This is a genomic window from Halobacillus sp. 12SKB (assembly GCF_052941655.1).
Map to the genome: position 1 here is coordinate 1,860,539 of NZ_JBRFWR010000001.1, position 57,671 is coordinate 1,918,209.

The 57,671-nt window shown below is 44.7% G+C and carries 50 protein-coding genes (2 of these 50 running past the window's edge); 35 read left to right on the forward strand and 15 right to left on the reverse strand.

Annotated features, from left to right (window positions below; genetic code table 11):
* The 3 genes in view from ACQ4XT_RS08930 to ACQ4XT_RS08940 are tightly spaced (at most 57 nt apart) and all read left to right on the forward strand, a layout consistent with a single transcriptional unit that may run on beyond the window.
* Positions 1-89: the final stretch of a class II fructose-bisphosphate aldolase gene (locus ACQ4XT_RS08930; RefSeq protein ID WP_446853384.1), read on the forward strand. The gene continues 802 nt to the left of window position 1, outside the view; the window shows 89 of its 891 coding nt (coding positions 803-891); the start codon falls outside the window, past its left edge; the stop codon is at positions 87-89.
* Positions 90-109: 20 nt separating this feature from the next.
* Entirely contained in the window at positions 110-1,543 is a 1,434-nt protein-coding gene (locus tag ACQ4XT_RS08935; RefSeq protein ID WP_446853385.1) for an aldehyde dehydrogenase family protein, read from the forward strand.
* A 57-nt stretch (positions 1,544-1,600) separates the two neighbouring features.
* The gene (locus ACQ4XT_RS08940) at positions 1,601-2,503 is read left to right on the forward strand and encodes an AEC family transporter (protein WP_446853386.1); all 903 of its coding nucleotides are present in this window, start codon (positions 1,601-1,603) and stop codon (positions 2,501-2,503) included.
* A 406-nt stretch (positions 2,504-2,909) separates the two neighbouring features.
* On the opposite strand, the gene ACQ4XT_RS08945 is transcribed toward ACQ4XT_RS08940, so the two are convergent.
* The 6 genes from ACQ4XT_RS08945 to ACQ4XT_RS08970 all read right to left on the reverse strand — a co-directional run bounded on the left by ACQ4XT_RS08945 (position 2,910) and on the right by ACQ4XT_RS08970 (position 10,550).
* On the reverse strand, positions 2,910-4,268 hold the full coding sequence (locus ACQ4XT_RS08945) for a GntP family permease (RefSeq protein ID WP_446853387.1): 1,359 nt from the start codon (positions 4,266-4,268) through the stop codon (positions 2,910-2,912).
* Between the two features lie 17 nt (positions 4,269-4,285).
* On the reverse strand, positions 4,286-5,407 hold the full coding sequence (locus ACQ4XT_RS08950) for a glycerate kinase (protein WP_446853388.1): 1,122 nt from the start codon (positions 5,405-5,407) through the stop codon (positions 4,286-4,288).
* 123 nt (positions 5,408-5,530) lie between these two features.
* Positions 5,531-6,577 (reverse strand): CdaR family transcriptional regulator, encoded by a 1,047-nt coding sequence (locus ACQ4XT_RS08955; protein ID WP_446853389.1) that lies wholly within the window; start codon positions 6,575-6,577, stop codon positions 5,531-5,533.
* A 308-nt stretch (positions 6,578-6,885) separates the two neighbouring features.
* Positions 6,886-8,004 carry an alanine racemase gene (gene alr / locus ACQ4XT_RS08960; protein ID WP_446853390.1) on the reverse strand — a complete coding sequence of 373 codons (1,119 nt, stop codon included), beginning with the start codon at positions 8,002-8,004 and terminating at the stop codon, positions 6,886-6,888.
* A gap of 59 nt (positions 8,005-8,063) precedes the next feature.
* Complete coding sequence (ald, locus tag ACQ4XT_RS08965; RefSeq protein ID WP_226592196.1) at positions 8,064-9,194, reverse strand: alanine dehydrogenase; 1,131 nt, start codon at positions 9,192-9,194, stop codon at positions 8,064-8,066.
* A gap of 105 nt (positions 9,195-9,299) precedes the next feature.
* Positions 9,300-10,550 carry a PucR family transcriptional regulator gene (locus tag ACQ4XT_RS08970; RefSeq protein WP_446853391.1) on the reverse strand — a complete coding sequence of 417 codons (1,251 nt, stop codon included), beginning with the start codon at positions 10,548-10,550 and terminating at the stop codon, positions 9,300-9,302.
* Positions 10,551-10,784: 234 nt separating this feature from the next.
* Between ACQ4XT_RS08970 and ACQ4XT_RS08975 the strand changes: the two genes are divergently transcribed.
* From ACQ4XT_RS08975 to ACQ4XT_RS09025, 11 genes are all read left to right on the forward strand, one after another.
* Positions 10,785-11,861 (forward strand): YkvI family membrane protein, encoded by a 1,077-nt coding sequence (locus ACQ4XT_RS08975; RefSeq protein ID WP_446853392.1) that lies wholly within the window; start codon positions 10,785-10,787, stop codon positions 11,859-11,861.
* Positions 11,862-11,991: 130 nt separating this feature from the next.
* Positions 11,992-13,641 (forward strand): glycoside hydrolase family 13 protein, encoded by a 1,650-nt coding sequence (locus ACQ4XT_RS08980; RefSeq protein WP_446853393.1) that lies wholly within the window; start codon positions 11,992-11,994, stop codon positions 13,639-13,641.
* Between the two features lie 134 nt (positions 13,642-13,775).
* Entirely contained in the window at positions 13,776-14,519 is a 744-nt protein-coding gene (locus ACQ4XT_RS08985; RefSeq protein WP_446855635.1) for an NERD domain-containing protein, read from the forward strand.
* A 179-nt stretch (positions 14,520-14,698) separates the two neighbouring features.
* Complete coding sequence (locus ACQ4XT_RS08990; RefSeq protein ID WP_446853394.1) at positions 14,699-15,646, forward strand: N-acetylglucosamine kinase; 948 nt, start codon at positions 14,699-14,701, stop codon at positions 15,644-15,646.
* A 15-nt stretch (positions 15,647-15,661) separates the two neighbouring features.
* Positions 15,662-16,564 carry an N-acetylmuramic acid 6-phosphate etherase gene (gene murQ / locus ACQ4XT_RS08995; protein WP_446853395.1) on the forward strand — a complete coding sequence of 301 codons (903 nt, stop codon included), beginning with the start codon at positions 15,662-15,664 and terminating at the stop codon, positions 16,562-16,564.
* Between the two features lie 60 nt (positions 16,565-16,624).
* Positions 16,625-18,007 carry an ABC transporter substrate-binding protein gene (locus ACQ4XT_RS09000; protein ID WP_446853396.1) on the forward strand — a complete coding sequence of 461 codons (1,383 nt, stop codon included), beginning with the start codon at positions 16,625-16,627 and terminating at the stop codon, positions 18,005-18,007.
* Positions 18,008-18,152: 145 nt separating this feature from the next.
* Positions 18,153-19,046, forward strand: a complete 894-nt coding sequence (locus ACQ4XT_RS09005) for a carbohydrate ABC transporter permease (protein ID WP_446853397.1) — start codon at positions 18,153-18,155, stop codon at positions 19,044-19,046.
* Between the two features lie 19 nt (positions 19,047-19,065).
* On the forward strand, positions 19,066-19,902 hold the full coding sequence (locus ACQ4XT_RS09010) for a carbohydrate ABC transporter permease (protein WP_226592161.1): 837 nt from the start codon (positions 19,066-19,068) through the stop codon (positions 19,900-19,902).
* A 14-nt stretch (positions 19,903-19,916) separates the two neighbouring features.
* Positions 19,917-20,795: a MurR/RpiR family transcriptional regulator gene (locus ACQ4XT_RS09015; protein ID WP_146817188.1), complete on the forward strand. Its 879-nt coding sequence runs from the start codon at positions 19,917-19,919 to the stop codon at positions 20,793-20,795.
* 14 nt (positions 20,796-20,809) lie between these two features.
* Positions 20,810-22,213: an FAD-binding oxidoreductase gene (locus ACQ4XT_RS09020; protein ID WP_446853398.1), complete on the forward strand. Its 1,404-nt coding sequence runs from the start codon at positions 20,810-20,812 to the stop codon at positions 22,211-22,213.
* Positions 22,206-23,483: a (Fe-S)-binding protein gene (locus tag ACQ4XT_RS09025; protein ID WP_446853399.1), complete on the forward strand. Its 1,278-nt coding sequence runs from the start codon at positions 22,206-22,208 to the stop codon at positions 23,481-23,483. Before ACQ4XT_RS09020 ends, ACQ4XT_RS09025 begins: the two co-directional genes overlap by 8 nt.
* A 167-nt stretch (positions 23,484-23,650) precedes the next feature.
* On the opposite strand, the gene ACQ4XT_RS09030 is transcribed toward ACQ4XT_RS09025, so the two are convergent.
* A complete protein-coding gene (locus ACQ4XT_RS09030) occupies positions 23,651-24,601 on the reverse strand; it encodes a nuclease-related domain-containing protein (protein WP_446853400.1) in 951 nt (316 codons plus the stop codon).
* A gap of 121 nt (positions 24,602-24,722) precedes the next feature.
* Here ACQ4XT_RS09030 and ACQ4XT_RS09035 point away from each other — a divergent pair, with 121 nt between their 5' ends.
* From ACQ4XT_RS09035 to ACQ4XT_RS09050, 4 genes are all read left to right on the forward strand, one after another.
* Positions 24,723-25,400 carry a response regulator transcription factor gene (locus tag ACQ4XT_RS09035; RefSeq protein ID WP_446853401.1) on the forward strand — a complete coding sequence of 226 codons (678 nt, stop codon included), beginning with the start codon at positions 24,723-24,725 and terminating at the stop codon, positions 25,398-25,400.
* Positions 25,397-26,755 carry an ATP-binding protein gene (locus tag ACQ4XT_RS09040; protein ID WP_446853402.1) on the forward strand — a complete coding sequence of 453 codons (1,359 nt, stop codon included), beginning with the start codon at positions 25,397-25,399 and terminating at the stop codon, positions 26,753-26,755. Before ACQ4XT_RS09035 ends, ACQ4XT_RS09040 begins: the two co-directional genes overlap by 4 nt.
* Positions 26,756-26,782: 27 nt before the next feature.
* The gene (locus tag ACQ4XT_RS09045; protein ID WP_446853403.1) at positions 26,783-27,307 is read left to right on the forward strand and encodes a PepSY domain-containing protein; all 525 of its coding nucleotides are present in this window, start codon (positions 26,783-26,785) and stop codon (positions 27,305-27,307) included.
* Between the two features lie 88 nt (positions 27,308-27,395).
* The gene (locus ACQ4XT_RS09050) at positions 27,396-27,914 is read left to right on the forward strand and encodes a PepSY domain-containing protein (RefSeq protein WP_446853404.1); all 519 of its coding nucleotides are present in this window, start codon (positions 27,396-27,398) and stop codon (positions 27,912-27,914) included.
* Positions 27,915-28,008: 94 nt separating this feature from the next.
* On the opposite strand, the gene ACQ4XT_RS09055 is transcribed toward ACQ4XT_RS09050, so the two are convergent.
* Positions 28,009-28,866: an STAS domain-containing protein gene (locus tag ACQ4XT_RS09055; RefSeq protein WP_446853405.1), complete on the reverse strand. Its 858-nt coding sequence runs from the start codon at positions 28,864-28,866 to the stop codon at positions 28,009-28,011.
* A gap of 270 nt (positions 28,867-29,136) precedes the next feature.
* Between ACQ4XT_RS09055 and ACQ4XT_RS09060 the strand changes: the two genes are divergently transcribed.
* The 3 genes from ACQ4XT_RS09060 to ACQ4XT_RS09070 all read left to right on the forward strand — a co-directional run bounded on the left by ACQ4XT_RS09060 (position 29,137) and on the right by ACQ4XT_RS09070 (position 31,441).
* On the forward strand, positions 29,137-29,946 hold the full coding sequence (locus tag ACQ4XT_RS09060) for a glutamine ABC transporter substrate-binding protein (RefSeq protein ID WP_446853406.1): 810 nt from the start codon (positions 29,137-29,139) through the stop codon (positions 29,944-29,946).
* Between the two features lie 116 nt (positions 29,947-30,062).
* Positions 30,063-30,719, forward strand: coding sequence for an amino acid ABC transporter permease (locus ACQ4XT_RS09065; RefSeq protein ID WP_115822824.1), 657 nt, complete (start codon positions 30,063-30,065; stop codon positions 30,717-30,719).
* Complete coding sequence (locus tag ACQ4XT_RS09070) at positions 30,719-31,441, forward strand: amino acid ABC transporter ATP-binding protein (RefSeq protein ID WP_446853407.1); 723 nt, start codon at positions 30,719-30,721, stop codon at positions 31,439-31,441. Before ACQ4XT_RS09065 ends, ACQ4XT_RS09070 begins: the two co-directional genes overlap by 1 nt.
* A gap of 40 nt (positions 31,442-31,481) precedes the next feature.
* Here the strand turns inward: ACQ4XT_RS09070 and ACQ4XT_RS09075 are convergent, their stop codons facing one another.
* The 3 genes from ACQ4XT_RS09075 to ACQ4XT_RS09085 form a co-directional block, all read right to left on the reverse strand.
* Positions 31,482-32,447 carry a sodium:calcium antiporter gene (locus ACQ4XT_RS09075; RefSeq protein ID WP_446853408.1) on the reverse strand — a complete coding sequence of 322 codons (966 nt, stop codon included), beginning with the start codon at positions 32,445-32,447 and terminating at the stop codon, positions 31,482-31,484.
* Positions 32,448-33,325: 878 nt separating this feature from the next.
* Positions 33,326-33,505: a hypothetical protein gene (locus ACQ4XT_RS09080; RefSeq protein WP_446853409.1), complete on the reverse strand. Its 180-nt coding sequence runs from the start codon at positions 33,503-33,505 to the stop codon at positions 33,326-33,328.
* 72 nt (positions 33,506-33,577) lie between these two features.
* The gene (locus tag ACQ4XT_RS09085) at positions 33,578-34,771 is read right to left on the reverse strand and encodes a S8 family peptidase (protein WP_446853410.1); all 1,194 of its coding nucleotides are present in this window, start codon (positions 34,769-34,771) and stop codon (positions 33,578-33,580) included.
* A 576-nt stretch (positions 34,772-35,347) separates the two neighbouring features.
* Here ACQ4XT_RS09085 and ACQ4XT_RS09090 point away from each other — a divergent pair.
* The 5 genes from ACQ4XT_RS09090 (at position 35,348) to ACQ4XT_RS09110 (ending at position 39,990) form a co-directional block, all read left to right on the forward strand.
* On the forward strand, positions 35,348-36,481 hold the full coding sequence (locus ACQ4XT_RS09090; protein ID WP_446853411.1) for an acyltransferase: 1,134 nt from the start codon (positions 35,348-35,350) through the stop codon (positions 36,479-36,481).
* Positions 36,482-36,623: 142 nt separating this feature from the next.
* Positions 36,624-38,360, forward strand: coding sequence for a carbon starvation CstA family protein (locus tag ACQ4XT_RS09095; RefSeq protein WP_446853412.1), 1,737 nt, complete (start codon positions 36,624-36,626; stop codon positions 38,358-38,360).
* 59 nt (positions 38,361-38,419) lie between these two features.
* Positions 38,420-38,785 carry a hypothetical protein gene (locus ACQ4XT_RS09100; protein ID WP_446853413.1) on the forward strand — a complete coding sequence of 122 codons (366 nt, stop codon included), beginning with the start codon at positions 38,420-38,422 and terminating at the stop codon, positions 38,783-38,785.
* Positions 38,764-39,027: a cory-CC-star protein gene (locus ACQ4XT_RS09105; protein WP_089651275.1), complete on the forward strand. Its 264-nt coding sequence runs from the start codon at positions 38,764-38,766 to the stop codon at positions 39,025-39,027. Before ACQ4XT_RS09100 ends, ACQ4XT_RS09105 begins: the two co-directional genes overlap by 22 nt.
* Positions 39,028-39,039: 12 nt before the next feature.
* Positions 39,040-39,990, forward strand: a complete 951-nt coding sequence (locus ACQ4XT_RS09110; protein WP_446853414.1) for an ArsA family ATPase — start codon at positions 39,040-39,042, stop codon at positions 39,988-39,990.
* A 79-nt stretch (positions 39,991-40,069) separates the two neighbouring features.
* Here the strand turns inward: ACQ4XT_RS09110 and ACQ4XT_RS09115 are convergent, their stop codons facing one another.
* Both ACQ4XT_RS09115 and ACQ4XT_RS09120 read right to left on the reverse strand, forming a co-directional pair.
* Entirely contained in the window at positions 40,070-41,440 is a 1,371-nt protein-coding gene (locus tag ACQ4XT_RS09115; protein ID WP_446853415.1) for an MATE family efflux transporter, read from the reverse strand.
* 17 nt (positions 41,441-41,457) lie between these two features.
* The gene (locus ACQ4XT_RS09120) at positions 41,458-43,194 is read right to left on the reverse strand and encodes a glycoside hydrolase family 13 protein (protein ID WP_446853416.1); all 1,737 of its coding nucleotides are present in this window, start codon (positions 43,192-43,194) and stop codon (positions 41,458-41,460) included.
* A 262-nt stretch (positions 43,195-43,456) separates the two neighbouring features.
* Here ACQ4XT_RS09120 and ACQ4XT_RS09125 point away from each other — a divergent pair, with 262 nt between their 5' ends.
* The 9 genes from ACQ4XT_RS09125 to ACQ4XT_RS09165 all read left to right on the forward strand — a co-directional run bounded on the left by ACQ4XT_RS09125 (position 43,457) and on the right by ACQ4XT_RS09165 (position 54,280).
* Positions 43,457-44,758 carry an extracellular solute-binding protein gene (locus tag ACQ4XT_RS09125; protein WP_446853417.1) on the forward strand — a complete coding sequence of 434 codons (1,302 nt, stop codon included), beginning with the start codon at positions 43,457-43,459 and terminating at the stop codon, positions 44,756-44,758.
* A 176-nt stretch (positions 44,759-44,934) separates the two neighbouring features.
* Entirely contained in the window at positions 44,935-46,200 is a 1,266-nt protein-coding gene (locus ACQ4XT_RS09130) for a carbohydrate ABC transporter permease (protein WP_446855637.1), read from the forward strand.
* A 1-nt stretch (position 46,201) separates the two neighbouring features.
* A complete protein-coding gene (locus tag ACQ4XT_RS09135; RefSeq protein ID WP_226592108.1) occupies positions 46,202-47,041 on the forward strand; it encodes a sugar ABC transporter permease in 840 nt (279 codons plus the stop codon).
* A gap of 125 nt (positions 47,042-47,166) precedes the next feature.
* Positions 47,167-48,204, forward strand: coding sequence for a LacI family DNA-binding transcriptional regulator (locus ACQ4XT_RS09140; protein WP_089651282.1), 1,038 nt, complete (start codon positions 47,167-47,169; stop codon positions 48,202-48,204).
* 268 nt (positions 48,205-48,472) lie between these two features.
* Complete coding sequence (locus ACQ4XT_RS09145; RefSeq protein WP_446853418.1) at positions 48,473-49,171, forward strand: ABC transporter ATP-binding protein; 699 nt, start codon at positions 48,473-48,475, stop codon at positions 49,169-49,171.
* Positions 49,168-50,538 (forward strand): ABC transporter permease, encoded by a 1,371-nt coding sequence (locus tag ACQ4XT_RS09150; protein ID WP_446853419.1) that lies wholly within the window; start codon positions 49,168-49,170, stop codon positions 50,536-50,538. Before ACQ4XT_RS09145 ends, ACQ4XT_RS09150 begins: the two co-directional genes overlap by 4 nt.
* A 165-nt stretch (positions 50,539-50,703) precedes the next feature.
* Positions 50,704-51,726 carry an SEC-C metal-binding domain-containing protein gene (locus ACQ4XT_RS09155; RefSeq protein ID WP_446853420.1) on the forward strand — a complete coding sequence of 341 codons (1,023 nt, stop codon included), beginning with the start codon at positions 50,704-50,706 and terminating at the stop codon, positions 51,724-51,726.
* A 339-nt stretch (positions 51,727-52,065) separates the two neighbouring features.
* Positions 52,066-53,736, forward strand: coding sequence for a catalase (locus tag ACQ4XT_RS09160; protein WP_446853421.1), 1,671 nt, complete (start codon positions 52,066-52,068; stop codon positions 53,734-53,736).
* Between the two features lie 82 nt (positions 53,737-53,818).
* Positions 53,819-54,280, forward strand: a complete 462-nt coding sequence (locus ACQ4XT_RS09165; RefSeq protein ID WP_446853422.1) for a hypothetical protein — start codon at positions 53,819-53,821, stop codon at positions 54,278-54,280.
* 37 nt (positions 54,281-54,317) lie between these two features.
* Here ACQ4XT_RS09165 and ACQ4XT_RS09170 read toward each other — a convergent pair whose 3' ends face one another.
* Both ACQ4XT_RS09170 and ACQ4XT_RS09175 read right to left on the reverse strand, forming a co-directional pair.
* The gene (locus ACQ4XT_RS09170) at positions 54,318-57,077 is read right to left on the reverse strand and encodes an alpha-amylase family glycosyl hydrolase (protein ID WP_446853423.1); all 2,760 of its coding nucleotides are present in this window, start codon (positions 57,075-57,077) and stop codon (positions 54,318-54,320) included.
* Positions 57,078-57,191: 114 nt separating this feature from the next.
* Positions 57,192-57,671, reverse strand: partial view of a YdcF family protein gene (locus tag ACQ4XT_RS09175; RefSeq protein WP_446853424.1) — the 3' portion only. It continues 114 nt past the right edge of the window; only the last 480 of its 594 coding nucleotides appear in the window; the start codon falls outside the window, past its right edge — the gene reads right to left on this strand; it ends in the stop codon at positions 57,192-57,194.

A 57,671-nucleotide genomic window follows, 5' to 3' on the forward strand; every position in this document is an offset into this window, starting at 1 on the left:
AGGAAAAAGTGAAAGAGAAGATTGATGTCTTTGGAAGTGCTGGACGTGCGGAAGCATTTAGCAGTGAACAAAAGGTCGTAACGTTATAATATATAAGGAGGTTGTTGTAATGAATAAAGTAGCAACAGACTATTCTTTCGGTTTATTTATCAATGGCGAATGGCGCACAAAAGAAGACACCGTTCCTGTCTTGAACAAATACAATCAAGAAAAAATCGGTGAGACAGCCGTAACCAATGAATCCGACGTCAAGGAAGCTGTTGAAAGCGCCAAAGAAGCTTTAAAAGTGCCTTTCTCTTTATATGACCGTTATCAAGTTTTACTGAAAGTCGCTCAATTACTGAGAGACAACACCGAGGAATTTGCAGCGGTCATTGCCAAGGAAGTCGGAAAACCGGTCAATGAAGCAAGAGGGGAAGTAGGTCGTTCTGCCTTAACTCTGGAAAATTCAGCGGAGGAAGCAAAACGTATCCATGGAGAAGAAATTCCTGTTGAAGCAGCTCCGGGATCTGAAAATCGTAAAGCTTTCACAAGACGTTATCCTGTCGGTGTGGTTGCGGCCATTACGCCGTTTAATGTCCCGTTGAACCTTGTCTGCCACAAAGTTGGCCCAGCGATTGCAGCTGGAAACAGTGTTGTTTTAAAACCTGCAGAGCAGACTCCGCTTACTGCTTTGTTACTGACGAAGCTGTTTGAAGAAGCAGGACTTCCAAAAGGGAGACTGAATGTACTTACTGGAGAAGGTCATGAAGTAGGACCACTGCTGACATCCAATCCTGATGTGAATATGTTTACATTTACCGGAAGCCCGCAGGTCGGAGAACGGATTCGAAAAGAAGCAGGCTTACGTGATGTTGCTTTGGAACTAGGCAATAATTCCGCAACGATCGTTCACAAAGATGCCGATGTTGAACAAGCGGCACAACTGGTCGCACAAAAAAGCTTTAACAATGCAGGGCAGGTATGTATTTCCGTCCAGCGCGTCTACGTTCACGATGCTGTGTATGACCAGTTCATTGAAAAAGTAAGAGAAGCGACCTCCCAAATAAAATTAGGAGACCCGATGGATCCTTCCACACAAATGGGTCCAATGATTGCAGAAGAAGAAGCGGTACGAGTTGAAGAATGGGTCAACGAAGCGGTGGCTGAAGGTGCTGTTGTTGAAACGGGAGGAAAGCGTGACGGTGTTTTCTACCAACCTACTGTTCTTACAAACGTGAACGCAGAAATGAAAGTTTGCAAGCAGGAAGTATTCGGACCTGTCGTAGCGGTTGATTCCTATGCTGATGAAGATGAAGTCATCTCTTACGTCAATGACTCTGAGTATGGACTTCAGGCAGGGTTGTTCACAAACAGCTTGGCTTTTGCTATGAAAGCCATGGATCAGATTCACGTTGGCGGCTTGATTGTCAACGATACTTCCGGCTATAGAGTCGACCACATGCCATATGGCGGCGTGAAGAAGAGTGGAACAGGAAAAGAAGGTCCACGCTATGCGATTGAGGAAATGACAGAAGAGAAAATTGTTGTATTCAACTTGTAACTAGGAAGGGAGTCCATACGGCTCCCTTTTCTTAATTTAACTTATAGGAGAAAGCATATGGAGTTTATCACGATTTTACTGCCAATTTTCTTAGTGTTTGGTATTGGTTATGGAGCTCAGAAGATCTTTCAATTCGATACCTCTACGTTTTCAAAACTAGCTCTCTATATTCTCGTGCCGTTCCTTGTCTTCCAGACGTTTTACGAGGAAAAGATCACCTTTTCCTATGTTTATATTTCGATCTACATGCTGGGGCTCTGCATCATTATCATTGGCATCGTTTCGATCCTTTCCAAGGTGCAGAATTATACCGAAAAGGAAAGATGCGGGATGGTCTTGTCCTGTGCCTTCACCAATAACGGAAACTACGGCACACCACTCGTTTTGTTCTTATTCGGAACGGCAGGAATGGAAACCGCGATTGTTCTTATGGTCTTACAACAGCTGCTGATGAGTACCTTAGGCGTTTACTATGCGGCTAAAGGAGGAGGAGACAAGGGAGATGGAATGAAAGCTGCCCTTCGTTCCGTTCGTCGAATGCCGATGGTTTACGGGGCTATAGCCGGGTTCCTTTTCCAAACGTTCGGCATCTCTATTGGAGAGCTTAAAGGAGGCGTAGATTTAATTGCAAGTGCTGCAATTCCTTTAATCATGCTCACTCTTGGCATGCAACTCGCGAACATCAAGGTCAAAGGCTTCGAATATAAAAAAGTATCCATCGCCTTAATGATCAAACTGATAGCTGCCCCAGCCATCGCAGCCGCTATCGTTTGGGGAATGCCTGTCGACCCGTTGATGAAGCAGATAATGATCATCATGGCGGCCACTCCTACAGCTGCAAATACGACGATGTATGCCATCCAGTTTCAAACCGAACCCCAAACCGTTACGAGTGCGACTCTAGCAACGACGGTACTCAGTCTGGTTACTATCCCTATTGTGATTTTTTTAGCCACGTAATGCTTAGAAAGACGCCTTGAGCTGAGGTGTCTTTTTTCTTCAATCCGGATCGGTTTTTGTAGAAAGTTTTAAGGTAAGAATTCAATTGGTGTTGTCCATACTGTTTCTAAAGAGGTGATGGTATGGAGCAATATGAGGGGGACTTTTTCAAAGGTCTATTATGGGCGAGCCTTCTTTCTCTGCCGTTTTGGGGATTGGTTGGGGTAGTTGTTTATCTCGTTTGGTAGATGATATCGCTCAAAGTGTTGGGAAGTCGCTCAGGGTGAGGGAGTTATCGCTCAAAGTAGTTGGGAAATCGCTCAAACTAGACGCGGAATCACTCAAACGTAAGGAGAAATCTTTCAAACATAGAGTGAATATGATTTAAAAAGGTGGTGAGCCCTACCCGAGGGGTCACCACCTTTTTTTATACTAATATAAACCATAGAAATGAAGTGACAATGATCGCTGTAAGTCCTTGAAGCAAGGTTCCCATCGTTTGAGCTTTGTAGGCTTGTGTGATGGACATCCCACTGAATTCTTTTACGACCCAGAAATAACTGTCGTTGACGTGGGAGACGACCATGGCACCTGCACCGACGGCCATGACAACAAGGGCCAGCGGGACAGCTCCTTCGATTCCGATTTGCGGAAGAAGGGGAGCAATTAAGGTTGATGTGATGACAATGGCTGCTGTTGACGATCCTTGAGCACTCTTCAAGGCGGCTGCGATGATGAATGGAATGAAGATGAATACTGCACCGACCGCTACTTCATTTCCAGCGATTCCTTTAATGAGATCAGCGATGCTTGTAGAGCTGATGACAGAACCGAACGCTCCACCTGCTCCTGTAATTAACAGGATTGGAGCGGCCTCTTTAATCCCGATTCCAACCCATTGAGTAAGCGTTTCTTCATCATATTTTGGAAGAAGAGCGAAGGCGAATAACACGCCAACGAGAAGGGCGACAACAGGCGAACCTAGGAATAGGAAAAATGAAAATAGCGGACCTTCCCATCCAGCGAAAGTGATGACAGAGCTGAATCCGATCAAAAGAATTGGAACTAAAATAGGAGCGAATGATTTTGTGGCCGATGGCATATCGCCAAAACTGCTGACGACCTCATCGTAATCATAGAGAGCGTCATCTTCGCTTTGCTCTATGTGAATTTTAGTACCGGCTTTGACCGCCCAGAGGTATCCCACCAAAATTGCAGGGATAGCGACGATGATCCCGAATAAAATGACCGTTCCTAGATAATTTTGAGCACCGATGTTCCCTGCGGCTGCGATAGGACCAGGTGTAGGCGGCACTAAGGTGTGTGTGGCGAACAGACCTGTAGACAAGGCGATTGCCATAGATGCAACGGTAACTTTTGTTTTATTTGCAAGCGCTTTCTTTAAAGAGGATAAAATAACATACCCTGAATCACAAAAAACGGGGATACTGACAATACTGCCGATGGCGCTCATCGCGAGCTGCGGCCTTTTTTCTCCGACGATTCTTAAGACGACTTCAGCCATACGTAAGGCAGCGCCTGATTTTTCTAAAATGACACCGATGATCGTACCGAATACGATGACGAGTCCGATACCTCCCATTAATCCTCCGAACCCGCCATTGACGGCTTCTACGACTTCTCCAAGTGGCATGCCGGATAATATTCCGATAGCAAAGGCAGAAATCAAAAGGGAAAGGAAAGGGTGGAGGTTGAATTTTGCCGTGGCTAAAATGACGAATAAAACACCGAGTAAAATAATAAGTACAAGTCCGAAACCTTCCATATACTGCTCACTCCTTTTTATTGTTTGGTGATTAACCTTGCGATTTGTCTTGTTGCCTCAAATAAATATTCTTCTGCGCTATTTAGGCAGTCCTCCAACGTCAAAGGCCCTGGAGCTATGGAAAAACAACTCGTGAACTTTTCATTTAAATCTCCATAATTTGCACCTAAACTCCCTGATAGGAGAATGACGGACGTATGGCTTTCTTTTGCCAGTTCTGCTACATACCCTGGCGCTTTTCCATAAAGAGTCTGTTCATCGCTTTGTCCTTCTCCGGTAATGACATAATCAGCATCACGAATGGCGTCATGGAGTTGGATGGCTTCGCCGACTAACTTTGCGCCTGATTCAAGCTGCGCACCAATGGTAAGAAAAGCAAAACCAAGACCGCCGGCTGCCCCAGCGCCAGGCGTGTTCATGATGTTTTTGCCAAGCACTTCTTCAATAAGTTTTCCATAGTGGTCTAAAGCATGATCATAAGCATATACCTGCTGCTCGGTCGCTCCTTTTTGTGGGCCATAGATATGACTTGCTCCTCGAGTCCCAGTCAATGGATTGTCTACATCAGAGGCAACACGGATCGTAACGTCTTTGAGGCGCGGGTCCAGTTTAGAAAAGTCCACCCGTTTTACGGCATGCAGGTCCTTTCCGTATATCCCTGTCTCTTCGTCATTTTCATCATAGGTCTTCATCCCAAGTGCCTGTAACATTCCCAGCCCGCCGTCATTCGTTGAGCTTCCCCCGATAGCTACGATGAAGTTCGTGCATCCTTCGTCTAGTGCATGATGGATGGCCTGCCCAATGCCATAGCTTGTTGTGTGATCCGGGTTACGTTTTTCTGTTGGGACGAGAGGTAAGCCCGCAATCTCTGCTCCTTCAATCACCGCCAGACCATCCATTAGTTTTACATACCAGCTTTCCCGCTCTTCCCCTAACGGCCCTTTACATGTAAAATGAACTTTTTCATGCGGCACAGATGTAGAAAATACTTCTAACGTGCCTTCACCACCATCGGCCATTGGCTTCATGATCGTTTCCGAATCCGGGATTACTGAATGCCAAGCCTTTTTCATGATTTCAGCGACTTGAATGGAAGACAAACTCCCTTTGTAAGAATCAGGGGCAAAAACGACCTTCATCATTCCCCCTCCTTTTCTAAAATTGGTTACTTTCTATTCAACAGGAAATGAGAAACGATAACAATTGATGAGATACACAAAATATCAGAAAACTGTAAGCGTATTCTTGTGCATTTGCACAAATCAATGATTTATTAGTATGGCTTGCAGGATGATTGCATCTTTGAAGTTCCGTGCATCCAATCCTACTTTTTTATGGACTTGATCCAGACGGTAATGGAGAGTATTTCGATGGACATGCAATTCATCAGCTGTCCGGTTCATTTTTAAGTCGTTTTTGAAAAAAGAATCGAGCGTTTCCACATAAGGTGTTTCCAATCTTTTTAAACGATTGGCATAAGGTTCCGTAATCTCTATGTACGTTTCTTTTGTAATGCTCGAAAGCAGCCTTTCAACTTTAAATGTCCCACTGTGAATGATTTTTCCGGATTTTCCTGCAATTTCTATCGTCTGCGAGGCTTGTTGGAAAGATGTATAAATCCCTTTCGCACTATACCCTGGTTCACCAACAGCGGCAGGTCCATCTGTTTTGATTGGTGGGAAATGCTCTTGAAATGGAAGAGGCATGACCACTGAATTTTCCTGGTAAGGGAGGATGAAGAGAGGACTTAGCTGCAGCTGTTCTGCCTGAATGCGGAGCCTCTCTGCGAATTCAAAAGGTGAGGGTGTCTGGAAAACGAGTACCTGCCATGCCTTCTTAAGGTCTGCACGTAAAGAATATAGGGCTTCTTTTTCCAAGTCTTCGGTTTCTCCGTCTGAAATGAGGCGATGAAACCAGTGGTTCCACTGCCTTTCCTGATAAAAACTCTGCTGCTGAATATATAATTGTTCGAGCGCAATCTCTACGGAAGCTTGAGTCATACCAGCTGCCTGAAAGACTTGGTCCGGATCCCCTGTCAAACCGACCACACCTGCAAGTTCGCCTCTATGAAAAATCGGGAGGTTAACCCCGGGCTTCGTATTGGAATAGTGGTCTGAGATTTCTTTCGTTATTTGCTGTGCTTCCAGCGTTTCTATCACTCTTTGCGCACCACCATGGACTTGATTGATGCGCACAGAGTCTGTACTTGCCACAATTTTTCCGGTCGGATCCATAAGGTTGATGGCAACATCAATGTATTTAGAGAGTCGATGAATGATTTCTTGTCCTAGATGATCAGTAAGTTCCATGTTGGACCACTCCTTTTTCTAACATTCTACCAGAATGGAAATGGGCAGGTTTAGTAAAGTAGATGAGAAGGTATCATTAGGGCTTAATGGATGGGAGGGAAATTATATGAAGTAAGTATTAGCGTTTCTTGTCCAGAAAAAAGGGGAGTGTACATGAAAAAATGATTGCTTACTGGGTTAGAACCGTTTTTGAGTTATTCATTTCCAGAGAAGAAGCAAGAAGCCACCTCGGGCTCCTTACTTGATTCTTTCACACTCGGTTTATTTCCAATAAATGTATGACCTGGTATGGTGATATTTGGTATTATCTAACGGTACATTCTTGGTACGCGTCTGCCGATTTGGCAGGTAAGTTCGTAATGGATGGTGTTAAGCTGATCGGCGATTTCCTGAAGGGGGATGTGACCTTCTGTTGATTCGCCGAAGAAGATGAATTCTGTCTTTTCGTCAAGTTCTCCGACAGATGTAATATCCACCATGGTTTGGTCCATACACACTTTCCCAACAATCGGCGCTCTCTTCCCGTTGACGGCAACCTCTCCTTGATTTGAAAGGGAGCGGGGGAGGCCGTCTCCATAACCGATGGGGACAGTGGCTACTTTTATCGGATTGTTTGGTTCGTAGGATCTTCCATAACTGATTGGTTCGCCGGGATGAACGGTTTTTATCATGACAGGTTTTGTTCTAAGACTCATCACTTGATGGAGAGGAATTGATTCCCGCATATGCTCACCTGGGTAAAGGCCATACAAGCTCACACCCACTCGAACCATATCCATGTGCATATGTGGGAAGCTAATGGTGGCCGCACTGTTACAGCAATGCTTGGTTGGAATCGTCCCATGAGCCTTTTCCACTTCTTCTACGACAGATAAAAAATGATCAAATTGTTGCTCTGTATAGGTAGGGTCTTGATTATCTGCATCAGAGAAGTGAGTAAAAATCCCTTCTACATGGACAAAAGTCGAGGCATGTTGTTCTATAAGCCGGATGATATCCGCAGCTCGTTTGAGACCGATCCGGTGCATCCCGCTATCGACTTTGATATGTATGTTCATAGAACGCTGCCGCTGCTGGGATACTTGAACGATTTCTTCTAAGACATCTTCCGTGAAAACGGTCAACGTTATGTCATGGTTCATAGCATCCTGGACGGCTTCTCTCGGCGTGTAGCCAAAAACGAGAATAGGGATTGTGATTCCTGCTTTTCGCAACTCCAAGGCTTCTTCAATAATGGCAACGCCCAAACGGTCTGCTCCAGCCTTAATCATAACTTCTGCACATTCCAAAAGGCCGTGGCCATACGCATCTGCTTTGACGACTGCCATCAATTCACAGTCCTTATCGATATGTTTTTGAAAGGCGTTCACATTGTTTTTGAGTGCTTTCATGGAAACTTCTGCCCATGTCGGACGATAGTTGGTCATGATGATTCTCTCCTCTCTATGAAAAAAGCTCCCCCATCAATGTGGAGGAGCCTGTTGTTTTATACGCGTGCCAAAGACTGAAGGGCTTCTTGTACAGGCTTGTAATCATAGCCTAGATCACGAGCAACGGCTTCATAAGTCAAGTGGCCGTTGGCTGTGTTCACACCTGCTTCAATCGCTTTATTATCTTCCACTGCTTTGTTGACACCTTTGGAAGCAATCTGCAAAGCGTAAGGAATCGTTACGTTTGTAAGAGCGATCGTCGATGTGCGTGGTACAGCTCCTGGGATGTTTGCAACCGCATAATGAAGGACGCCGTGCTTTTCGTAAATCGGATCATCGTGTGTCGTGATGTGATCGACCGTTTCGAAGTTTCCACCTTGGTCGATGGCGACATCAACGATGACAGATCCGTCTTTCATTTCTTTGACCATGTCTTCGGTCACAAGTTTCGGTGCTTTTGCTCCTGGGATCAGGACAGCTCCGATGACTAGGTCGGCTTCTTTGACCGCTTCTGCAATGTTGAACGGGTTGGACATCATGGTTTGGATGTCTTTGCCGAATTGATCATCCAGCTCACGAAGACGGTTCGGGTTCAAGTCCAATACGGTTACGTGAGCACCAAGGCCGATCGCGATTTTCGCTGCGTTCGTACCAACGATGCCGCCGCCGATGATGACAACTTTTCCGCGGGAAACGCCAGGAACCCCGCTTAACAGGATTCCTTTTCCACCGAAGGATTTCTCAAGGTATTGAGCTCCGACTTGAGTCGCCATACGCCCGGCTACTTCACTCATTGGAGTAAGAAGAGGAAGTTTGTTATCAACAGCCACCGTCTCATAGGCAATGGATGTGACTTCGTTCTCAACTAATGCTTTAGTCAGTTCAGGTTCCGCTGCAAGGTGAAGGTATGTGAAAAGAATAAGTCCTTTACGGAAGTATCCATATTCAGATGGTAGTGGTTCTTTTACTTTCATTACCATTTCTGAATTTGACCAAATATCGGAAGCGGTTTCAACAATCTCAGCACCTGCATCACGATATTCTTCGTCGGTAAAATTACTTCCTGTACCGGCTTGGGTTTCGATGCGGATCGTGTGTCCGGCTTTCATGAGATTGATGACACCTGAAGGCGTAATCGCTACGCGGTTTTCATTATTTTTAATTTCTTTTGGAATTCCGATAATCATGGGGAACGTCCACCTTTCAAATTGAATGTAAACAAAGTATAGCCCGCCTGCGGATATTTTTGTTTAGGTGAAAGTGAAAAAATAAACAGGAGGATTTGTGTAAAATCACAAATCCTCCTGTTCGTTTTCGTGGATCAATAAATCCAGGTAGAGCATCGTCTTCTGATTCATATCTTTAAAATCGACGTTGCCGATTTCTTTGATCCGTTTCAATCGATAATTCAATGTATTAGTATGAATGTGCATATGAGCGGCTGCCTGGTGGACGTTGCTGTTCTTCTCCAGAAAAACCTTTAATGTCTCAAGCAACATGGAGTTGTTCCGTCCATCGTATGCTTTGATATTGGTCAGGGCATCGTTTTTGTAGTTTTCCCGCTTCTGTAGAACCGACAGTTCGTTAAGGAATTGATAGACACCAAGGTCCTGGTAGTTGTCGACGTTCTGAAGCCCTGTGGAATACTGTTCTTTTAATTCCAAGACTTTTAACGCCTGCTTATAACTGTCGCTGATTAATGTCGGGGAGTCATAGATCAGACCGAAAGCCCCTTTTAAATCTTCAAAATGAAGACGTTCCTTCATCTTTTGGGTAAATTCACGAATGAATGCCTGATTCATTTCATTCGCATCTTCCTTATTATCTGTACGGACAAGAAGAATGAGCTGCTGATCATCAAAAATCCGGTTTACGATCCGGGTTTGATGAAGGGTTTCTGTTAAGTAATAGGCGTGACGTTCCACGGCCTGGCTCATTTCTTCCGTAAATTCAAACACGGCTACGCAAAGCTGACCATGCAGATTCATATGAAACTTCTTGGCCAGTCGTTTGATCTCTGCCTGGTTTTGAAGAGAGCCTGTCAGCAACTGCCAGAAAAACTCTTTCCTGTTTTCATCGGTCTTTTTCTTTTTCGCCTGCTGTCTCAACAAATGATGGCTGACCCACTGGGCGGCTTCCTTCATCTCATCCAAATGTTTAGCTGTTACGGAGAGATCGTTCGTCTGGGCCCAGATAAAACCGAGAATTTCATCGTTCTTGCGGACAGAGACAGCTAACCTGTGACCGAGTCCAATAGAATCAATCGTTTTTACAATGAGAGGCTGGTCGCTTTCGAAAAGCTTGGCCATGATGCCTTGTTTCCATAACCCATTGATGACATGCTCGGGCACTTTCCGACGCATGATCGTTGCCGTTCTTGCTTCATCCACGTTTTTCTCATGTTTACTGTAAGAGACGATGCGGTGGTTGGCATCTTCAATGGTCACCGGACATCCTAAGGTTTCCGCGATGCTGTCAGCAAGCCCCTCGGGGGAATCGATGTAATCTTTATATGAATAGTTCATGTGTGATGAAAGGTTCATAGCGGTACTCCTTATGGTGTGAATACCTTTATATTATCATTGATTCTCTTATAGAAACATCCATTTTCCTATTGAAGTATTTGTTAAATTGAACGAATATAGATGAGGGGATTTGTGGATTTCCCCCAATCATAGAAAGCGCATTCATGATAAACTGTGCCTATCCCTTTGTTGTGTAAGCGTTTTACCATGCCGGGAAGGAACGAGACATCTTAGATAGAAGGAGGATTTTCCGTGAAAAAAGTACTTAAAATTGCAAGCGCTTTTATAGGAATCATCGTCGGTGCAGGCTTTGCATCCGGTCAGGAGATTCTTCAATACTTTACGAGTTTCGGTTATTTAGGAACGATCGGAACAATCATTTCAACCGCTTTGTTCGCCTATATGGGGATGATGCTTGTGAAGCTCGGTACGAGGACGCAGGCCACTTCACATAAGGAAGCTGTCTATAAAGTCAGTGGAAACAAATGGCTTGGATTGATTGTGGATTACGTCATCATTCTGACGTTGTTTGGTGTTGGAGTCGTGATGATCGCAGGAGCGGGGTCGATTCCAAGTCAGCAATTCGGTCTGCCTCCTCTGGTTGGCGTGATTGTCATGAGTGTGATTGTGATGGCAACCATCATGATGAATGTGGACAAAGTCGTCAATGTCATTGGAAGTATTACGCCTTTTTTAATCATTACCGTTTTAATAATATCCGGCTACAGCTTATTTACGATGGATCAGTCCTTTAGTGATTTGAACGCGGTTGCCGTTGACCAGCCATCTGCTTTATCCAACTGGTTCATCTCAGCCATCAATTACGTTTCCTTCAACGTGGCGGTGGGTGCGTCGATGTCCTTGCTGATGGGAGGAAATGAAAAAGATGAGCGAACCTCAGCGCTCGGCGGGCTCCTTGGGGGATTAGGGCTTGGGATCATGATTGTGATCAGTCACCTGGCCATTTTCTCAAAAGTCGATGCCGTCGCTTCTTACGACATGCCGCTTCTTGCACTTGTCGATGGCCTTTCACCGGTATTAGGAACATTCTATTCGGTCGTTTTGTTCGGGATGGTTTTCAATACAGCTGTCAGCATGTTCTTCTCTTTTGCTGCCCGTTATACGAAGGTCGGGACAAGCCAGCATAAAAAATTCGTGCTGATTACAGGAATCGTCGCTTTCGGACTCAGTTTCGTAGGATTTACAGAACTTGTCGCGTTCTTCTACCCACTGATCGGGTTTATGGGACTGTTCCTAATTCTAGCTCTGGTCACAGCACCATTCCGGCTGAAAAAAGAACACAAAAATGCAGAACGCCTATCCGCATAAACCAAAAGACCACCTTTGTGAAGGTGGTCTTTTTCCATTATTTGTATGACCTGGTACAACAAATAATGGAAGTGAACCGCGGTTTTGCGTTATGGTTATATGAGAAGGTTTTCATAAGGGAGTGGTTGAGATGAGTAATCAAGAGTGGTGGAAGAAGAGTGTCGTCTATCAAATTTACCCGAAGAGTTTTAATGATACGAATGGGGATGGAATTGGTGATATCCCTGGAATTATAGAGAAGCTGGATTATCTGAAAGAGCTGGGCGTGGATGTTCTTTGGCTTTCGCCGATCTATGATTCTCCGCAAGAAGATAATGGCTATGATATTCGTAACTACCGCCAAGTGGATGATCTTTTTGGAAGTATGGAAGACTTGGAACGGTTGTTGGAAGAAGCTCATAAGAGAGACTTGAAGTTGGTCATGGACCTCGTTGTTAATCACACATCTGATGAACACCCATGGTTTGAAGAGTCTTCGAAAAGCAAGGACAATCCGTATCGTGATTATTACATATGGAAAGATGGCAAAGAAAACGGAGAGCCACCGACAAACTGGAACTCTGTTTTCAGCGGCCCGGCTTGGGCTTATGATGAAACGACAGGCCAATATTACCTGCACATCTTTGCAAAGAAGCAGCCTGATTTGAACTGGGAGAACCCGATGCTACGCGAAGAGGTGTACGATATGATGAAGTTTTGGCTGGATAAAGGAATGGACGGATTCCGGATGGATGTCATCAACTTTATCTCTAAAGATCCCGACTATCCGGATGGAGAGAATGGAGATGGCAGCCCTTATTTTATGAATGGCCCTCGTGTCCACGAATTTTTACAGGAAATGAATCAGGAAGTTCTATCCAACTATGATGTGATGACAGTCGGGGAAATGCCGGGTGCTTCTCCTGAAGATGCGAAGCGTTACACAGATCCTGCGAATGAAGAAGTGAACATGATTTTCACATTCGAGCATATGGATTTGGATTCAAACGGGGATAAGTGGAACTGGACGAATCTGAATCTCGTAGACTTGAAGGAGAATTTTGAAAAATGGCAGACCGCGCTCCATGATGTCGGTTGGAACAGTTTGTACTGGAACAATCATGATCAGCCCCGAATCGTTTCCCGTTTCGGTGATGATGGAGAGTACCGGGTAAAGTCGGCAAAAATGCTCGCGATCTGCCTGCACATGATGCAGGGAACACCATATATATACCAGGGCGAAGAACTTGGCATGACGAACGTCCACTTTGACAACCTCGAAGAATACAGGGATATTGAGCTTTTCAATATGTATAAAGAAAAGAAGGAACAAGGATGGTCTCATGAAGATCTCATGAAAGCCATCTACGTAAAAGGCCGTGATAATGCTCGGACTCCGATGCAGTGGAATGATTCGGAAAATGGTGGTTTTACAGACGGAACCCCATGGATACAGGTGAATTCGAATTACAATGTGATTAATGCGGAGCGTGCTCTGGAAGATAAGAACTCTGTGTTTTACTTCTATCAACAGTTGATCCGCTTGAGAAAAGAAATCGATATGATCACGGATGGCAGGTTTGAACTCTTGATGAGAGAAGATCCGAACATTTTTGCTTATAAGCGTGTCAGTGGGGAAGGAAGTCTTCTTGTCGTCTGTAATTTCTCTTCAGAAGAAGTGGCATTAGATGAGGAAATTGTGAAAGAGATTGAAGGAAAGCCTATTGTGATTACAAATGAAACGGAAACATCTAATCGCGCTGAATTGTCTCCTTATCAAGGAACGGTATATAGGTTCTAATGGAAATAATATCCACACCAGGTCATCCAAATATTGGATGACCTGGTGTGGTATTTTTTTACATAATGGGATCTTTGCCGATATTAATGATGTACATCAAACGTCATGCTTTCGGGGGAGATATAGTGTTCTTTATGATTGTGCTTTTGGTTTTTGTGTTTTTAGGAGGAACTCTTGCCAATCCAGTGGTTAAAGGGAAAATTGGAGAAGCGAAGGTTTCTCTTCTACTTAAAAGGTTGAATAAGAACGAGTATTATGTGTTCAATGATTTATTGCTGGAGACGGAGAAGGGAACGACTCAAATTGATCATGTAGTGGTATCGGTTTACGGGGTTTTTGTCATTGAGACAAAGAATTATAAAGGATGGATTTTTGGTGCTGAAAGAAGTAAAAAGTGGACGCAGGTAATTTATAAGAGGAAACATACATTCATGAACCCGATCCACCAGAATTATGGTCATATGAAGAGCTTAGAAGAGGTATTAGGCAAAACATATGCCCATCCTTTTTGTTCGATTATATCGTTCAGTTCCAAATCTACGCTGAAAGATATAACCATTGCTTCTCCTTTGGTACATATCGTGAATAATTTCCACTTACTAAATACAATCAAAATGTATGATGAGAGACTGATCTCCCATGCAAATATGAAAGGAATCATTTATAAGTTAAACCACCGTAATATTGAAGATAGACAAACGAGAGAAGACCACGTGATTAAAATTAAAGAGAAACAAGAACTGAATCGACAAAAAGTAAAAGAGATGAAGTGTCCTGATTGCGGAGGAGAACTGATCGATCGCATTGGTAAACACGGGGCGTATAAAGGGTGTAGAAACTTTCCGACGTGTCGCTTCACCTATAACCGAACATCATAATTCGAATCAAATGAAAAAAGTGGTGTACCAGGTCATCCATAAATTGGATAACCTGGTACACCACTTTTTCAATAGATCTAAATGATCTATTGAAATATAATTACAATATTTCCAAACACATATTGACATAAAAATTCATAAATTCTATAATAAAGCCAACAAAGATTTGGAGGAAGTCCATGAACTATGTGATTGGAATAGACGGAGGCGGGACAAAAACGACGTGCCTGTTCCTTGAAGCAGATCACTGTACATATCCGGAACAACCAAAAGTCATCCAGGGGCCGGGGACCAACCCTCATCAGATTGGTTTTGAGGAAGCGGGTCACCGCTTAACGGCTCTTATTGAAAAAGGATTACAAACATTCCACGTAGATTCTGCACAGATCATAGGCATTGGCTTCGGACTCGCTGGTATTGGTAGACCAGAGGACGAAGCAAAAATGAGAACGATCGTGCAGGATATTTTTTGGAATTTATCATTTTCTGAAAATTTAAACACATTTGTAGGATCCGACAGTTTAGCCGCGCTGAAAGGAGCGCTTTCCCTAAAAGATGAATCTGGCATTCTCGTTATCTCAGGCACAGGATCGAATGCAATGGGGGTAGATCGTGAAGGGAAAATCCATAAATGTGGAGGCTGGGGCCACCTGATTGGGGATGAAGGAAGTGGATACTACCTTTCTTTGAAAGCGTTATCAGTAATAGCGAAAGCCGCAGATGGACGTGGAGAGGAAACGCTAATTACCCCTCTTATATTAAAGAAGTTAAATCTCCAAAAGCCTGAGGATCTTGTCCGTCACATTTATGGAAGGTCTTATGAAAAACACGAGATTGCCAAGCTTGCGACGTGTGTAATAGAAGCGTCGGAACAAAAGGATGCAGTCGCGGTGGAAATATTGAAAGAAGCTGCCGATCAGCTCGTTTTACATGTGGAAAGTATCGCTCGCCGCGGCTTTGAAAGAGATGCAGCCATTACAGCAGCAGGGTCTATTTTCAAGCATTCTAAAATCCTGAAACAGCATTTCATCCAACAGATTGAAACAAAAGGGTTAGGCGTATATAAAGAGCCCTATGCTCCACCTGAATTTGGAGCAGTGCTATTAGCAATTCCGGAAAATTTATAAAAGGTGGTGCCAAAGGTGACGAATTCCTTGACGTTCCTCACAACAGAGCAACGAAATGAACGAACGAAAAACATGGATGAAATGACGACCGAACAAATCTTGAAAGTCATGAATGAAGAGGACCACAAAGTCGCTGAAGCCGTCAAACAGGTTTTGCCAGCAATTACGAAAGCTGTGGATCATATTTCCGCTTCTTTGAAAAAGGGAGGCCGACTCTTTTACGTAGGAGCAGGAACGAGCGGCAGGCTGGGCATTTTGGATGCGTCCGAATGTCCACCGACCTTCCTCGTGGACCCGGATATGGTTCAAGCGGTCATGGCCGGGGGCGGGGACGCCTTCACGAAGGCTAAAGAGAATTCCGAAGATGATGCGGCGCAAGGTGAAACCGATTTGAAGGCAAGAAAAATCACCTCAGACGATGTCGTTGTCGGAATTACCGCCAGCGGTCGGACGCCTTATCCAATTGGAGCTCTCAAACACGCGCGTTCGATTGGTGCTTATACGATCTCTTTATCCTGTAACCATCATTCGGAGATCAGTAATTTTGCTGAGTGCCCGATCGAAGTTGTCGTCGGGCCGGAAGTTTTGACAGGTTCGACGCGGTTGAAAGCGGCGACGGCGCACAAAATGGTGTTGAACATGATGACTACCACAGCCATGGTGAAACTCGGGAAGGTTTACGAGAATCTGATGGTGGATGTCCACGCAAGCAATCACAAGCTGCGTGAACGTGCGAAGAGCATTTTGATGGAGTGTACTTCCGCGACCTATGAGGAAGCCGAAGAAACGTTGAAAAAAGCGAAGCTGCAAGTGAAGCCGGCGATTGTCATGCTGAAGCAGAGTGTTTCTTATGATCAAGCGAAAAAAATGCTTCAAGCGAATGAGGGCAATTTGCGGAAGGCCATGGATGAATCTTAATGATTTGAAGACCATTTAGCATGGTTTCAAATAAATTTTTCAATCAAAAAGGGGGAGCTTATGTTGAGCATGTGGCGGAAAACATCTGCTTGGTTGATGATGGCGGTTTTGTTCGCTTTCTTGTTGTTGGTCGGTTGTACACCTGGAGCAGGAACGGAAGAAACAGACAGCGAGGGTACAGAAGAGGAATCCAGTTCTGAATCTTCCTCAAAGTCTGGTGAATCCGGTGAAGTTTCAGGAGAGCTTGAGATTCAGTACTTTGTCGGTGGTTATGGAGATTCCTGGTGGAAAGAAGTTATTGCTGATTTCCAGGAAGAATATCCGGATGTCTCGATCACGGAACATGCGGGACCTAATATTAATGAAGAAATGCGTTCTCGCTGGGTATCCGATGATCCACCTGATGTCGTCTATATTGATGGTGCCGGTTCCAGTGAAACACAGATGGTTGAAGATGGTCAGCTCATGAACATGACGGAATGGTTGAGCGGCGTTGAGCTTGAGGATGGCTCCGCTTTAGGTGAAAGCTTCATTGTTGATCCTGCTACGTACGATGGAGAAATCTACAGCTTACCACTTGTCTTTGATACTTGGGGCACTTGGTATGACAATGCCTGGTTTGAAGAAAACAACTGGGATGTACCGAAAGACTTCCCTAGTTTCATGGATACGATGAGTCAAATCAAGGAAGATGAAGGCATTGAACCTTTCGTTACGACAGGACAATATCCATACTACTTCCTACGCGGTGCGCTTTACCCTGCCTTTGGTGCAGCGGGTGGCGACGAGTTACTTAATGATGTCATTACAGGTGCAGAAGGCGCTTGGACGAGTGAACCTGTCCTTAATGTCATGAAAAAAGTGGAGCAGATGCAGCAAGAAGGCATGATTGATTCTGGTTTCGGTGCGTTGAACCATACGCAATCCCAGATGAACTTCCTGCTTCATGACAATGCGTTCATTCCGGTTGGTTTCTGGCTGCCGAATGAAATGGCGAATGATACACCAGAAGACTTCGAATATGGATTCATTCCTTCTCCAATGCAGGATGAAGGCGAACCATATGCGATCGTTCCGGACCTTCGTCCACTAGCGATTGCAGAAAAAGCGGAAAACCCAGAAGCAGCGAAAGCTTTTGTGGAGTTCGTTTTCACAAAAGAATATGCGAAGAGTTTCTCTGAACATACGGGAGCGATCATGAACTTGCAGGGAGTCGACCTTGCTTCCAGTGAGGAAGTTCCTTCATTCTTGATTGATGCCAACCAGATGATCAACGATCCTGAGCAAGTCCAGATTTATCAAAAGCCACACCCGATGAGTTCAGAGCTTGAAACGCCGATCAGCAACTCTCTCGTATCTTTGATGCTCGGTAACATTACAGCCGAAGAGTTCGTTGAGGAAGCTGAGCAAGCGGCAGCGGAATACCGCAGCAGTTTGGAGTAAAGGACATGTGGAATGTGGAGGCGGACGTCTTCACATTCCATTTTTCTTAAAGGCATAAGCCAATCAACCGCGGGAAAGCAATCCTGCTGTTGCTTGACTTATGCTAGTAAAAACATATTCAAACTAGAAAAAGAGGTGGTTGTAAATGGTCCAGTCCAAACGACAGCGGAACTTGTTCCTTGCCTTTTGTCTTGTTCCGACATTTTTATTGTTTGCCGTGTTCACCTTGTATCCCTTGTTCAATGGTCTTTATTATTCCTTTTTCAAATGGTCGGGAGCATCTTCACTCGCCGAGTTCGTAGGTTTTGATAATTACCGCCGGTTATTCAGCGATGATATTATCCCAAGAACGATCTGGCATGATTACTTCCTTGTCATTACAAAAGTGTTCGGCATCATGATTCTGTCGACCTTTTTTGCCGTCGCTCTAACACAAATGAAGATCAAAGAGGCGCCTTTTTACCGGATTGTCTTCTTTTTCCCGAACATCATGTCCGTCGTCGTCATCGGGATTTTGTGGATGTTCATCTATAATCCAAGTCTCGGTCTAGTAAACTCAGGCCTCGAATTGATCGGTCTTGAGAGTTGGACGCGGCCATGGCTCGGGAGTGAAGACTGGGCTTTACCAAGTTTAGTGCTTCCTTCTGTATGGGCAGGAATCGGGTTGTTCATGCTCATGCTGATGGGCGGGATTTCCAACATATCGAAAAGTTATTATGAAGCAGCAGAAATTGACGGGGCCACCGAATGGCAGCAGTTTTGGAAGGTGACCTTACCGCTGATCTGGCCGCAAATCAAGATTTCTATTTTGTACATCATCATTACGACCTTGAATGGATCCTTCATTATCGTCCAGGTCATGACCAAAGGTGGACCGAATAATTCCACACACGTAATGGGTTCCTACTTATATGAGCAGGCTTTTGTTAAATACAACTTCGGATATGGGGCAACCATCGGGGTTATGATCTTAATTTTATCTCTCGTGACCGTCTTGATTATGCAGTTCCTGATGAGAAGAGAGAAAGTGGAGTATTAACAGACAGGAGGGGAATAGAGTGCAAAAAGGGAGTATTTTCTCAAGAACGATTGTACGTATCCCATTGATCATCTGGTCTCTGGCCGTCTTATATCCGATCTTCTGGATGGTGTTGGGGGCATTCAAATCCAACGCAGAAATCTACGCCAATCCATGGGGGCTGCCGGAATCGTTCAGCTTCAGCAATTTCGTCAATGCATGGAGTAATTACAATATAGATACGAGTGTGTTTAATAGTTTCATCGTCACCGGTCTTGGAGCAACCCTGACCCTTGCAATGGCCATTCCGACTTCTTACGCTTTAGAGCGCATGCGCTTCCGCGGAAACCGTTTGTTGTTCACGCTTTATATTTCAGCGATGATGATTCCGATGGTCCTCGGCTGGATTCCGTTGTTCTTCCTACTGATGCAGCTGAATCTGCTTGATAACATTTTCGGACTCAGTATCGTTTATGCGGTCAGCCAATTGCCGTTCAGTATTTTCGTTTTGACGAGTTTCATGGCAACGATTCCAAAATCACTGGAAGAAGCGGCAGCGATTGACGGGATGTCTCCATACGGCATCCTGTGGAAAATCATTACGCCACTTTCGACAACAGGGATCATTACCGTTACGATTATGAATATGATTCAGTTTTGGAATGAGTATTTTATGGCGCTCATCTTCCTGCAATCGGAGGAAAACTATACACTTGCTCTCGCGATTGATTATATTAGTAATGAAACGCAATATACGAATGCCTGGGGGACGCTGTTTGCGAGTCTTGTCATTGCGATCGTTCCTGTCATCGTTTTGTATGCGATTTTCCAACGCCGAATTGTTAAAGGAATGACTGAGGGAGCCATTAAAGGATAAGTGTGGTGAAACAAATGAAGAATTCTCTAACCGGCGGACTGGTCATCTTAAATGAAATGAAAGATAAGCTTCCGCCTTCTGAAAAAAAGATCGCCGAATTCATTTTGGATCAGCCTCATGAAGCGATCCACTGTACAGCGACACAGCTCGGCGAACTGAGTTCGACGAGCAGCGCCGCTGTCATTCGCTTATGCAAGTCTCTCGGTCTGAAGGGTTTGCAGGAATTGAAATTGAGGATTTCCGGGGATTTGCAAAAGAAACCGGAGGCGCGGTACCGGGACATTCAACCGGGAGAGCCGTCCGATTCAATTGTTGAAAAAATAACGAGCAACAGTTTGCAGGCGATCCGCGAAACAACGGAAATGGTCGACTACCGAACATTGTCGGAAGCGGTGAAGCTGTTAAATGAAGCGGGTGCGATTCACTTTTTCGGTGTAGGAGCGTCGGGGATCATCGCTCAGGATGCCCAACAGAAGTTTTTACGCATGAACAAGCCGACCTCTGCTTTTACAGATATGCATAACGCAGCGATGAACATTGCGAACGTAACGGAGAACGATGTCGTCTTCGGCATCTCTTTTTCCGGTGAAACCTATGAAACAGCGAAGATTATGGAAATCGCGAAGAAAAAGGGAGCGCGCACCATCAGTTTGACACGTTATGGACAGTCTCCCGTTACAGAACATGCCGATGTTTCGCTGTACATTTCAGCTTCAAGGGAGATCCCTGCACCATTTCGAAGTGGTGCCACATCTTCCCGTCTTGCCCAGTTACATATGATCGACATCCTTTTCGTCAATGTCGTCACAGAACAATGGGACAAGGCCTCCGAGTACTTTCATGAAATTACCGACGTTATGGATTTGTTGAAAGGGAAGAAAACGAAGGGATAAGGAGGAATCATCGTATGGAAAAGTGGTTGGAAGAGCTGCAATCTCTGCTTCCGGAAGGGCGTGTTTTAACGTCTCTGGCCGACCGTCATAGTTATAGTTTTGATGCTTCTTTTGGGGAACACTTACCGGATGCAGTTGTGCAGGTGAAAGAGAAGCAGGAAGTCGCTGATATTCTGAAACTTGCCAATCGTTACAAAGTACCGGTCCATCCGAGAGGTTCAGGCACCTGTCTGAGCGGTGGTCCTCTTCCTGTTCACGGCGGAATTGTTTTAGATATGTCGCAGTTCCCGGCGGTTATAGACCTTAGTCCGCGCGACTTGACGGTAAAAGTGACGCCGAGTGTATTGACCGGAAACATCAATAAAGCGGCAGAACAACACGGACTGATGTATGCCCCTGATCCAAGCAGTGCCCATGTAGCCACGATTGGCGGCAATCTTGCAGAAAACTCCGGCGGTCCCCGGGGATTGAAGTATGGCGTGACAAAGGACCACGTGCTCGGGTTGGAGGTCGTGACTCCTGAAGGTGAAATCATTAAGACGGGTGGTCAAACGATCAAGAATGTTACGGGCATTGATTTGACGAAACTGATCGTCGGATCGGAAGGAACGCTTGGCGTCATTGTCGGTGCTACATTGAAGCTGATGCCGAAGCCACCCGCCGTGCAGACGATCATGGTTGCTTTTGACGAAGTGCGAAAAGCAGGGGAGGCCATCTCCCAAACGCTGACTTCAGGAATTCTCCCAGCCAAGATGGAATTTATGGATCAAGCCTGTATCGTAGCCGTTGAAAACTTCCAGCCAGTCGGTCTGCCTGTTGATGCCGCTGCTGTGATTATCATTGAACTCGATGGACATCCGGAAACGCTGCGTGTCGAGCGGGGGCTGATCGAAGAGATTATGGAAGAGATGGGCGCAAAAGAAATCATCATTCCTAAAAGTGATGAGGAAGCGGCCAAGCTCTGGCATGCACGCAAGCAAGTGTCACCTGCCATTGCGAAAATTAAGCCGACGAAAGTATCCGAAGACGCGACCGTTCCGAGGAGCAAAATTCCGGACTTTATGGACCGGTTAGAGCTCATCAAAGAGAAGTACGGCCTGGAAGTCGTGGCCTTCGGGCATGCGGGGGACGGCAACCTGCATCCGAATATTTTATGTGACAAGCGGAATGTGGAAGAAATGAAGCTTGTTGAACAAGCGGTGGAGGACATGTTCCAGGCTGCCCTCGATCTTGGGGGCACGCTTTCCGGCGAGCACGGAATCGGTACGATGAAGGCGCCGTTTATGGAGCTTGAGCTCGGAGAAGTCGGTCTTGATATGATGAAGCGCATCAAAGACAGCTGGGACCCGAATAGTATCTTGAACCCGGGCAAAGTTTTTCCTGAAAAAGGACAGAAGTTGGTGCTGCACCATGAGTAGTTCGCTGAAGGAACGCCTGAATTATGATAAGACGTTCGACTGTGTCCAGTGCGGCTATTGTCTTCCGGCCTGCCCGACGTATGAAACGATGGAAAAAGAAACCCATTCGCCGAGAGGGCGCATCAATCTTGTGAAGATGGTTGCGGAAGGAAAAGCTTCTGTTGAGGATTTGAAGGAGCCGATTGAGAAGTGCCTTGGCTGTATGGCCTGTACAACCGTCTGTCCGACGAACGTCCAGTATGGAGAAATCTTTGAAGGAGCGAAACGGGTGATTGATGAGGAGAGGCCGCGCAGGATTGTAGAGGACTTTTTGTTCCAGTCATTCTTTCCTTCTTCCAAATGGATGAATACATTGGGGAATGCGACTTGGCTTTATCAGAAGAGTGGATTGCAGAAGGTTTCCCAGCGGTTTGGGCTGACGAAAAGAGCTCCGATTCATATACACGAATTCGAAGCGGCTTTACCGAGTATGCCTACACCGAAAAAACGTCAGGCGCGCGCGGATCGTTATGTACGTAAGCGGCCGGCTGCGGCAAAGGTTGGATTCTTTAAAGGCTGCGTCATGGACAGCGTCTTTTTTGAAACGAATCAGAATACGGTGGAGCTTTTGCTTCGGAGCGGCGCGGAAGTCGTTTTTCCAGAAGCGCAGACGTGCTGCGGAGCTCTTCACGCTCATACAGGCAAAGTGGACCAGTCGGTGGAACTTGCAAAGCGGAATATTGAAGCTTTTGAGGAAGAAGGCTTTGATTATATCGTGAATAATGCGGGTGGTTGCGGTGCGCGTTTGGTGGAGTATGCGCATTTGTTTGAGGAGGGCACTGAGTGGCACGAGCGTGCGGAGCGGTTAGTTGATCGAGTGCGGGATATTTCTGAAGTGCTTGTAGAGTTGGACGGGCTTGTGTTTGAAAAAGAGTTGTCGAGGACCGTAACTTATCAGCCTTCCTGTCATTTGCGCAATGTACAGAAGGTGACGAATGAGCCACTCGATTTGATTCGTCGCATTCCTGGTGTAGAATTGCGCGAGTTGGAGCGGCCGGAGTTTTGCTGCGGATCCGCTGGCGTTTACAATATTACAAACTATGAAGACGCGATGGATATTTTAGACGTCAAAATGCAGGATGTTTGTGGTACGGGAGCTGGTGGTGTTGTGACATCCAACCCTGGCTGTCAGCTGCAGATGAAGCTTGGTGTCGAGCGTGAAGGTTTGGGGATGGATGCTGTACATTTGGTAGATTTATTGATGGAGGCTGATCCTAGGCCGAAGTGGTGAGGCGATCTCTTGATGAGGTCGTCTTTTTTTGTGTTTGGGTGGGGTGTGGCTGAGTGAGTTTATCGGTGGGTTTAGCTATTTTATCAATGGCTTTGGCCAATTTATCGGTAGGTTTTAGTGTTTTATCGGCGACTTTAAAGAATTTATCAGTGGGTTATGCTTATTTATCAGTATCTTAAAAAATAGACTCTAGATTTTTTTGTGCCTTCATACCTTGCACACACTTTTTTGAGTATTCCTTGAGCAATGGTCGGGGATTCGATGAGGAGAAACTCTCGTAAGCTTTTATTTGTAATCTTAGATCCGTTTAACAAACAAAAGTCACGTAGTGCGGGGTGATGTGCTGTCTTATCTTTGTGCCTGCATTTATTGCATTTCCATTTTCCATATTCCCAGAGCATTGCTAATTGCTGACAGGATGTGCAGAACACGCCTTTTCGAATATCTGAATCTTTAACTGATAAATCTTTCAAGTAATCAAAAGCGAGGGGAGAATCTGATTTTAAAATCTCTTTGCTTATTAAATCAGGAAGGGAAGTCGATAATCTTTCCCCTGTATGATGATCAGCAATTTCCCCTACCTTTTCTGGCAGAGCTTCGGTACGGATCACGATATCCAGTGAAGGGTCATCTGTGTTTATCGAAGTACCAGGATGACTGTTGGCAACGAGGCAGTAAATAGGTATGTCGGGAAAACCTTTTAAATGAAGCCATTGCTGCAACTGTCTTCGATGCCTCCTCACTTGAAGGACAGGATCAGAAAACGTTTGCGGTCCTTCATCCCATGTTCTGGATAGGAAGTTGAATCTTTGATTGTAAAACAACTCTCCTCCAATGTTCTTCGCTTCAACAATCAAAATCCATTGGTTCGTCATAACAAGGCAATCGATTTGGAAGTAGTGGGTGCCGTCATAGAGACGTAGGTGATGGAAGATTCGGTAGTGTTCGGGGAGGTAGGAGAGTGGGAAGTTGAGAGCGAGCTCTCCTTTGTGGCCGGAGAGGCGGTTTTTGAGGTGTTCTTTAATCTTTGGCATTTGGAGGTGGCTTTCATGAAGGCGTCGTTCTATTGTTTGCAGTTGTTCGATGTCTCGTGGAAATGCTCGTTGCTTAATGATCATGACATTCGTCCTTTTTATTTTTATCATACGATAAAAGATGCTTACTAGCCTAGCAAATATTTCAACCTATCCCCTGCCCATATGCTAGAATGAATGCAACAAAACAAATGAGGGATGAGCATTGAGCAAACCTAGTATATTAGTCGTTGAAGATGAAACAAAAATAGCTCGAGTGTTGGAGCTGGAACTCGAATATGAAGGTTATCAAGTGACGAAGGCTCATGATGGAATGGAAGGTTTACGGCTGTATCGTGAAAAAGAGTGGGATTTGCTTCTTCTTGATATCATGCTTCCTGACTTGAGTGGTACAGACCTCCTTAAGAGAATTCGATCAGGTGATGAGGAAACGCCCGTCATTATGCTGACTGCGAAGGATTCAGTGAAGGATAAGGTGACAGGGCTCGACCTTGGAGCAAATGATTACGTTACAAAACCCTTTGAGATTGAGGAGCTCCTTGCAAGGATACGAGCAGCTTTACGGACAAAATCTGATCAACAAGTCATGAGGTTTGAAGACTTGAGCGTCAACGTAAACACTCATGAAGTGCACCGGGGCGAAAACTCTATCGAATTGACGGCCAAGGAGTTTTCTCTTCTTGTCTATCTAATGAAAAATAAGCGTCAAGTGCTGAACCGTGAACAACTGCTGGAAGGGGTATGGGGCTTTGACTATTACGGGGATACGAATATCGTGGATGTGTATATCCGTTATTTGCGTAACAAAATGGATAAAGGGTACGAGCCGAAGCTGATTCATACCGTCAGAGGAGTCGGCTACGTCTTGAAGGATCCACGATGAAGCTCGGGAATCGGATTCAATTTTATACGACCGGTCTGTTCATTATCCTTCTTGTGCTGATCAGTGCGGCGGTTTATTTTTCTTTCAGTAAAATTGTTTATGACAGTGATGTGGACCAAACGAGACTTGAAGCGGAGCGCATTGTGACTGGTATCAATGAGCGTGCTGGTGATTCTCTGTCCGCAGACATCCTGAGGGCTTATGTCCCTGCCAATGGCATGATCCGGCTGGTCCTTCCAGATGGAACTTCAGAGATCAGCTTGACGGGAGGGAGTCAGGAGAACCTCATTGAACAAGCGTATCCGTATGAAGCAGGGGAAAAAGCGGAGGTTCGAAGGTACGAAGGTGTTCCTTATGCTTTTGTATCCATACCAATCGTGTGGACAAACGGGGAGGTCGTTTCTTTTCAGCTGACGAGAAGTTTGGAGGCGACGGCACAGAATTTAAATATTCTTAGAATTGTGCTCATCACCGTTGCTCTTCTCGCAATGATTCCGTTTTTCTTTTCCTCAAGACTTTTAAGCCGGTTGATTGTCACTCCGATTCGCTCATTGATTCAAACGATGCAGCAAATCAGGGGCAGTGGTCAATTTAAAAGGATTTCTTATGAAGGGAAGTCCAGAGATGAGTTAGCTCAAATGGCTGATACGTTTAACAAAATGATCGTTCAGCTTGAAGAAAACTACCAAAAGCAGGAGCAGTTTGTTTCAAATGCTTCTCATGAGCTGAAAACCCCGTTAACGGTGATTGAGTCCTATGCAAGTCTTTTGAAGAGAAGAGGAAAACAGGAGGAAGAACTTTTTCAAGAATCTGTGGAAGCCATTCATTCAGAGGCGAAGCGCATGCGTGAACTTACGGAACAACTTCTTCTTCTTGCAAGAAAAGAGGAACACTTGGATGTTTCATTTGAGTCCGTCAATCTCTCACAGTTACTGCAGAGAACCGTCGCTTCTTTTGAAAAAGCATACCAACGAAAAGTTGAACTTTCCTGCCCTCAAGATCTTCATTTAATAACCGATGAGCAGAAATTGAAGCAGTTGCTTTATATTTTCATGGATAATGCCAGAAAGTACAGTGAAGAGCAGATTGAGGTGAAAGTTGATAAGGAGGGAAATCATGCAGCCATCCATGTCGTGGATCGAGGAATCGGGATGTCGCAAAATGATCTTGAAAAAGTCTTCGATCGCTTTTACCAAGTGGACGAATCCAGGACCGAAGGATATGGATTAGGCCTTTCGCTAGCTGAAGAGCTGGCTCATGCTCTTAAGGCTGACATTCACCTTTCCAGTGAGGAAGGGGCGGGGACGACGGCCATGATTCGTTTGCTGCTCTCAGAGGATTCTCATTTTCAATGAGTATGATGATATGGAGGAGGGAGTTTTATGGCTAACCGTTTCAAAGTGATGATTTCCATAGGTTTGCTTGCTCTCTTAATCATCATAGGGTGGCAGTGGGTGAACCAAAAGCTAAGTGCTGAACCGTTATCGGAATCGGAGATCCGTGAGAAAATACAAACGCAATACAATGGTGAAATTACAGATCTAACTTCTATGGAAGATCATTACCTGGCCACTATAAAACTAGAGGAAGGCATTTATGAAATGACGGTTTCAAAAGTGGATGGTCGTATTTCTGATATGAGGACGTTTGAAAATTTCAAGGACGACGAACCACCTGTATCCTCAGAAGATCAGTCTGAAAATGCACAAGCGCCGCCGATTACAGAAGAAAAGGCAGTGGCGGTGGCCTTGAATGAAATCGAAGGGGACGTGGATGACGTCGACTTTGAAGCGGAAGGTAATCCAGCTTTTTACCTTGTCGAAATCGAGAGGTCGGGTGGAGTAGAAGCAACCATTCAAATCCATGCTCTTACAGGTGAAATTATGTCCATCACTTGGGACGATTGATTTCTCATCAAATTCTCATTTTCCTCTTTCTTTGTTCTCATCGTGGGTGGATATAGTGATAGTAGAACAACGAAGAGGAGGATATATAATGAAGAAAAAATGGCTGATCGGCGGTATTGTGAGTGTTGTTGTAATAGGCGGTGGAGCATTCGGTGTGAATGCTGTGTCGGGAGATGATCAATTTTCAGAGAGTGAAGTGGAGCTTTCTCAAAAAGAGGCAGAAGCTGCCGCTAAAGAAGATGTAGATTTGACGATCGAAAAGGTAGAAAAAGATAAAGAGGACGGTATTTCCGTCTATGAGTTTAAGGGTCAGACAGAAGATGGCAAAGAAGTTGAAGTGGAAGTGGACGCGAATACGGGAGAAGTCTTACAAGTAGAGCACGAGGACGACGATTCCAATGAAACTTCAGCTGAAGATTTGAAAGTAACAAAAGAAGAAGCGGAGAAAGCCGCTAAAGAAAAAGCCTCCGGCAGTGAAATGAAAGACATGGAAATCGATGATGGTCACTATGAGTTTGAATTCCAAGATGAGGAATTTGACTATGAGGTTACCGTTGACGGCCAGTCAGGTGAAGTTAAAGAGTTTGAAAAAAACAAACGAAAATAACTAGTTATGTAATAAATGGAGCTCCACCCTTCGTAGGTGGAGCTTTTCCTATGGATGAACGATATGAAACAGAAAGCCGCCGGTGAGGCAGGATTTAATGACTTTCTACTAATTTAAAACCAATTGTTGAAAGAGCGGTCTGCAGGTTCGGAACGGTCTTAGGTTTCGTTTTGGTCAGTACATTGGTTTCAATTTCTTTCTGTGCTATTTCCGGGGTAATACCCGTCAATATTGTATCAATTCCCATAACTTGTAGAGCGTGAATCAGCTTCGGTAACATTTCGGAGAAAAATTGGTCTCTGACAACTAATCCGGAAAGATCGAGGACGAAATAGTCGGTATCCTGTTCTTTTCCATATCGAAGGACATCACTCAATAATTTGTCCGCACGTTCTTGGTCAACAATGCCCTGGATAGGGATTACGGACACTCCATCAGTAATCGGGATGATCGGTGCATTCATCAGTCCCATATTATAGTGGGTCTGATCAAGATCGATCATGTGAGAAAGGACAGACGCGATGGTTTGTAGAAATTCGATATCTTCTTCTTTAAAATTCTTTTCTTCCTTATCCATTACGCAAAGAGTCCCGAACACATTTCCTTTTAAATCTTTCAGCGTCACGCCGAGGTATCCTTTTACCTGCAAGAGAGCAGAGGCTTCCATTTCACGTGTGAGTTTGTCTTCCATTAAGTTGTTTGTTCTAAGTATTTGGTCTTGATCATTAATGATTAACCGGCAGTGACTTTCTTCATAATCAATCGTGAACCCCTCGGGGACGATTTCTTCCTCTTTATTTAACGAACTCAGTACAGTCATGGAGTTTTTACCTCTCATTGTGATGTAAGTGGTCTGTACATCAAGTCGCTGAGTTATGACTTCAAAGATCTTTTGAGCAGCTGATTTGAGAGAATAATATTGCTCTGATCCAAAGTGATATTCTTCCGACATGTAAAACCTTCCCTTTCACAAAATTAGGAACTATCCCCTATTATACCCTATTACCCTTTCCGACTGTGATTAACACTTTTATTTCATAATTTCTTGTCGTATTCGTTAGTTAATTGACTTAAAACTAAGAAAAAGTGAGCATTTATCTGAAAAGTTTAATAGAATCGCTATTTTCGGTCAAAAAAAGCGTTAAAAGTATTATTCAGAAAATTTGCAAGAGTAGTAAAATTTGAGATAATAGAAGTCACATAATAAAAGGGGGAAAAATGAATGAAAGCAAAATGGTACTTATTCATTATGGTTATGGCTTTAAGTATGCTTCTTGCTGCCTGTGGCAGTGACAGCGAAGCCGGTACATCCGGAGATTCCGAAGGGGATTCCGGTGGAGAAACATACACAGTAGCGACGGATAACAACTTTGTTCCTTTTGAGTTCATGAACGAGGAAACGGGAGAAATGGAAGGATTCGATATTGATTTGATTAAAGCGATTGCCGACGAAGCTGGGTTCAATATTGAAATTGAATCTATGAAGTTTGATGGCGTAGTCGCTGGTATGCAATCCGGTCGTTATGACATCGGTATTGCTGGTATGACGATTACTGATGAACGTAAAGAGACCATCGATTTTTCTGACCCTTATTATGATGCTGGTCTCATGCTTGCGGTAAGCGCAGATAATGATGAAATCCAGTCCGAAGATGACCTTGCAGGTAAAAAGGTGGGAACTCGTTCTGGTACAACGAGTGAAACGTACATCCGAGAAAACCACCCGGATGCAGAGTTGATTACATTCCCTGGAATCGTCGAAGCCTACATGGACCTTGAGTCTGGTCGTTTGGATGCGGTTATGTATGACGTTCCTAACGTCCAATACTACGTAGCGAATGACTCTGAAGGCTTAAAAACAGCCGGAGACATTTTGCAGGGTGAGCAATATGGGATCGCATTCCCTAAGGATTCTGAACTTGTGAGCGATGTGAATGAAGCATTGCAGACATTGATTGATAATGGCACATATGATGACATCTACGAAGAATGGTTCGGTGAGCGTAAATACGGCACAGAATCTTCGGAGTAATAGAGAGAAGCTGATCAGAAAAGCGTAGCAAGTGATTGGCTTGTTACGCTTTTTCCATGAATTGAATACTGGCATGAACCATTACACCATTCAAAACACAAGGAGCGAATACATATATGGAGTTCATTACGGAGTCGCACTATTTTCGTGTCATGCCGTTTTTACTTGAAGGATTGGTATGGACACTACTCATTACGTTCGTTGGATTAATTTTCGGATTCGTTCTCGGGGCGGTTTTTGGATTTGCCCGTTTGTCGAAAAATAAAATCATATACGGACTTGCGACGGTTTACGTTGAAGCGGTTCGCGGGACCCCGATTTTAGCACAGATTTTATTCATCTATTTCGGTCTATCAGATCTAACCGGAATCAATATTGATAAAATTACGGCCTCCATCATAGCGATCGCCATTAATGCCGGTGCTTACATAGCGGAAATTGTACGAGGCGCGGTTTACTCGATTGATAAAGGACAGGAAGAGGCTGGCCGTTCGATTGGTCTTACACGGAACCAGACAATGCGTTACATCATCTGGCCACAGGCATTCAGAAGAATGATTCCACCGCTTGGTAACCAATTCGTCATCAGCTTGAAGGATACATCCCTATTCTCCGTCATCGCGGTAGGGGAACTACTCTATATGGGACAACAGTATTACGGGATGACGTTCCAGGCTTTCCAGGCATTGACGATGGTTTGTGTCATGTACTTGATTATCACGGTACCGACAGCGGTGTACTTGAGAAGAGTTGAAAGGAGACTGGATGTGTAATGATAACCGTCAAAGATTTGCATAAATCATTCGGTTCCAACGAAGTGTTGAAAGGAATCAATGCAGAAATCAAAGAAAAAGAAGTGGTTTGTGTCATTGGACCATCTGGATCTGGGAAAAGTACTTTTTTAAGGTGCTTGAACCTGCTTGAGGAAGTTACTTCAGGAGAAGTCATCATTCAAGGAGACAACCTGACTGATCCTAAAATCAATATCAATGATGTACGCTCTCGTGTCGGAATGGTGTTTCAGCACTTTAACCTTTTCCCGCACAAGACCGTACTCGACAACATTACGATCGGTCCGATTAAAGTGAAAAAAATGAAGAAAGCGGAAGCCGAAAAAGTGGCGCGCCCGCTTCTTGAAAAAGTCGGCCTGAGTGATAAAGCGAACGCTTATCCTGAGAGCCTTTCCGGTGGGCAGAAACAACGTGTAGCGATCGCCCGCTCACTAGCGATGGAACCAAGTATCATGTTGTTTGACGAACCGACCTCAGCGCTTGACCCTGAACTTGTCGGGGACGTGTTAGCCGTTATGAAGGAGTTGGCGCAGGAAGGGATGACGATGGTGGTCGTCACCCACGAGATGGGATTTGCCCGCGAAGTCGGGGACCGGGTTCTGTTTATGGATGAAGGAATTATCATGGAAGAGGATGTACCAGATAATCTATTCGGTAACCCACAAAATCCTAGAACGCAGGAGTTTTTAAGTAAAGTATTATAAAGGAAATCCGCAGACGATGTTGTCTGCGGATTTTTGATGTTTAAAAAAGGAAATAAGAAGAGACAAAATACATGGCGACAATAAGAAGGGAAGGAGCTGCATAGCGAGTGAAGCTCTCGACATTTTTTCTTACCATCATGAAAATCGTCAGCACCATCATCCCGATGAATAAAAGAGCGATCGGGAGGTTGCTTCCTGATGTCGCATTCAGAATCGGACCATTTTGATAAAAGAGGTCGGTGATGGCAAGGAGCTGCAGGTTGAACAAGTTACTCCCTAAAATGGAGCCCACAGCCATATCGTAGTTCCCCATTTTGAACGCTACAAGTACGGTGACGAGTTCAGGCAGAGAGGTGGACGCAGCAATCAAGAAGCTCCCGACGAAGCTTGAACTCATCCCGGTTTGTTGAGCCAGCTGATCCCCGGATATGGAGAGCGCACTTCCGGCAGCGAAAACCACCACGGCGCTGATCGCAAAACCAATACTTGCCGCTTTTAAGGAAACCGTTTTGCCTGTGGCTGCTGCTTCGTCCATTTCTTCTGATTCATCATTTTCAAAGAAACGGACGGTCAGGACGTACAACCCGACAAGGATGAACATTTCGATTCCGATATTAAAGAGCGAAAGTGTCGAGCTCATAGATAGCGAGACTACGACGACCAGCGTAAAGATTATCCCGGCGATCGCAGAAGGGAGATGCTGCTTCTGCTCAATACGGTTGAACATTTTTTGCTTGCGATAGATGAGATCTACAGCTGCGAGTATCAAGACATTGAACACATTACTCCCGAGCATATTCCCTACGGCAATGTCAGGGTTATCGATGTAGACGGCTGTTAAACTTGTGGTCAATTCCGGCAAAGATGTAGCTCCCGCTATAAGGAATGTTCCTACGACAGCCCCGCTCAATTTAGACTTTTGACTGATGACATCCCCATAACGGTTCAGCTGAACCGCAGCTAGTACGACTACAACGGCTGAGATGGCGAATATAAGAAAGTTCATCGTTTTCCTCCTCTGGATTGAGCCAATAAAAAAAGACCTTGGCCCTAATTTCGTGCAGGCCAAGGTCTTGCGTACTATGGTCATAGTTTGGTGAACCGAGTGTTTGCACACTGAAATGACGATTCACCAACCGCATTATACGGTCGCTACTCCCCTTGTTACTATTAATATAGCTAATTCTTTTGAAAAGGTCAATAAAATAGTCTTTTACCTATGACGATGGTCTTCAACTATATGGCAGGTTTGTGGAAGACTCAGTTTCGAGACTTTTATTGAGTGGGTGGGGCTGCGGGGAATAGCTTGCTTTCCGCGGGAGCGCGGTGAGCCTCGGACTGCGTCCTGTGGGGTCTCACCATGCACTTTTTTCCTCTTCAATATCCGGTTCCGGCGCCTAGCGGCTAGTGAGACTTCCCTCGCTTCTGTACGATAAGTCAACATCGAATCACTCCGTTCTTCGTGTTTCCTTTATCTCCGCCAGCTCAGTCCAGTCCATACGCCGCTGATCAAGGCGCCTGCACACTTAAGTTAGGAGTCTCGCCATTCCCCTCCGCCCCTTAACCAAGTAAGTTTCTCGAAACCACTACTTAAAAAATCACTTGTATGGTTATGAGTAGTGAATGATATAAACTCTATCCCATTGACGTTTAGGATACGCGAATGCTTGATACAACACACTATATGCCCGCCCGGGGGAGAAGAATTGGAACCTTACTTATGAATACATCTGTTCTAATCATCCACTTCCTTCAACCATACTAGCTGTCCCTTTTAGAAGTGGTTTCGAGACACTTATAAAGTAAAGGGGCGGAGGGAAACGGTGAGACTCCTATGGGACGTGTGGGACAGGTGAGACCCCGGAAGGCGTAGCCTGAGGAGGCTCACCGCCCGCCCCATGGAAAGTGTTCAAATGCGGAATCGTCCTGGTAGACACGACTGTCATAAGCAGAACAGCAACGGAATGTGTTTTTCATTCCTTTGCTGTTCTGCTTATGACTCGAGTGTCTGGACGATGGAGCAAGACGAACCTTTTCCCGGAGCCCCCAGAACCACACAAACATCTCGAAACTGAGTCTTCAAGAACAGGGAGCTATTGTGAAACAAAAAAAGCGGCCGGGTGGCCGCTTTTAAGATTAGTAGTTTACTGCGTCGTAAGAGTTGATCAGACCGTGTTCGAAGTAGTAGCCGGTACCATAGATCGGATCAGCTGTTTGTTCGATTGCAGCACGGATATTGCTGTTGGAGCGTCCTTGAGATGCAAGCAATCCAGCCAAACCTGCTACGTGAGGGGAAGCCATGGATGTACCAGACATGTAGGCATATCCTCTGTTCGGTACAGTGGAAGCGATATCGACACCAGGAGCGGTGACATCTACCCATGTTCCGTAGTTGGAGAAGGAGGCCTTGTTGTTGTTGCTGTTTACAGCACCAACAGCGATGACATTGTCATAGGAAGCTGGTTCGAATGTCGTAGACACACCATCATTACCGGCGGCAGCGATGACAACAGAGCCTTTGCTCCATGCATAGTTTACGGCATCTTCCAGGGTTTGCGTATCACAGTTACAACCGAGAGAAAGGTTGATTACTTCAGCACCTACATCAGCAGAGTAACGAATCGCATCCGCGATATCATAGAGGGAACCGTTACCACTTGCATCAAGTGCACGGACAGCAAGGATTTTCGTGTTCGGAGCCATTCCTGCAACACCTGATCCGTTATTTGTTTCTGCAGCAGCGGTCCCTGCGACGTGTGTTCCGTGGCTGTTCAAGTCCATTGGATCATAATCGTTGTCCACAAAGTCATAGCCTTTGATTGTTTTTCCATCAAGGTCCGGGTGATTGTAATCGACACCGGAGTCGATGATTGCGATTTCCTGACTGCTGCTTCCTCGGGTAATATCCCAGGCAGCTTCCGTATCTGTGTTCTGTGGACCATACTGGTATCCACTATAGTAAGTATCATTCGGGCTCCATGTTGCTTCGAAAACGTAGTTTGGTTCTGCATACTCAACGTTCGGGTTTTTATTGAGAGCTTTTACTACTTTATCTACGTTTCCGACCTTAAGTACTTTTACCTTCGAATCTACGAAAGAACGCTTTTCCGAGATTTCGTCAGCTCCGAACCCTTTGAGCTGTTGACGCTTCAGCGATTTTCCATTTTTGAACTTAACCACAACTTCTCCTTTTACGAACTCTCCTTTGTCTTCCTGTACGTTGATTTTGTTCAACGACTTCGGCTCAGAATCGGCGAATGCCTGCCCTGTTGTAGGCAGGAAGGCCAGTGTGGCGGCCAGTGATAATGTTGCTAGTTTTTTAAACTTCAAATCTATTCCTCCTTAAAAGTTTATATTTTAGTAATTCTGTGATTTTCGCCGTTTTCCTTCAAAATACGGGTTGGGATAGTTGGAGGGAAAACTTGTCTTTAAAGGGTGTTTTTCGAACGGATATTCCCAAGTGAAAAAATAAATTGAAATAGTGTTGTGATGGGGATTTTCGCTTTTGTACAGATTTGAATTCTTTTCCCATTCCATAGCTTGATCTGGCTTCTGGATTAAACTTAGATAGAATGACTCATTTTTTCAACTATTATCTAGGGAAAGGTTTTAGATGAGCATTCTTGGGTAGTAGGGGAAGAAGTTTAACAAAACTAGGGGAAGGAAGATCGGGAGGGTACTTGACGATCATTCCAAATAATACCTTTTGATTCTATACAAACGGTCATAGTATTGTTTTTTCAGAGGGAAGAGAGCTTTTATATTTAGGGATAAGGAAATTTCTTACTATAATATTACTGTAGATAAAAAATAGATGATAAAGTGACAACAACCCCAAAAATTAAAGCAGGCCATGGTAAGATAACTAAGGTTTAATCCGAATTACAAATAAAGGATGATTAAAATATGGCTAGAGAAAAAATTGAGTCCATCTTTCTATTACGACTCTTCGCCATGTCCATGGTGGTGCTCGTTCATGTGACAGGAACGTACGCGTCTATATTACCAGCGGATGGGGACGCCTTTGCTAAATACCACTTCATTAATAGAATCATAAGAATAGAAGCTGGAATCTTCATTATGATCACCGCTATGGTGTTTTTCTATAAATATATTGAACAGAAAATGGATTGGAAAGAATTAAAGTCTTTTTACAAAAAGAGAGCCTTGTATATTGTTGTCCCGTATCTTTTATGGGCTTTATTCTATGAAGCTTATTCCATTTATATTGGGGCTGTTAGTTTTGATATGAGTGAGATTGGGATGCGGATTTTAAAGGGTGAATCCTTTTATCAGCTTCACTTTATTTTCCTGATTGTGCAATTTTATTTATTTTTCCCAGCGATCTTATTTGTTGTGAAAAAGGTCACCTTCATTAAAAAGTATTTATGGCTATTTGGAATGGCCGTAGCTGTTGCCTATCATTTTCTGAATCGTGAATTTCAGATCATCCCATTCACTTTCTTTTTGAGCAGTATGGGACCGTATCTTTTAGGAGCCTGGATTGGAATTAACTTCAAAGAACAAAAACAAAGAATATACAACAAATCAACCATTGCCTGGGTTTTTGTTGCGGTTGCCGCTGGCATAGCGACTGTCCAGCTTTACTACCATCTCTACACGGTATCTTCTATTTATTTGCCAGGATGGACCTATTTGATCGTGAACTTGATTTATATGATGGCGGGAAGCTACGCCATGTTCCGCTTGATGGAAATTATCGCACGCAAATGGAGACCGATTCTTCCATACGTGAAAAATATAGCGGTCTATTCGTTTGGGTTTTATCTCCTTCACCCTATTGTTTTGAAAGTAGTAGCGCAAGTTATACCCACTCCTGGTAACTACTGGTTTCATATTGGTATCATGCTAAGGTTTGGACTGACCTTGTTCTTCTGTTATCTCATCATTTGGCTTGCGCATCGTTACTTGCCTTTTGCCGGTTTGCTTTTCGGTAAGTTGCCAAAAGAGAAGCCTGCTTTCTTAGGAATTACACGTTCTGTTAACAAATATGAAGAAGCAAAAACATCCGCCCAGTAAGAGGGGAGCAAATGCTTCTCTCTTTTTTTATTTATTATTTTCAGAAAAATCTGTATATCGCATTGAATTCAGAAAGGAAAGTAATATATAATACATTTAAATGTAAACGCATACATATTTTTGTAGATTGAGGAGGGTTTTTGTGAGTGGGATTTGGTTAGCTGTTGTTGGAGGTCTCATCTTTTTTCTAGGTTATCGGTATTATTCAAAATTTATTGCCGAAAAGATTTATCGTCTCGATCCGAACTATGTCACACCCGCCCATCAGTATAAAGATGGTGTCGATTTTGTTCCTACGAATAAATTCGTATTGTGGGGACACCATTTCACCTCCGTCGCAGGTGCGGCTCCGATTGTCGGACCGGCGATTGCCGTGTATTGGGGCTGGCTGCCAGCTGTGCTCTGGGTATTATTAGGAACTGTTTTCGCTGCCGGGGTCCATGATTTCGGTACTCTTGTATTGTCGGTTAGAAATAAAGGACAATCCATCGGTACGCTTGCAAGTAAGTTGATCGGTCAAAAAGCGAAAGTGCTGTTTTTATTTATCATTTTACTGCTTGTTCTAATGGTGAACGCTGTTTTCGCCTGGGTTATTGCGAATCTATTCATTTCATTCCCTGCGAGTGTCCTATCTGTTTTCATTCAAATACCTCTGGCCATATGGATCGGTTACAGTGTGTATAAAAAGCAGGGGAACATGCTGCTTCCATCCATCGTAGCGCTTGCGGTCATGTATTTAGCTGCGATCGTTGCGAGTTATGTACCTGTACTTCAAATCGACCTTGTCCGCTATTTTGGTGGCGAAGGTGCTTCAACATTATTTGGACTTAATGCGACGTCCATGGCCTTTTTTGTATGGATTGTCGTGTTAATGGTGTACGTGTATATCGCTTCCACTCTGCCGGTTTGGAAGCTGTTGCAGCCGAGAGACTATATTAACTCGCATCAGCTGATTGTCGGACTTGGTCTTCTATATCTAGGGCTTCTTTTCACAAACCCTGAAATTACGGCACCTGTGACCAAAGCTTCTGCGGATACGTCCTGGTTCCCACTGTTGTTCATTACGATTGCCTGTGGAGCGATTTCCGGGTTCCACGGTCTTGTGTCGTCAGGAACGTCGTCAAAACAGTTGAATAAAGAGACAGACGCTCGTTTTGTCGGTTATTTGGGGTCTGTCGGTGAAGGGGCTTTGGCTCTTGTTGCCATTATCGCTGTTGTAACCTTTTTCCCTACAGCAGGTGAATTTTCAGCGACCTACAGCGGATTTACTGCGGCGAGTGGGGCTGGACTTGGCGTCTTTATCCAGGGCGCAGGACAGCTTGCATCAGGACTTGGTATTCCGGCATCTGTCGCAGCAACGATCGTTTCCGTCATCGTCGTCAGCTTTGCCGCAACGACCTTAGACTCTTCCGTTCGTTTGATGCGTTACATCATCGCGGAACTTGGAACGGAATATAAGGTGACGCCGCTTACGAAAACGCATGTGGCGACAACAGTCGCTGTGGTTTCCAGTGCGGCTTTGACGTTGATTCCTCAGGGCCCTAAAGGGTTCGGCTCTGGTGGATACCTGCTTTGGCCTTTATTCGGGACCTCAAACCAGCTGTTGGCAGGGATCAGTTTACTGCTCGTTTCCATTTGGTTGAAACGTCAAGGACGTAACTATCTGCCGACGATCATTCCGATGGTTTTCCTCATGTTTATGACGTTGTGGGCCATGATTGATCAAGTGGTGACCGAGTGGGCGCCATGGAATGATGGAAGTGACTGGATGCTGTTTACATTCGGCGCCATCATTCTCGTGTTTACCTTCTGGATTCTCATTACTGCGTTTTCTGCCATTGCAGGAAATCGAGACGATTCTATTGAGAAAAGTGCGTAATCATTTAAGGAAGCCGGCATTTGTCGGCTTTCTTTTTCCTTGAAAGGAGCATCGACCCCATGAAAGAAATCATGATCATTCGCCCTGAAAAAGAAATCGGCATGGGATGTTGTGGAGGGATTTGCAGCGATGACGATGGTTTCATAGACATGAAGGAAGAGTTTAAGCACCACGACCAGGACCGTGAAAAATTAGGAGAGTGGTATAGAGAAAACCAGAGGGAAGGAGTTCATGTGGATTATGTAGATCCAAGGAATCTCCTGGCCATACTCGTTTATTTTATTAAGCATGTAAAGCGAGGGCATATATCCATTTGGAGTGCGTTACGGTCGATCTTTTTTCGAATGCGTTACAATAGTTTGTTCATTAATGGCAGGTGGATTGAAGATAGGGAGGGAGAGGTATGGAGAAAAAGTTTTCGTTAAAACGGTTATTTGAGTTTTATGATGAAGTATTGAGCCTCCCTCACAAACAGGAAATTGCCAGGGAACTGAGGGATGAGGATGATCTCTTTTTACTTCTTGTGTACTCAGACATGTTAGGAATACCGAATCCGGCTTTTTATTATACGTTAGAACTGTATCCGCACATCATTGAAAAGTTTCACGACTGGCATTTGCGTATGGGGATGGAAAAGTCTCCGCTCGATGGCATTCGTTGTTGTTAGAGGAGGAGTAGAATGAAAGGTTTGCATGAGAATAAGGTTATTTTTGTTGGTGGAAAAGGAGGAGTAGGGAAGTCAACATCTTCTGCTGCCCTTGCTGTTGCGCTTGCGAAAGACGGGCATCGGACCCTTGTCGTATCTACCGACCCCGCCCATAACCTTGGAGATATATTTCACGAAAAAGTCAATCATGAGAAAACAGCATTAATGGAAAACCTCTGGGGAATTGAAATCGATCCCGTTCATGAATCTAAGCGGTACATTGCAGGGGTGAAAGATAATTTAGAAGGCCTTGTGAAATCAAAAATGGTGGAAGAGGTTCACAGACAGATCGATATGGCTAGTGCTTCCCCGGGAGCGGATGAAGCGGCTCTGTTTGACCGTCTTATTTCTATTATTCTTGAAGAATCCGAGCATTTTGACAAGATCGTATTTGATACAGCGCCAACAGGGCATACGATCCGTTTATTGACGCTGCCGGAACTAATGAGTGTTTGGATTGATGGGATGCTTGAACGCAGGAAAAAAATTAACGACAACTACACGCAGCTGCTGAATGATGGAGATCCGGTCGATGATCCCATCTACGATGTGTTGCAGCGCAGGAAAGAAAAATTCGCTGCCGTAAGGGAAATCATTCTTGATCCTGCTCAAACCGGTTTTGTATTTGTACTGATCCCTGAACGGCTTCCCATCCTTGAAACCGAGCAGGCGATTCGTAAATTGAAACAGCATGACTTGATTGTGAAGACTTTGATCATCAATAAAGTTCTACCCGATTACGCAGACGGTGAATTTCTTGCCAAGAGACGGAAACAGGAAGGAACATATCTGGAGGAAATCAGAGAGAAATTCAAAGAACAGCAGTTAATTCAAATCCCATTATTTGAAGAAGACGTTTCCGATATGAACAAACTAAAAACCTTCTCAAACAACCTGAGTGAAGGCGTAAAGGCACGGAGATGATTCTAACTTCCAATTTATGTATGACCTGGTACACCAAAAATATCCAATTATATCTATTAAAAAAGAAGAAAGCGCACAGTCAGCTTGTATTTGCTTGACTGTGCGCTTTTTTATTTGGGGTGACAAAAGATTTCTTCAGCCATATTCTTGATTTCCATCTTCGCAGCATAAGGACACCACGCAGCCATTCGTCGACGATGAATCCGATCCAGATTCCAATCAACCCGTAAGCAAAGTGGAGACCGAAAATCCAGGCGATGGTCACTTGAATTCCCCACATCGATAGAATTCCGACGATGACGGGAAAGCGGACGTCGCCAGCGGCTCTTAGGGAGTTGATGACGACAAGGTTGAAGGCTCGTCCAGGCTCCAGTAGAACCGTCAGCAATAATAAGGTTCCTCCCGTTGCTAGGATGGTCTGGTCATCAGTAAAGAGTCCTAACAAAAAGTCGCTGGAAAAATAGAATACGACCGCGACGGATAAAGAGATGACAATGGCTAACTGTAAGCTCCTGATACACTGCCGGTACGCTTTCTCAGTCTCTTTTGCGCCGATATGATGTCCAATTAATATTTGCGTCCCTTGCCCGATAGCGATGGAACATAAGAAAATGAACATCATCAGGTTTTGAGCATAGACTTTTGTCGTAATGGCCGTCGCTCCCATTTGTGCGACAAAATAGGTGATGACCATCTGACTGGCATTGTACGAAAGCTGCTCGCCGGCAGATGGTACACCGATATGGAGCAGGTTCTTCATATGTGCTTTTTCATAATGATAAAAAGACCGCCATGTCAGGTCGCCCGACACGCGCTTAATGAGCAGGAAAAGGAGAACAAAAAAGCCAAGAGCTCTCGAAATCGCTGTTACATACGCAACACCTTCTACTCCAAAGACGGGAAGACCGAATGGCCCGAAAATGACAAAGTAGTTACCGATGACGTTCAGGATATTCATGCCGATTGTTACATACATCGGATCTTTCGTGTGCCCATAACTTCTTAGCAGCGCTCCAATGGTCATCAGCATGGCCTGGACAAAAATAAGTCCGCCGACAATGTTCATATAGTCCGTGGCGTCTCCCATTAGAGAGGGAGGCAGATCCATCACATTCAGGATCTGTTCGCTGAATACAAAGAGGCCCAAGCTGAGAAGGAGTGAAAACCATAAGTTGACACTGAGTGATGTAACCGAAATGCTTCCTGCCTCTTTCTTTTGTTCGGCACCAAGGTTCTGCGCGACTAAGATAGCCGCCCCCGTCGCGACGAATCCAAACATGACAATTACGACGGAAAGGATTTGGTTCGAGACCCCGACGGCCGCTACGGCGTCGTCGGAGTATTGACTGAGCATGAGTGTATCCGCGTTACCCATCAACATGTGGAGCAGAACTTCAATGAAGATCGGCCACGTGAGGGCGAACAGCGTCATTTTTTTAGCTTGAGTCATGGAAAGACTCCCCTACATTACTTTTTCTCCAAAACTAAATATCCAGATGGGCTCAAAGATGCTTTTTCCTCTCTAAGTGTGGAGTTTTTGTCACTGTCCACGATTCTTGAAGGTGCTTTGTTCTCTATAGAAAGGGAGTCGGATGTAAGGTTGATCAAGAACAACAGTGTCTGCTCATCAGACTTTTTCTCATAAGCAAGGACGTTATCCCCGTAATCAACGAAGGAGAACCGACCTTGATTCCCAAACGCTGGCTCTGACTTTCGAAGGCCGATCAACTTCTGTATAAAGGAGAACAACTCCTGGTCCTGGTCCTCTTCGTCCCATACCATGCATTTTCGGCAGCCAGGGTCCTGCCCGCCTGTCATGCCGATTTCATCTCCATAATAAATGCAAGGGGTCCCTTCATATGAAAGCTGGAAAAGGTACATCAATTGAGCGGACTTCTTATCGCCATCGGCATAGGTCAGGACTCTAGGGGTGTCATGGCTGTCGAGAAGGTTGAACGCGACTTCATTCACGGATACAGGATACATATGCTGGACATGGGACAGCACATTTTTGAATTGCTCCATCCCGATTTTTTTCTTAGCAAAAAAGTCGATGACCGCGTTTGTGAACGGGTAGTTCATAACCGCATCGAACTGATCTCCCTGCAGCCAGGGCATCGAGTCATGCCAGATTTCCCCGAGGATATAAGCGTCCGCTTTTGCTTCCTTGACGGTTTGACGGAACTCTCTCCAGAAAGCATGGTCCACTTCATTCGCAACATCCAGCCGCCATCCGTCAATATCAAACTCTTCAATCCAATAGCGAGCAACTTTCAAAAGATAATCTTTGACTTCAGGATTTTCTGTATTGAGCTTCGGCATGCTGGATACATAAGCGAAAGCGTCGTAGTTCGGGAGAGGATCTGTGATGACTTTGTCTCCTCTTAAATGGAACCAGTCGGCATATTTTGAATCGATTCCATTTTTCAGTACGTCCTGAAACGGTTCGAAGTAGTACCCGCTATGATTGAAGACGGCGTCCAACATGACCCGGATGCCACGTTCATGACACTCTTTTACAAGCTTGCGGAACGTTTCTTTATCACCGAATTGCGGGTCGATTTCCATGTAGTCGATCGTGTCATATTTATGATTGGAATGGGCTTTGAATATCGGTGTGAAATAAATACCGTTGATGCCGAGTTTTTCAAGGTGATCGAGATGATCCATCACACCTTGAAAGTCTCCTCCAAAAAAGTTCGTCGGTGAGGGATCTTTACTTCCCCATGCCAAGGTCCCATCAGGATCCAGGGAGGCATCTCCGTTCGCGAACCGTTCAGGGAAAATTTGATACCATACCGTATCTTTTACCCACTCAGGTGCCTGAAAGACGTCGATGCTGTTCAGGAACGGGAAGCAGAAGTGATACGCGGTATCATCTAATGGAACCTCATCATAAAAGCCTTTTTCGGTGAAGACGGTTTTCTCTTTTCCGTCCTGCAGTAAAAAGGAGTAGCGGAGTCTGCGATAGGGTGGCTCTAATGTTGCAAACCAATAATCGAAAAGTTCGTCAGTGCCTGATTTCTGCATGGGCTTTTGTTCGGCCTGCCAATGTCCACCGGACCAGTTGTAAGGATCTCCGTGGATGAGTTGGACAGCATCGATATCCTCTTTTTTTGTTCGTAAACGAATGTGGATGGTCTTCTCATTATACGCGTAAGCATAGTTATTCTTCGGTCTGTGGTAGACGGCTTCTTTGAACATGATTATTCATCCTTTCTGAACAAGCGTTTGCACATGAATATACGTTTCTATTAAATAAAACTATAGAAGAAAGAAAGGGAAGTCAATGGAAATGTGAAAGCGTTAACGTACTGTTATAAATAGTGAAACATATTTTTAATATTTTATAAGAAAACGCTTGCAAATCTATTTTTAGTTTGTATAATTAGAATCAAGATGTGTGCAATCGGTTTCACAAGGTTGCGTGGCATATCCATTAGGAAACTATTAGGGGGAGTTAAGTATGAAAAAGTGGTTGAGCTTATTGTTTATCGCTTTTCTTACGGTTGCGATGCTGGCTGCGTGTGCGCCGGATCGTGAAGAGGAAGCGAGTGGAGGAGAGTCTGGCAGTGATGATACATCTTCGGAATCCTCTGAAGACGGCATGCCAGAAAAACCTGAAAAGCTGGTCGTTTGGGAAGATAAAGAAAAAGGTGTCGGCCTTGAGCCTGCGATTGCTAGTTTCGAAGAGGAACACGGCATTGAAGTAGAATTCAAAGAGTTGGATATGTCAACGAAAATGGGGGAACAGCTTCGTCTTGATGGACCGGCTGGGACAGGCCCTGACGTATTGACACTGCCACATGATCAGATCGGTCAAATGGCTATTGAAGGATTGCTTTCTCCTGTTGAAGTGGACAGTTCTGTGACAGATCTTTACACAGAAGCTTCCATTCAGGCACAAACATACGATGGAAGCCTTTATGGCCTTCCAAAATCTACAGAAACTCCGGTTTTCATTTATAACAAAGAACATATGACAGAAGTACCTGAAAACTTTGATGAACTATTCGAGTTTTCGAAAGAATTCAATACTGGTGATCAATACGGTTTCTTAGCTTTATGGGATAACTTCTACTTCGGAAACTCCATCATGGCTGGTTACGGTGGATATGTATTCGGTGAAGAAGGTGGAGCTTTGAATCCTCAAGACCTTGGGTTGAGTAACGAAGGCGCTGTTGAAGGTGCTCAGTACATCCAAAAATGGTATGAGGAAGTCTTCCCATCCGGAATCGTTGGCGAAAGTGGCGGATCTGCAAAAGATGGCCTTTTCCAAGAAGGTAACGTGGCTGCCATGATGGACGGCCCTTGGGCGTACCAGGCATTGAATGAAGCGGGAATCGACTATGGTGTGGCACCATTACCGAAGCTTCCAAATGGTGAATATCCGCAAACATTCGTTGGTGTGAAAGGCTGGCACTTGTCTGCTGCTTCTGAAAATAAAGAGTGGGCGACAAAGTTGATCGAGTGGATTACGAACGAAGAAAACGCGAAAATCCGTTATGAAGAAACCAATGAAATTCCTCCAGTGAAGTCCTTGATTGAGGATCCGATCATTGCCGATAACGAAAAAGCACGTGCGGTTGCTGTTCAATCTGAGCGTGCGGTTCCAATGCCGAACATCCCTGAAATGGGAGAAGTTTGGGAGCCGATGGCACAAGCTTTACAAGTTGTAGCGACTGGTAAAGCTCAGCCGGAAGACGCGTTGACGGAAGCACAGGATACGATCAAAACACAAATTGAGTTGAATCACTCAGGAAACTAAGATCGGGCAGAGCCATACCCGTCTGTCGGGTATGGCTTTTCCTTATTAATGAAAAGTCTTATAAAAGTGCTGGATAGTTAGAAAGGAGATTGAACATGGGGGAACGTCAACCGAAGTCCAACTATGAGGGAAACCATCGTCCATCGAAGAAAAATAAGAAGCATGATCCTCATGGGATGACCAATCATCGTAAGATTGCTTTAGCGCTCTCGATCATTCCTGGTTTTGGACAGTTCTATAACAAACAGTGGCTGAAAGGTTCCGCTTTTTTCATTTTAATGGCCTCTTTTTTCATCGCCTTTTCCGACTTGCTGCAGTTCGGATTTTGGGGTCTATTTACGCTTGGAACCGATCCCAATTACGATCATTCCATCGTTTTGCTCGTAGAAGGAATATTGACACTGATCGTCACCATTTTGGGATTAGGCGTCTATGCATTTAACTTAAGAGATGCTTTTAAAGTGGGAAAACAAAGAGACCTGAATGAAGCACCAAACTCGGTCAGGCAACAGTATCAAAACCTGGTAGGTGGAGGATTCCCTTACCTGATGATGACGCCTGGCTTCCTGCTGCTCGTATTCGTCGTCATTTTTCCGATCTTATTCGTTGTTTTATTATCATTTACAAACTATGACTTGTATCATTCGCCGCCTGCGAACCTCGTCGATTGGGTAGGATTCCAGAACTTTATCGAGATTTTCAACATTCCAATCTGGCGTGATACGTTCTTTAGTGTATTGGCCTGGACGGTTATTTGGACGTTTGGTGCTACGACATTGCAAATTGCGCTCGGCATTTTCCTTGCCGTATTGATGAATCAGAAGGGAATCATCCTTCAAAAAACAATCCGTACGATTTTCATTTTACCTTGGGCGGTGCCTGCGTTCGTATCTATTCTAGTTTTCGCTGGAATGTTCAACGAAACGTTCGGTACCATCAACCGTGATATTCTGGCTGCCTTCGGGCTTGGGGATATTCCTTGGCTGACAAATCCGACGTACACGAAAATCGCATTGATTATGATCCAGACGTGGCTTGGATTCCCGTTCATTTTTGCGATGGTTACGGGTGTATTGCAGTCGATTCCTAATGAATTGTATGAAGCGGCGGATGTCGATGGCGCTTCTATTTTCCAGAAATTCAGAGGCATTACTCTCCCGCTCGTGTTGTATGCAACAGCACCAATCATGATCACTCAGTACACGTTCAACTTCAACAACTTTAATGTCATCTTCCTCTTCAATGGAGGAGGTCCGGCCGTTCCGAACCAGAATGCGGGTGGAACAGATATTTTGATATCCTGGATCTACAACTTGACGATGACATCTGCCCAATACGGAAAAGCGGCAGCGATTACGATGATCCTGTCCTTGATCGTCATTACCGTAGCCTTGTGGCAGTTCAGAAGAACGAAATCATTCCAAGAAGAGGATATGATGTAATATGAAAAATAACAAACGCATCCTACAGCTGACGTTTTCGTATATAGTGATTCTGGTTATGGTCACGATCATCCTATACCCGATTCTATGGATTGTCGGATCATCCTTTAACCCGGGGAACAGTTTGTCAGGTTCCTCGATCATTCCTGAAAATGCAACGTTGAAACACTATAAAGAATTGTTCGACCCGGCACAAAGCGACTATCTGATCTGGTATTGGAATACGATTAAGATCTGTGTTCTGACGATGCTTTTCTCTGTGGCGCTTGTGTGTATGACGGCTTACTCATTCTCAAGGTTCCGTTTCGTTGGTCGTAAAAATGGTTTGATGACCTTCTTGATTCTGCAAATGATCCCGAACTTTGCTGCCTTGATTGCTATTTATGCTTTAGCGAACTTGACGGGCTTGCTCGATACCCACCTGGCGTTGATTCTCGTTTACACAGGTGGAGCGATTCCAATGAATACGTACTTGATGAAAGGGTATCTGGATACCATTCCGAAAGAGCTGGACGAGTCGGCTCGTATGGACGGTGCAGGGAACTTCCGTATTTTCTGGCAGATCGTCATGCCACTTGCAAAGCCGATGATTGCGGTCATCTGCCTGTTTACATTCATTACACCGTTCACAGATTTTATCCTGGCTCGTATTCTTCTGCGTTCGGAAGATAAATTTACACTCGCAGTAGGACTTTATGAAATGATTGCCGATCAGTTCGGGAATGAGTTCACACTGTTTGCTGCCGGTTCAGTATTGATTGCGGTGCCGATTTCCTTGCTTTTCTTATCCTTACAGAAATATTTCGTTACTGGATTGACAGCAGGGGGTACGAAGGGATAACCTTGAAGACATATGTATGGAAGGAGAAGCGGAGCAGCCCTCCGGTTCTCCTTTTTTAATAAAAGAGAGATGAAAGCGTCCACATGATACAATGAACCATAGTATGCAAATAGAAGGTGAAAGTTATGGCGGTAACCATTAAAGAAGTGGCCAAAGCGGCAGGGGTAGCTCCTTCCACCGTGTCCCGTGTCATTGCAGATCATCCGAGAATAAGCCCGGCTACGAAAAAACGAGTGAAAAAAGCCATGAAAGAGATGGGGTATCATCCGAATGCCAATGCAAGGAACCTGGCGAACCGTTCGACGCAATCGCTCGGTGTCGTCATGCCTTCGAGCGCAGACAAAGCGCTCCAAAACCCCTTCTTTCCCGAGGTTTTGCGTGGAATCAGTGCGGTCGCTCATGAGCTTGATTACTCGATGCTCTTATGTACAGGAGAGACAGATGAAGAAATGCTCGAGGCCGTCAAGCGGATGGTATTCAGTAATCGGACCGATGGCATCATTCTTCTTTATTCACAAGTGGATGATCCGATCATGGAATTTTTATTGGAACAGAATTTTCCTTTTGTCATCGTCGGAAAACCGGCGACACGTGTGGATGAAATTACGCACGTGGATAACGATAATATCCGGGCCGGTAAAGAAATTACCAATCATCTGATTGATATTGGGCACGAATGTATTGCATTCATCGGTGGTTCCGAGGACCGTATTGTAACCATTGACCGTATGCGCGGCTATGAATTGGCTTTAGAAGAGGCTGGATTGCCGTACTTGGATGAGTACCGGATTCACACAGAATTCTTAAAATCCGGCGGACGTCAGGCGGTTCATGAGTTGTTCGCCCTTCCTAAACCACCGACAGGCATTGTGATCGCCGATGATCTCATGAGCATTGGTGTGGTGAACATGCTGGAGGAATTCGGGAAGCGCGTGCCTGACGATATCTCGATCGTCAGTTTCAACAATGTGTATTTATCCGAAATTACCCGTCCTCCTTTGACGACTGTTGATATTCATATTCATGGCCTGGGCAGTCAGGCGGCCAAGTGTCTGATCGAAAAAGTGAAAAACAAAGAGGAACCAGCGAAACGGATTATTGTTCCCTTCGATATCAAATATCGTTCCTCCACAAAAGAAATCAAACCACAGCTCGAAGGCTAACCTTCCAGCTGTGGTTTTTTTGTTGGAAAGAGAAAAGTTGTGTGGTGTTTAATGATGTAAGAAAATGTAAGACCTGGTCACCCATTTTATGGGTGACCAGGTCTTACATTTTTTAACATGTGACTGAGAGTCACATCATCCAATTAATGATCGCCTAAAATGGGAGACTGACTTTTTAATTTTCTATCTACTATTAAAAAAGATGAAATGTTTAGGGCGTTTCTTTCGTCTTGTATGTAGAAGGTTAACAAGAAGGGAGAAATGACCATTGATTAAAGTGGAGCAGTTGTCTCATTCGTTTTTTGTAGGAAAAAAGAATAATAGACAGGAAGTTTCTGTTTTAAAAGATATCAATCTTGAGGTGAGAAAAGGTGAGATTGTATCGATTGTAGGACGGAGTGGTTCCGGTAAATCAACATTATTAAACTTGATGAGCGGTTATATTAAGCCGACAGAGGGCGATATATTTATAGCTGATGAGAGAGTTACAGACTATAAGGAGTCTGCCTGGGCTGAGTTTCGAGCAGATCATTTGGGGTTCATATTCCAAAGCTTTCAGCTGATTCCCAGTATGACGGCCTATCAAAATATTGAACTTCCACTTGTTATGAAGGGTGTTTCTGAAAAGGAGCGCGAGAAAAGAGTCAATGAATTGCTCGATAAAGTCGGGCTGCACGCATATCGCGAGCACTATCCATCGGAATTATCCGGTGGTCAGCAACAGCGTGTATCCGTAGCTCGGGCTCTCATTGTCCAACCGCCGATCATTTTAGCGGATGAACCGACGGGGAGCTTGGATCAGGAAACAGAGAGGGAGTTGCTGGATTTTATTCAAAAGTTGAATAAAGAAGAGAACATCACTTTTGTCATCATTACTCATGATGAAGAAGTGGCACGTATAGCTGATCGGACGATTCGTCTCGAGGATGGGCGTTTAGCGGCGGATAGAGAGGTGGTATTTCGATGAAATGGAAAGACCGGTTCCAATTTATCAGACAGAACATGAAGAAAAATAAATCACGCGTATTTATGACCATTCTTGCTACAGCCATCGGGTGTGCCTTTCTAATCGTCCTTGCATCTGTTGGGTTCGGTGCCCAAAGATTTATCGTTAACGACATTATGCAGGACCGGGCGATCACGGAAGTTACGGTTTATGGAAAACAATCGATGGAAGAAGGGGAAAGCCCTGAAATTACGAAGGATGACATCGAAACCTTTGAATCGATGGAAAACGTAAAGGCTGTCTCACACAAAATTCAGTTGCGGACAGAAACGGATATTCTTTATGATGCCTACTCAGGCGGCTCAACGGTTAGTGTCGTAGATTTTCAATCAGAAAAAGAAGCAGGACTGAATCTATCAACCGGCCGGATGCCGCAAGGAGAGAATGAAGTCCTTATCGGGTACCACCTGGATCAGCTTTTATATAAAAAGAGTGAGGAAGAATCAGAGGATCAGATTTTTAATCCAAATGGTCTTGTAAAAGAAGAGTACCGGATGGATGAGGAGTTATTAAATAAAACGATCGAGATTGAAATTGAGCAGTACAAGGGTGACGAATGGGTGACCGAAACCTTTCCGGTAGAAGTGGTTGGGGTTATGGAAGAACCTGCACGAGATTGGCAAGTGAGTAACGATGTTTACATTTCGGAAGCTGTGCTGACGGATGTTGAAGCATTCACAGGGACAGCCTATGGGGCTACCCTTCACCCCGACATGAAAGAAAATGAGATGGAAACCTTACAGTCCGAGGAGCAAGAGCGGGTGTACAGCGATGTCCAAGTGATTGCGGGAAACATGGAACAGGTGGAAAAGCTCTCCCAGAACTTGAAAGATGAAGGGTATCAGATCTATTCTGTGACAGAGGAATTAGATCAGGTCAACATTGTCTTTGCTGTTGTCAAAATAGGATTGGTGATCGTGGGTACGATTGCTTTACTGATTGCGTCGATTGGCATCTACAATACGATGTCCATGGCTGTCACGGAACGAACGCAGGATATCGGCATCATGAAAGCCATCGGTGGCCACCCTAAGATGATCCGCAGCATCTTCTTGATGGAAAGTGGCTATATCGGGTTGATGGGAGCATTTGTCGGTGTGGGGATGGCTTATCTAGTGAGCATAGGAATTAACATGCTGCTTCCTTTGGTCATTCAGCAAGTGTTCGACCAGACATTAGAAGAAGCCATTCAATTGTCTTATATCCCCCCTTACTTGGCTTTGGTTTGTGTGGCACTCAGTATCGGTGTGGCCATGCTATCCGGTCTCAAGCCAGCCAAAAAAGCAACGCGCATTGATGTGCTGAGTGCATTAAGAAGAGATGTATAAGTGTGGATTTTATTTCCATTTACTGTAAGACCAGGTCATCCAAATATTGGATGGCCTGGTCTGTATATAATTTCCTCCTTCTTTTTTCCTTGATTTTTTGCATGTTTGCTCAATCTTCGGTACTCTAGTAGAGTTGAACGTTTATGAATTAAGAGAGGGATTTATATGAGTAAGGTAAAAAGAAATGACCCATGTCCGTGTGGGAGTGGGAAGAAATATAAGAAATGCTGCATAAATAAAACGGATGAAGGTGTGGGATCAACAAGCCTTCATGAAGAGTTAAAAGGGCACTATAGTCACTTTATGGCCTATGTGAACCGTAATTATCCGAATGTTACGCCTAACGAAGAGCGTGAAACGCAGGAGGAAGAAGTAGAAGCGGCTTTCCGTATGCTTCAAAGTGTATTTATGGAGCAGCAAGAAGATGGAACAACGCTTTACGATGAGTTCTTTGAAAAGAAACAGGACAAAATCGTCCGTCCAGCTACTTTAGCTTCTATGGAAGCTTGGAAATCACCACTCGCAAGTGTTTTCCATATCCAGGAGGTTCAGTCCGAGCAAACCGTTATGGTTGAAGATGTGTGGAGCGGTCTAACGTATGAAGTGAAGCGTGATGGTATTCCATTGAAAGAAGAAAATTATCCGCACATGCCGTATGTGATTGGAGTTGTTCTAAAATGGGGACCAATCTTCAATTTCGTACCGCTTGCGATTCCAAACTATGAGGAATCCTACCAAACTTTCAAACAGACGATCGAGGAGAAATCCCAGCAAGCTGGATATGAATCCATCCACGCCTACATGCAGGCAACGCTTATTGAGCAGTTGAGAAACTGGATGTATATGAATAGTTCTGAAGAATCCTCGGAAGACCAAGAGGTGCTGGAAACAGAAACTCCAGCTGCCGGGGAAGATGAAGTGCTCGACCTTGTCGACGATGAGCTGAAAACTGAACCAACTTTCGAGAGGTTGCGTGAAGCTTGGCTTTCTTATAAACAAGAAGAAGATCCGACGTTCCGTAAACCGGAAGTGGTTTCTGCGGCGCTTGAACACATCTATCGTACTTCTGAAGAGTTCCGCACAGAACCCGAGAAGGTGACGAAAAAAGCAGTAGCGACGAAATATGATGTTAGTCCGAGCAGCATGAGTAAGCGGATTACTCAGCTGAAAGAATTTATCGAAGGTTGATTATTTTTTTAAGCTTAGAGCAAAGTGCTCTAAGCTTTTTTTGTAGGGATACTGATAAAAGCTTGAAAGTCACTGATAAAATACTGAAACCCACTGTTAAAAGTGCGAAAGTCACTGATAAAAGGCTAAAACCCACTGATAAAATTCCTGAAGTCACCGTAAATTCCAAAACACAAAACACGCCAATATAATCCTAAAAGTCGCTAATAAAACCCTGAAAGGTGCTAATAAACCTCTGAAAGTCGCTAATATCCTTCCGTCCAAGATTCATTTCCTCTTTTGGAATAAAAAACCTGAACTCAGCAAAAACTCTTCCTATACAAAAGAGGAGGGAAAGGTATGGATAAACATGAGCAAGGACCAGGAGGACCAGAGGATCAGCGTTTTTCTGAAGAAGAAAACGAAAAAACATTAACGACGAGACAGGGACATCCTGTCCGCACCAATCAAAATTTGCGTACGGTCGGTAATCGCGGACCGGCGACGCTTGAGAATTATGATTTTATAGAAAAAATCTCTCACTTTGACCGTGAGCGGGTTCCTGAGCGAGTCGTGCATGCCCGTGGAACAGGAGCGCATGGATATTTTGAGACGTATGGAAAAGTCGGGGAGGAACCTGTGGAGAAATATACGCGGGCGAAGGTGTTTTCTGGTGCTGGAAAACAAACCCCTGTCCTCGTACGTTTTTCTACCGTGACGCATTCAGCAGGGTCTCCGGAGACGTTACGTGATCCGCGCGGGTTTGCGGTAAAGTTTTATACAGAAGACGGGAACTGGGATTTGGTGGGAAACAACTTGAAGGTTTTCTTCATTCGTGATGCGATGAAGTTTCCGGATCTGATTCACTCCTTCAAGCCGGATCCTGTCACGAACATCCAGGATAGTGAGCGGATTTTCGACTTCATCAGTCAAACACCTGAGGCGATGCATATGGTGACGTTCCTTTTCTCCCCGTGGGGAATACCGGCGAATTACCGGCAGATGCAAGGGTCGGGTGTGAATACGTATCGCTGGGTGAATGAGGAGGGCAAAGCTGTCCTCGTCAAATACCACTGGGAGCCTCTAAAGCACGGCATAAAAAATCTGACGCAGGAAGAGGCGAACGAAATCCAGGGCGAAAATTTCAATCACGCCACACAGGATTTGTATGAAGCAATTGAAAGCGGCGACTACCCTGAGTGGGAACTTTGTGTTCAAATCATGGATGATCATGAGCATCCGGAGCTCGATTTTGATCCTCTTGATGATACGAAAATCTGGCCGGAGGATCAGTTTCCATTTTTGAAGGTAGGAAAAATGGTGTTGAATAAAAACCCGGACAATCACTTCAATGAAATTGAGCAGACGGCCTTCGGTACAGGGGTGCTCGTGGACGGTCTCGACTTTTCCGATGACAAAATGCTTCAAGGCCGTACGTTTTCTTATTCCGATACGCAGCGCTACCGGGTTGGTGCGAACTATCAGCAGCTGCCGGTGAACGCACCGAAGAAACATGTGGCCACCAACTATGAAGGTGGGAACATGTCTTATTTTACAGATCGCCCGAAAGACGCGAATCCACATGTGAATTATGAACCTTCGTCACTAAATGGTTTGGAAGAAGCCACACCAAAAGCGAAACCGCATCAGCCTTATACAGAAGGCAAGTTGAAGAAAGAGCCGATCGATCGCGAAAATAACTTCAAGCAAGCCGGCGAGCGTTACCGCCTTTTCAAAGACTGGGAGCGGGATGATCTGATCATGAACCTCGTTACTTCTCTCAAACCATGCCAGCCTCACATCCAGAGGAAAATGATTTCCCTTTTCTCCCAATGTGATGAGGATTATGGCAAGCGGGTAGCGGAAGGGCTTGGCATGAACTCAGGAAACATGAACGAAGAGATGGCGAGGGAAATCACTCCGACGAAAGGAAAGCTGCCGAAAAAAGGTGGCTCTCCGATCGGAAGTGCAGGAGCAGCGGATGCCGTTGATCATGCGCAGGAAAAAGGACACGAAGCGGATCCGTATTGACATTGTAAGCCTGACTCAAATAAGAGTCAGGCTTTTCTTTTTTTCTACCCCCGTGCATAAGGTAAGTAGGGGAGGGGATCACATGAAGCGCAGCCGTTCACCTATGATTTTCACCTTTGTTTTAGGCTTGATTCTTATCCTTGCCATTGTCCTCACCATTTTCTTCATGACTCGACCTGGCCAGCGTGCAGAAAGTACCATCGAGCAGTTTTATTTACATGAACAACAAGGGAAGTTTTCTGATTCGTGGGAGCTTTTTCACTCCCAAATGAAAGAGAAATTTACAAAAGGACACTACATACAAGACCGTGCGCACGTGTTCATGAACCACTTCGGCGTCGAGAGCTTTGAATTTGTAATGGGAGATTTGAAAAAAATTGATCAATGGACGATGGAGAAAGGGGCTAAGCCTCTATCACCCGTTTATCAAACGACTGTGATTCAAACGTATAAAGGAAAGTACGGTCTATTCCGCCTGCATCAAGATGTTTATGTGGCAGAAGAAAAAGGGGAGTGGAAGATTCTGTGGGATTATCATAAATGACAAAAAGCTTCCTACTGAAAAGTAGGAAGCTTTCCTATCAGGCGGCTTCATTCTTGCATTGAATCCGTTCCACTGTCGCTTGGTATTCATTTTGAGGGTCAAAAATAAAGATGTATTCCCCCTCTGCTTCGGGTGTAAAGCGGAGGTTATCGCCTTCGAGCCATTCGCCGTCACGGACAAATTTATATTCGACCGTTTCTCCAGCTGTCAATTCAATCGGCTCACTTTTCCAGAGGGCATCCTGTATATCGAAGGTCAGCATGTTGGCATCACTGGACCAGTCGAACGGGGCAGAACCACGCAAGACGACCTTGTTGTATTTCTTTTCTTCTGAAGGAGCCTCATAGCGCAGCTTCCCTTTGACATCATAAATGGCAACAGAGCGTGCTTCGCTTGTCATCTCAAGCTTGCCATTATGACTCTTCAGTTTTTCTTTTTCAAGAAGGGAAGTGAGCTGTACTTTGTTCGGTGTCTGTTGATTGTAAAGGTCAATGATATCCAGCTTCCGTTCCTCTTCGCCGAGATTCATGACGACAAGCACTTTGTCCTGCGGCACGGAACGTTCAAACACAAGGACTTCATCATCAGAGTAGATGATGTTGAAATCACCATGCGTTAAGGCCGGTTGGTCATTTCTTGCATGTATCAACGTCTTGTAATGGGAGAGAATCTCCTCGTTCTGTTTTTCTTCCTCCCAAATCATCCTCTCACGGTAATAGCGGTCTTTCCACTCCTCCACACTGTTATGATCAGCGCTTTGGGACAAGCCGACCTCATCTCCATAGTAGATGATTGGTGCGCCAGGTAACGTAAACTGAAGAGCAGCCGCGTTTTTCAATGTGTCTTCGTTCCCATCCGCTTCGAACAAAAAGCGCGGCATGTCGTGACTGTCTAAGAAGGTGGCCGCAACGAATTCATCCCCATAAGTCCCGAAGGTCTCTTCGAGAGAGGACGCTAGTGCGTTTACTGAACCATTTTGAATGAAGGCATTCGTTATCGCGGAATGCGTCTCGAAATCGATCGCTCCATCCAATTTCCCTTTGTACGAAGAAATGGTATCCAGATTGTCCCACACTTCTCCGAAGATGAAGGCATCTTCATCGAGCGATTTCACTTTATGACGGAAATCAACCCAGAAGCTTTGGCTTGGACCTTTGGCATAATCCAGGCGGAACCCGTCAACACCGATTTCATTCATCCAGAACGGAACGACTTCATCAAGCATATAGGCGCGCGTTTCCGGGTTGTCGTTGTTCAACTCAGGCAGCTCTTGGATGCCGTAAAACGTTTCATATTCATTCGGGTAATTCGTAAATGTGTACCAATCATAGTAAGGACTGTCCGTCCCTTTTTCTAAAGCATCCTGGAAAAAGTCGTGCTGATCGGATGTGTGGTTTGGCACAAGATCATAAACGACTTTCATATTACGGTTGTGCGCTTCAGCGACAAGTTCCTTCATAAGCTGGTTGCTGCCAAAGCGAGGATCGATGTTCATAAAGTCTGTCGGATGATACCCGTGAGAGTATTGGCCTTCATAAATCGGTGAGATCCAAAGGGTATTCACACCAAGGTCCTCAATATAATCCATTTTTTCAAGGACACCTTGAAGGTCGCCGCCCATCCAGCCTTTCAACTGTTCATCGTAGGGCTGTTCAGGGTTTACAGACGTATTGTTCTTTGTACTTCCATCACGGAAACGATCAACGAAGACTTGATAAATGACCGCTTCTTTCGCCCATTCCGGAGATTCATAGGTGTCTACATAATAAGCGAACTCTGTAGCTTCATCAGAACTCAACACATTGTTATCGGCAAATTGAGACCCGTCACTGTTGGAGTTCCAAACATCGAGTTTATATTTGACGCGGGTTTCTTTTTTCTGAGAAGGAATAACACCTTCCATGATGGATGTTTTCAATCCATCGGCATTCTCAGATGTATCCGTTATTTTCAAAGGAACGGTCTTTCCATTAAAAGCTTCTCCTCGTTTTCCATCAGGAGTGGTACCGTCCGTCGTGTAATAAATGGCTCCTTTGTCGATCGGCCCAAAGTGCTGGACTTCGACTTTTGAGGTTACATCATCACGATGATCCGGAACGTATGGGGAATGGTTATAATCGTGGGTGACTGACTGGGCGACAGGGACTTTCTTCCACTGGGTGACCGTGTCCTCTATGGTATCGCCGGATGTGGTTAATGTTACTGTGCGAGGTTCGTCGAGGTCTTCCTTATAAGACTCCCCGGCAAGGCTGTAAAAATAAGAAACTTCTTCGTCTGCTTTTCCTACCATTTTAGTCGTGTACGTATTTTCAGAGGTTTTCGTCATAGGCGCGGCTGTGTAATGAAAGTCATTTTTGCTTGAAGCGACTGTAGGTGTTACCCACTCAGGGGTTCCCTCAGGTACGGTTAGCTCAAGCTCCACACTGGCTTCGTAAGTATCAGCGAGACGGATGTCCACTTTGCGTTCGTCTTCCGGTTGAAAAGCAAAAGTGTACTCCGCATCTTGAGGAGCTGTGTATGTCAAATTCGCTCCAGGCATCCAATTTCCATCATAAACAAACTTGAACTCTGTCACTTTTCCACCTTCCAAAGGAATCGGCTCACTGAGCCAAACGCCCTCCTCGGCATTGTAAGTCAGAGGGTTGTTATCCGAACTCCAATCTAAGGTTTCAGCGTTTCCACGCAGAACAACATCATCGTACGTCTTTGCATCTGCATAGGTTAATGCAATCGGTTGCGCAAATGACAAAAATAAAAGCGCGATTCCAATCAGCCATATCCACCGTTTTTGAATCAAACGAATCCCATCCTTTCATATTTATAAGTGAAATCGATTTCATGATAAAGGAGTGGATATAGATTGTCTATAGGGCATAATAATTAAATGTCTGAAAAGAAAGAAAAGTCCCGCTTACTCTAAGAGCAAACGGAACCAGTAGACCCCTATTTTTACATATTCTCCGAATGTTTTCCTTTTCTCATTCTCCGTCAGTCCATCAGAAGGTTCAAAGGGAGAGGGGGAAAAGGAGTAGTCAAGCTGTATTTGGTTGCCGTATATGTCATCAAACGTCATCTTTGTACGCCTGGAATGGTAATCGCTTGTGACAACAAGGGCTGATTCAAAATCTTCTTCCTCCATAATATCTTTCGATAGGGTCGCATTTTCATATGTACTCGTGGCGGATGGCTCTTTAATAATTGCATCGTGAGGCACTCCTATACTCATGGCTTCCTCAGGTGTTGTTCCACTTTCCGTAGAATTCGTCAAAATCATATAATCTGCCACCCCTTCTTTGAAAAGCTCGGCCGCATGGTGGAGGCGTTCGCCACCTCCACTCAAAACAACGATCGCATCATATTCTGAAGAGGAGTCCAGGGAATCTTTAGCCAT

What these genes read in the sequence shown, in the direction of transcription:
- ACQ4XT_RS09015 (WP_146817188.1), top strand. Translation starts at nt 19,917, where the DNA reads ATGAAGAATTCTCTAACCGGCGGACTGGTCATCTTAAATGAAATGAAA.
- ACQ4XT_RS08990 (WP_446853394.1), top strand. Translation starts at nt 14,699, where the DNA reads ATGAACTATGTGATTGGAATAGACGGAGGCGGGACAAAAACGACGTGC.
- ACQ4XT_RS09025 (WP_446853399.1), top strand. Translation starts at nt 22,206, where the DNA reads ATGAGTAGTTCGCTGAAGGAACGCCTGAATTATGATAAGACGTTCGAC.
- ACQ4XT_RS08980 (WP_446853393.1), top strand. Translation starts at nt 11,992, where the DNA reads ATGAGTAATCAAGAGTGGTGGAAGAAGAGTGTCGTCTATCAAATTTAC.
- ACQ4XT_RS09080 (WP_446853409.1), bottom strand. Translation starts at nt 33,505, where the DNA reads ATGTTTGTGTGGTTCTGGGGGCTCCGGGAAAAGGTTCGTCTTGCTCCA.
- ACQ4XT_RS09125 (WP_446853417.1), top strand. Translation starts at nt 43,457, where the DNA reads ATGAAAAAGTGGTTGAGCTTATTGTTTATCGCTTTTCTTACGGTTGCG.
- ACQ4XT_RS09090 (WP_446853411.1), top strand. Translation starts at nt 35,348, where the DNA reads ATGGCTAGAGAAAAAATTGAGTCCATCTTTCTATTACGACTCTTCGCC.
- ACQ4XT_RS09135 (WP_226592108.1), top strand. Translation starts at nt 46,202, where the DNA reads ATGAAAAATAACAAACGCATCCTACAGCTGACGTTTTCGTATATAGTG.
- ACQ4XT_RS09110 (WP_446853414.1), top strand. Translation starts at nt 39,040, where the DNA reads ATGAAAGGTTTGCATGAGAATAAGGTTATTTTTGTTGGTGGAAAAGGA.
- ACQ4XT_RS08940 (WP_446853386.1), top strand. Translation starts at nt 1,601, where the DNA reads ATGGAGTTTATCACGATTTTACTGCCAATTTTCTTAGTGTTTGGTATT.
- ACQ4XT_RS09055 (WP_446853405.1), bottom strand. Translation starts at nt 28,866, where the DNA reads ATGTCGGAAGAATATCACTTTGGATCAGAGCAATATTATTCTCTCAAA.
- ald (WP_226592196.1), bottom strand. Translation starts at nt 9,194, where the DNA reads ATGATTATCGGAATTCCAAAAGAAATTAAAAATAATGAAAACCGCGTA.
- ACQ4XT_RS09065 (WP_115822824.1), top strand. Translation starts at nt 30,063, where the DNA reads ATGGAGTTCATTACGGAGTCGCACTATTTTCGTGTCATGCCGTTTTTA.
- ACQ4XT_RS09130 (WP_446855637.1), top strand. Translation starts at nt 44,935, where the DNA reads ATGACCAATCATCGTAAGATTGCTTTAGCGCTCTCGATCATTCCTGGT.
- ACQ4XT_RS09140 (WP_089651282.1), top strand. Translation starts at nt 47,167, where the DNA reads ATGGCGGTAACCATTAAAGAAGTGGCCAAAGCGGCAGGGGTAGCTCCT.
- ACQ4XT_RS09030 (WP_446853400.1), bottom strand. Translation starts at nt 24,601, where the DNA reads ATGATCATTAAGCAACGAGCATTTCCACGAGACATCGAACAACTGCAA.
- ACQ4XT_RS09100 (WP_446853413.1), top strand. Translation starts at nt 38,420, where the DNA reads ATGAAAGAAATCATGATCATTCGCCCTGAAAAAGAAATCGGCATGGGA.
- ACQ4XT_RS09045 (WP_446853403.1), top strand. Translation starts at nt 26,783, where the DNA reads ATGGCTAACCGTTTCAAAGTGATGATTTCCATAGGTTTGCTTGCTCTC.
- ACQ4XT_RS08970 (WP_446853391.1), bottom strand. Translation starts at nt 10,550, where the DNA reads ATGAACCTTTCATCACACATGAACTATTCATATAAAGATTACATCGAT.
- ACQ4XT_RS09060 (WP_446853406.1), top strand. Translation starts at nt 29,137, where the DNA reads ATGAAAGCAAAATGGTACTTATTCATTATGGTTATGGCTTTAAGTATG.
- ACQ4XT_RS09105 (WP_089651275.1), top strand. Translation starts at nt 38,764, where the DNA reads ATGGAGAAAAAGTTTTCGTTAAAACGGTTATTTGAGTTTTATGATGAA.
- ACQ4XT_RS09115 (WP_446853415.1), bottom strand. Translation starts at nt 41,440, where the DNA reads ATGACTCAAGCTAAAAAAATGACGCTGTTCGCCCTCACGTGGCCGATC.
- ACQ4XT_RS09160 (WP_446853421.1), top strand. Translation starts at nt 52,066, where the DNA reads ATGGATAAACATGAGCAAGGACCAGGAGGACCAGAGGATCAGCGTTTT.
- ACQ4XT_RS08945 (WP_446853387.1), bottom strand. Translation starts at nt 4,268, where the DNA reads ATGGAAGGTTTCGGACTTGTACTTATTATTTTACTCGGTGTTTTATTC.
- ACQ4XT_RS08955 (WP_446853389.1), bottom strand. Translation starts at nt 6,577, where the DNA reads ATGGAACTTACTGATCATCTAGGACAAGAAATCATTCATCGACTCTCT.
- ACQ4XT_RS08985 (WP_446855635.1), top strand. Translation starts at nt 13,776, where the DNA reads ATGATTGTGCTTTTGGTTTTTGTGTTTTTAGGAGGAACTCTTGCCAAT.
- ACQ4XT_RS09120 (WP_446853416.1), bottom strand. Translation starts at nt 43,194, where the DNA reads ATGTTCAAAGAAGCCGTCTACCACAGACCGAAGAATAACTATGCTTAC.
- ACQ4XT_RS08950 (WP_446853388.1), bottom strand. Translation starts at nt 5,407, where the DNA reads ATGAAGGTCGTTTTTGCCCCTGATTCTTACAAAGGGAGTTTGTCTTCC.
- ACQ4XT_RS09020 (WP_446853398.1), top strand. Translation starts at nt 20,810, where the DNA reads ATGGAAAAGTGGTTGGAAGAGCTGCAATCTCTGCTTCCGGAAGGGCGT.
- ACQ4XT_RS09040 (WP_446853402.1), top strand. Translation starts at nt 25,397, where the DNA reads ATGAAGCTCGGGAATCGGATTCAATTTTATACGACCGGTCTGTTCATT.
- ACQ4XT_RS09150 (WP_446853419.1), top strand. Translation starts at nt 49,168, where the DNA reads ATGAAATGGAAAGACCGGTTCCAATTTATCAGACAGAACATGAAGAAA.
- ACQ4XT_RS09070 (WP_446853407.1), top strand. Translation starts at nt 30,719, where the DNA reads ATGATAACCGTCAAAGATTTGCATAAATCATTCGGTTCCAACGAAGTG.
- ACQ4XT_RS09005 (WP_446853397.1), top strand. Translation starts at nt 18,153, where the DNA reads ATGGTCCAGTCCAAACGACAGCGGAACTTGTTCCTTGCCTTTTGTCTT.
- ACQ4XT_RS09050 (WP_446853404.1), top strand. Translation starts at nt 27,396, where the DNA reads ATGAAGAAAAAATGGCTGATCGGCGGTATTGTGAGTGTTGTTGTAATA.
- ACQ4XT_RS09165 (WP_446853422.1), top strand. Translation starts at nt 53,819, where the DNA reads ATGAAGCGCAGCCGTTCACCTATGATTTTCACCTTTGTTTTAGGCTTG.
- ACQ4XT_RS09155 (WP_446853420.1), top strand. Translation starts at nt 50,704, where the DNA reads ATGAGTAAGGTAAAAAGAAATGACCCATGTCCGTGTGGGAGTGGGAAG.
- alr (WP_446853390.1), bottom strand. Translation starts at nt 8,004, where the DNA reads ATGACCAACTATCGTCCGACATGGGCAGAAGTTTCCATGAAAGCACTC.
- ACQ4XT_RS09075 (WP_446853408.1), bottom strand. Translation starts at nt 32,447, where the DNA reads ATGAACTTTCTTATATTCGCCATCTCAGCCGTTGTAGTCGTACTAGCT.
- ACQ4XT_RS09000 (WP_446853396.1), top strand. Translation starts at nt 16,625, where the DNA reads ATGTTGAGCATGTGGCGGAAAACATCTGCTTGGTTGATGATGGCGGTT.
- ACQ4XT_RS08935 (WP_446853385.1), top strand. Translation starts at nt 110, where the DNA reads ATGAATAAAGTAGCAACAGACTATTCTTTCGGTTTATTTATCAATGGC.